Here is a 57,671-nt window from a genome sequence, read left to right on the forward strand (position 1 = left end):
GGAGGAAACGGAGGGCATGGCGGAACGTTGATGCTTGGCGGAAAAGATGCTGCCAGTGTAAAAGCGCTGATCGGCAACGCCCTCGCGGTTTATAACAAGGGCGGTGCCTTCGGTTACGGAGGTCTTGCAGGGTATGGCGGAGGTGCGGGGCTCGGTCCCACCAAGAACAATGGAAGATCAGGCACACCGGGTGTCGGCGGAACAAATGGCAAGGCGTCAACGAATGGAGCAGTTCTCTTTGAAAATCAGTAATTGAATGGTGAAGCGTTGGTTATATAGGGAAATTCCATCGCGGGAGCGGGTTGAAGCGCTCTCCAAGGCTATCAACACAAACGCATACCTCTCTACCGTGCTGATTCAGCGGGGCATCAGCGATTTCGATTCGGCAAAAAAATTCTTCCGCCCTTCACTTGAAAATCTTCACGATCCTTTCCTGATGAAGGATATGGATAAAGCTGTGAAGCGATTGAAGTTCGCCATCGACAATGAAGAAAAGATACTGATCTATGGCGATTACGATGTTGACGGAACAACAGCCGTATCGTTGGTATACAGCTACCTGAGAAAGTTCTATCCTAATTGTGAAGCTTATATCCCCGATCGCTACAGTGAAGGTTACGGCATCTCACTGGCCGGCATCGACTGGGCTGAGCAGAACGGATATTCACTCATCATTGCCCTTGATTGTGGCATCAAGTCTTTTGAGCTGGTGCGGCTCGCGCAACAGAAAGGAATAGACTTTATTATTTGCGATCACCACCTTCCGGAAGAGACCGTACCCACGGCGGTGGCGGTGCTCGATCCGAAACAGGAAGACTGCAACTATCCGTGCAGGGAGCTGAGCGGTTGTGGCCTCGGGTTCAAGCTCATGCAGGCTTACGCGAGGCTTTACCGCGATGAAAAAGACCTTTACCAGTTCCTCGATCTGGTGGCGGTGAGCATCGCCTCCGATATTGTACCCATTGTGGACGAGAACCGGGTGCTGGCGTATTTTGGTTTGAAGAAGCTGAACGAAGATCCGCTGCCTGGGCTGAAGGCGTTGAAAGACATTGCAGGCATCAAGAACGACCTCGATGTATCGGGCATCGTGTTCACGCTCGGCCCGAGGATCAATGCTGCCGGCCGCGTGGCACACGGTAGAGCAGCGGTGGAGCTCCTGATCGCCAAAACAGAAGAAGAAGCCAATGCGCTGGCAGCGAAAATAAACCTGAGCAACGACGAACGGAAAGAGTTCGATTCGTCCATCACAGAAGAGGCCATCGCCATGATCGAGACCAACAATATGGTGCGGCCGTCTAAGTCTACGGTACTTTTCAAAAACACCTGGCATAAAGGCGTTATTGGCATAGTTGCTGCTAGATGTGTGGAAAAATTTTACAGGCCCACCGTGATCCTTACCGAATCGAATAATAAAATCACAGGCTCCGCGCGCAGCGTTTACGGATTTGATCTGTACAACGCTATTCTCGAGTGCAGCGACCTGCTCGAAAAATTCGGCGGCCACAAATATGCGGCTGGGCTTACACTCGATGCCAGCAACCTCGAAGCCTTTCAGCAGCGTTTCGAAGAAGTGGTCTCATCTACCATCACAGACGAAATGCTGATTCCCGTCATAGACATCGACCTTTCTATTCAGTTTGACGCCATCAGCCCCAAGTTTCTGAACATCTTAAAGCAGATGGGTCCGTTTGGCCCCGAAAACCAGAAGCCGGTGTTCGAAGCCAGGAACGTTTACGTCTTCAATTCGCTTTCAAGCTTTAGAGACCGCCACATCAAGTTTCTGGCGCGGCAGGAGGGAAGCGACAATGTTTTTCAGGCCGTGGGCTTCGATATGGCCGAGCATTACCAGCAGGTGGCAAGGGGTGATGTTTTCAGGATGGCGTTCACCGTTGAAGAGAACGTATACAACGGCACAACATCTGTACAGTTAAGGATAAAAGATTTAAAATTCGATTCGTGATGATATTGCGGGCAGAGCATTTGATCAAGAAGTATAAGACACGCACGGTGGTGAACAACGTTTCTGTGCAGGTAGCCCAGGGTGAGATCGTAGGGTTGCTGGGCCCGAACGGAGCAGGTAAAACCACTTCTTTCTATATGATCGTGGGGCTGATCAAGCCCAATGAAGGCAAGATCTTCCTCGATACAGAAGAGATCACGCCACTGCCCATGTACCAGCGCGCCAAGAAAGGTATCGGATACCTGGCGCAGGAAGCTTCCGTTTTCAGGAAGCTCACCGTGGAGGAGAATATCATGGCCGTGCTCGAGATGAGAGACTACACCAAACAACAGCGCAAGGATAAAGTGGAGCAGCTCATTGAAGAGTTCAGCCTTCAGAAGGTTCGGAAAAGTCTCGGTATGTCGTTGTCGGGTGGCGAGCGCCGGCGTACGGAGATCGCGAGGGCGCTGGCGGTTGACCCGAACTTTGTGCTGCTCGATGAACCTTTCGCGGGTGTTGACCCTATTGCCGTGGAAGAGATCCAGACCATCGTGGCGAGGCTTAAAAACAAGAACATCGGCATCCTCATTACCGACCATAACGTAGACGAAACACTTTCGATCACGGACCGTGCTTACCTCATGGTTGACGGAAAGCTGTTCAAGTCAGGTACCGCCGAAGAGCTCGCCAACGATCCACAGGTGCGCAAGGTGTATCTCGGGCAGAACTTCGAGCTGCGCCGCGCGAAGATCAACATCCAGGATACTTATTTGTGATCGGGCACGATCTCGCGTAATATTTTCCAGACCAGCTCGGGCTCGTAACCTTTCAATATGGCGGCTTTGGAAAGCCGGTCGCGCTTGCTGTAAATGTTGTCATCATCAACGGCTGAGATTTTCTTTTCCAGGAATTCAGTAAGCGTTCTTTCGTAGTCTTCAGCATCGATCTCGCGAAGTCCCGACTGGATACAATTCGCCGAAAGGCCCTGTGCTTCGAGCGCGTTGATGATCTTCAGCCGGCCCCACTTTTTCATCCTGAACTTTCCTCCCGCAAAGGCCTTGGCATACCGTTCTTCGTTGAGAAATCCGTCGGTAATGAGGTCAACGATGAGCTCATCCACATCGCTGCGACTCAGGCCATACTCAAAAAGCTTGTTGCGCACCTCGCGGTGAGAGCGCTCCTGGTAAGCACAGTAGCGCTGGATCTTTCCTTTAGCCTCTTGTTGAGAATAAGTCTTCACTAGGTACGAGGTACGAAATACGAGGTACGGCGGTTGCCTACTGCTTCCGATAGCTTCCGGGATTGCCTAATGTCCTTTGCCTACTGCTTACTATTTCACGAGTCCCTTGTTCTTCAAAATGCTGGTCAGAAATTTCCGTTCGTTGTCGGTATTGAAGATCCTGAAAGGCAGGTGGATCAGCTGGGCCTTGTTCACGAACAGCACAAAGCTGTCTTTGCCGATCTCGGCGCGGGTGATCTGATCCCACTTCAGTGGCATTCCTTCGCGCGGATTTATTTTCATCACGATCTGCTGGCTGCTGATCTCGTAAGAGAATTTTTCGAACAACATCTTGCCTTGCTCCAGTTGCGTGACGCCGTAAAACTGGATCCACCAGAAAAGCAGGTAGAGGCCGAGGCCCACGCCGGCACCGATGAACCACCAGATGCTGGGTATCCAGATATAGAAAAGGCAAATGACGAAAGCTGCCGCAGCGGCGATCCATCCCTGTTTCCTGATCACGTTGTTGAACGCAAGGCGTATATATGTTTTTTTGTCGAGTTTGTAATTTTTGGTTTTAACGATCATAAATCTGTATTCACAAGTTAGGGGATCACAGCCAGGGCGATCCTTTATTAAAATTTCTAAAATGCCTTTAAGCTCAGGTCGAGGCTTTTTACAGAGTGCGTCAGTGCACCGATGGAGATGTAATCCACGCCACATTCGGCAACGCTCCGGATATTGGCTTCGGTGATGCCGCCGCTCGCCTCCGTTTTGTATTTGCCGCCGATCAGCCGCACAGCTTCTTTCATGGTGTCGTTATCCATGTTATCGAGCATGATCACATCTACGTTCCCGGTTTCCAGCACGGCTTTGACCTCTTCCAGGTTCCGTGTTTCGATCTCGATCTTCAGTTTTTTACCGGTGGCGCGAAGATAATCGTTTGTACGGTTGATTGCTTCTTTAATTCCTCCCGCCATGTCGATATGATTGTCTTTCAGCATGATCATGTCGTACAAACCGATGCGGTGATTATGGCCCCCGCCGATCACCACGGCCCATTTTTCAGGCAGCCTGAAGTTGGGGGTTGTTTTGCGTGTATCCAGCAGCTGGCTTCCCGTGCCTTTTACGAGGTTCACGAGGTGCCGGGTCTTGGTGGCGATCCCGCTCATGCGCTGCATCACGTTCAGCACAAGCCTTTCGGAAGCGAGAATGGATCTTGACAACCCGGAGACGGTGAGCGCAATATCGCCGGTTTTGATCTCCGAACCGTCTGTAAGCTGCACATCAACCCGCAGGCTCTTGTCTACCGTGTGAAAGATCTTCCAGGCCATCTCCACCCCGGCCAGTATTCCAGTATCTTTTACCAGGAGCCGGGCGCGGCTTGTGGCGTCTGGCCGGATGGCTGCCAGCGACGAATGGTCACCATCGCCGAGGTCTTCTTTCAGCGCCGAAGCAATGAACTGCTTCAGAAAATCATCGGTGATATATGCCGGTTTCACCGTGCAAAAATAAATCAGGATTGATCACAATAAAGCCCGCCTGACAGGTTTACGGGTAAATATTTTAGATAGGAATGCCAGCGCCGGCAGGGAAACAGGCGCTATTCTTTGGAAAAAGAGATCTCGTGAAGCAGCTGCTGGTTGTTGATAGACTTGATCTTCATGAATACCCTGTATACATCGTCACCGCTTTTGTATTGCCCGATGGCAAAAGGCTGGCCTCCCCTGGAGGAACCCTGGTGAATGATGCCAAATTCGGAAGGAGGATGCTGTTTGAAGAAATCCCTGAAAACAAACTCCGCCTGCGATTTGCTGTACGATTCCACCTTACCCTCTATGGTAACATCCACCGTTTGATTCAGGTACCTGGAAAGTTCTTTAGCGCTCCCTGCCTTGATGGTCTCCCTGATCATGCCGATAACATCATTTTGCGCCATGGCGGCAAACACTTGTAAGGTAAGTGCTGCAATGATGACCAGTAACGCCTGTGACCTTTTCTCCTTCATGACAGTGTTTGTTTGCGGCTAAAATTATGCCATTGTTGAAAGATAAAGAAATTTAAATCATGGCCGTGCTGTTACCGGAAAGGGCAATCTGAGATTCTCCAATAAAATCTTACAATCCATGCCTATATTTGCGCGCTTTGTAAAGGTATGAATTCATTTCTTACATCCTGAAAGGGCTTTTGCGGTGAATTTGAGGCCTTTGTTTGTTGATACTGATTATATCCTATGAATAAAAAAGTTTTGCTGATGATTTTGGATGGCTGGGGTATTGCCACCAAGAAAGAAGTGTCGGCGATTGATAAGGCGAACACACCGTTTATTAATTCTCTGTACGGGAAATACCCTCACAGCAAACTGGAAGCTTCCGGATTGGCCGTTGGCTTGCCTGCGGGCCAGATGGGCAACTCAGAAGTGGGTCACATGAACATCGGCGCCGGAAGGGTTGTTTACCAGGACCTCGTTCGGGTGAACAAAGCGATAGACGAACATGAGCTCGACCACAACCCCGTGCTGCTCGATGCTTTTGCTTACGCGAAAAAGAACAACAAAAATGTGCACTACATCGGCCTGCTCTCAGATGGCGGCGTGCACTCCCACATCGGCCACCTCAAAGGCCTCATCACCATCGCTCATAAGAACGATATCAAAAATTTGTTCGTGCACGCCTTCACCGACGGACGCGACACCGACCCGAAAGGCGGAAAAGATTATTTAAAAGACCTGATCGGTCATCTCAATAAGACCACGGGCAGACTGGCCAGCATCGTAGGGCGATATTATGCCATGGACCGCGACAAACGTTGGGAACGCGTGAAGCTCGCCTACGACCTGATGGTGAAAGGCATCGGAGAAAAAACAAACGATCCCCTGCAAGCTGTGCAGCGTTCGTACGACAACAATGTGACTGATGAATTTATCAAACCCATTGTTGTTACTGACAGCCAGCAGCGCGTAGCCACCATCCAGGAAGGAGACGTGGTGTTGTGCTTCAACTTCAGAACGGATCGCGGCAGGCAGATCACCCAGGCACTGACCCAGCAGGATTTCCCCGAGCAGGGAATGAAGAAGATGGATCTCTACTACATCACGCTTACCAACTATGACGACACGTTCAGGAACGTGAAGATCATTTTTGATAAAGATAATCTTGAGATGACCCTCGGCGAGGTGGTTGCCGCTGCGGGAAAGAAACAGATCCGCATCGCGGAAACGGAAAAGTATCCGCACGTTACTTTCTTTTTCTCGGGAGGCCGTGAAGAGGCGTTTCCCGGAGAGACCCGCCTCATGTGCCCTTCGCCAAAAGTGGCTACCTACGATCTGAAGCCCGAGATGAGCGCTTACGACATCAAAGACAAGATCATTCCGGAGCTGAATGCGAAGTCGGCGGATTTTATATGCCTCAATTTTGCCAACCCTGACATGGTGGGGCACACCGGTGTTTTTGAGGCCGCGGTGAAAGCTTGTGAGACCGTTGACCTCTGCGCGCAGAAAGTGACCGAGGCTGCCCTCAAGAACGATTATGCGGTGATCATCATTGCAGACCACGGCAACGCCGATATCATGATCAACGATGACGGCACACCCAACACAGCCCACACTACCAACCTGGTGCCCTGCATTCTGGTGGATGACAGCTATAAAGGCAAACTGAAGAATGGAAAGCTCGGCGATCTTGCTCCTACCATACTGGCATTGATGGGCATCGGCCGTCCGGAACAAATGACAGGAGATGTGTTGCTGGAAAAATAATCGTTGCAGCATTTTTCTGAGCCTGCTCATGCTGGCTGCGCTCCTCACCGGATGCGAGTCTGGCAGAGAGGGGTCAGCCTTTTATCCGGTAGACAGTCTGGTGTCGGCCCAGATCAGAACGCTGGCCGCCGTGAAGGCTGTGCTTCACAAGGAAGCAACGCTGGGCGGCCAAACGGATAAGTCTGTGTATACACCGAAAGACACCACCGCCTGGACCGATGAGCTGGACGTTTTCAGGCAGCTGCACGAGATCAACAAACCTGTGAACCGCGACATTTATATTGTTGACGATGGCCTGTACGATCCAAGCAGCAACCTGACGGTGAAAGCCTTCACTGCCACCGAGCCGCTGCCTGTGATGTCGATGCGCATCTACTATGACAATTCTATCAAGAAGCCCCGCAAGATCGAAGCGGTGTATGCGGAAGCGAACTCGCTTTATCAAAGCTCAAAAACATTATTGATGGAATTTCAGCAGATCAACAATAAAACAGTGCTCACATCCTACACTATAGAGGGAGGCCAGAAGATGATCATGCGCGATTCGGTAACGTTCTCTGTGCGGGGAAAAATTCAAATAGATTAATCAGGCGCGAAGCATCGCGAGAACTATGGCAAAAAGAGGTGGAAAAGCGCCGCTGGCGAAAGAAGAGAAGCGAAAGCTGACAAAAGAAAACCTGCAACGCCTGGCGGGCGCATTCCGGTTTATGCTTCCCTACAAGGGGCTGTTCATCCTGGGGTTGATCGCACTTGCCCTCTCGAGCCTTTTACTGCTGGCGTTTCCACGCCTGTCTGGCGAGCTGCTCGACGTTGCCACAGGCAAAGGAAAATATTTCGGCAACATCAATCATGTAGTAGTTGCGTTGTTGGGCATCCTGCTGGTGCAAAGCGTTTTTTCTTTTGTCCGCGTGTACACCTTCGCCATCGTGAGCGAGCGTGGCATGGCAGACCTGAGAAAGGCTGTGTATGAAAAAGTGGTGTGGCTGCCCATGAGCTTTTTCGATAGCCGCAGGGTTGGCGAGCTGATGAGTCGCATCACGGCCGATGTGGGCACGTTGCAAGAGACTTTCACCACATCGCTGGCGGAGCTGCTTCGCCAGGTGCTCACGTTGCTGTTCGGCATAGGCATCATCTTCTACCTGGCACCTTCGCTGGCTGGCTTCATGCTGCTCACCTTCCCGGTGCTGGTGATCGCTGCGCTCATCTTCGGCAAATACATCCGCAAGCTTTCGAAAAAAACACAGGACAAACTTGCTGACGCCAACGTGGTGGTGGAGGAGTCGCTGCAGTCGATCTTTATCGTGAAGGCTTTTACCAATGAGCTGTTCGAGATCAACCGGTATGGCAGGGCGCTGAAAGAAGTAGTGAGCGTCGCCATCCAGTCTGCGCGTTACCGCGGCATCTTTATCTCCTTTATTGTCTTCGCGCTTTTTGGCGGCATTGTGGCGGTGGGCTGGTATGGCGCCACCCTGGTGCAGTCGGGCGCGCTTTCTGTAGGCGAGCTGTTTGCGTTTGTGTTCTACACATCGTTCATCGGATTTTCAATCGCAGGTCTTGGCGAGATCTTCACCCAGGTCCAGCGGTCTATCGGCGCCTCCGAAAGGGTGCTGGAGATCCTGTATCACCAGGATGAAGCGGAGCCGGAGGCGGGCAAGCTGAATCTGAACGGTGCCATCAGCTTTGAAAATGTTTCATTCGCGTATCCATCCCGTAAGGATTACCAGGTGCTTGAAGACCTCAACTTCACCATCAGCGCAGGCGAGAAAGTGGCGCTGGTGGGTCAAAGCGGCTCCGGGAAATCAACCATCATCAACCTGCTGATGCGGTTCTACCAGATCCAGCAGGGTATGATCAGGGTCGATGGCCAGGACGTGAACGACTTCAACCTGACAGCCTACCGGCACAACCTCGGCGTGGTGCCACAGGAAGTGATCTTGTTCGGCGGCAGCATCCGGGAAAATATCCGTTATGGCCGGCCCGACGCCACCGATGAGCAAGTACGGGAAGCCGCGCGCAAAGCCAACGCGCTCGAATTTATAGAGGGCTTCCCTGAACAATTCGAGACCCTGGTGGGCGAGCGGGGTGTGAAACTGTCGGGCGGGCAACGTCAACGCATTGCTATTGCCCGTGCTATCCTGAAAGATCCGGTGATCCTGATCCTCGATGAAGCCACCAGCTCGCTCGATGCGCATTCTGAAGTGCTGGTGCAGGAGGCCCTCGAAAAGCTGATGGAAGGAAGGACCACCATTATAATTGCACACCGGCTCAGCACTATTAAGAAAGTAGACCGTATCTTTGTAATACAGCAGGGAAAGCTGGCCGAAATGGGTTCGCACGCCGAACTAACCAGGCTCAACAATGGTATTTATAGTAACTTGCTGAAACTGCAATTGCAATAAGTAATGAATGCCGTCTCCAACCGTCTTTTGAAAGATTTCAGGCTGCGCTCGACGCCCAGCCGGCAGGAGATACTGCATTTGTTCCTGAAAAAAGAATACGCCCTTTCGCACGGCGATATCGAAAAAGAGATCAGCAACGCGCTCGACCGTGTTACCGTCTATCGCACGCTGAAAACATTCCTTGACAAAGGCCTGATCCATAAGGTGCTGGACGATGAAGGCAGCCTGAAATATGCGCTGTGCAATGATGCATGTACCGCTACCGGCCATCACCACAACCACGTTCATTTCAAGTGTACCCACTGCGGGCAGACCAACTGCCTGAACGTTGAGATCCCCCCCGTTAAACTGCCGAAAGGTTATAAAGCCAAAGAATTGAACCTGCTGATCCAGGGTGTGTGCGAGAGCTGCTCTGCATGAGGCTGTTACATCTTTTTTAAATCCTTGGGATAAATCATTCGTGTAAGTTTTCGGGATTAAAATATATTTGTAGTTTTGAAGGTTGGCCGAAGCCTGTAGTTCTTTTTTTTGGGGATTATTAGCTTCTAAATAGAAATCTGAACCCTGTTTGCTAGTACATTTTAACATACTTGGAGCATCCCTTTTCGGCGATTTAAGCGAAAGAGAGATCATTCTTTTTGGGATCTTTGGATTTATCATCATCCTTTTCCTGGTGCTTGACCTTGGCTTGTTCCATAAGCAAGCCCATAAAATAAGCACCAAGTCCGCACTCTACCAGAGCATTTTCTGGGTGTGCATCTCAACCCTGTTTGGTCTTTTTATTTACTTATATGATGAGACGGGAGCGGAGGGGGCAATCGAGTATTTCTCGGCCTACCTGACGGAGTATGCGCTTTCGGTCGACAATATTTTTGTTATCCTTTTAATTCTCAAATACTTCAAGGTAAACGAGACCTATTACCACCGCATCCTCTTCTGGGGTATTCTCGGCGCCATCGTATTCAGGGCTATCTTTATTTTCGTGGGCGCGTTGCTCATCCACAAGTTCAGCTGGATCCTGTACATCTTCGGCGTGTTCCTGATCTACTCCGGTATCCGCATCTATTTTGAGGATGGCGATGAGAAGATCGAGCCCGAGAAGAATCCGATCCTGAAGTTTTGTAAAAAATACCTCCCGATGTCAGGGGTGGATCACGGCGGCAAATTTATGATCCGCGAAGACGGAAGACTGTTGTTCACACCGCTGTTCCTGGTGATTGTGCTGATCGAGACCACTGACCTGATCTTTGCCGTGGATTCCATTCCCGCAGCTTTTGCCATCACACAGAATCCGTTCCTGATCTATACGTCTAATATCTTTGCCGTGATGGGTCTCAGGGCGATGTTCTTCCTGCTGGCGGGTATCATCGACAAGTTCTACCTCCTGCAAAAAGGATTGTCTATCATCCTGTTCTTCATTGGTGCCAAAATGTTGCTGGAGATCTGGCACATCGACGTTAACGTATACCTGTCGTTTACTGTCATCATTGCCACACTGACGCTGTCTATCATCTTCTCGGTGCTGATACCCAGAAGAAGCGAGCAGCCGCCGGAAGAAGTTAGTTAGGATGAATGCCCTCGGCGAAGAGATTCTTCGGTAGGATCTTCAGCAGGATGGGCAGCGTCAAAAATTTTTGCGGCAGCGAAATAATCACAAACGTAGGAACGGTTTTCAGGATCTGGATCAGTTGCTTGCGCATCCGCTCCTTCTCTTCAAGCGTGAGCTCGTTTGAGCGCGCCTTTTTCAGCAGGCTCATCACTTCTTCACTTTCCTGAAGCTCTTTCATCAAACGTCCTTTGTTCTTTTCAGCGATCCTGGCCACACGTTTAATGAACTGTTCGCTCACCTGGTTATAGTCCTGCTTGTTTTGCAGATACTCAAGCTGTTCCCAATGTTCCAGCACAAATCCCTCGATGGCGATAAGGCTGTTTTCCAAGTCTTCTTCACTGAAGCCCAGGTGCGTGCAAAATCTTTTCAGGAAATCGATCTCTGCCTGTTCTACTTTTTTGTCGGCCCAGATGGTGAGCACGGCCATTTCAAGGAAGAACTTTTTCAGAATCCACGAGTTTTCAGAAGGCAGGTGGATCTCGTTGATGTCGATACCTTTTTCGAATATCTTCAGCGCCTCCTTCCGTTTTTCAGAAGAGAGGTCAGTGCTGTGAAGGAAAAAATCGAGCAGCTTCTTTTCTTCGTAAACCACTTCTTTGTTGGCGTGCGAGGCCGCCGCAATGACCTTCACCACCGAGAAGCGCAGCTCTTCACGTTCGTAACGGAAAAAATCCGCCACGATCCTGTCTGCGTTGGTGTGGATCCACTGGCCGAAGATGAAAACATCCAGGAACAACAGACTGTTGTGAAAGAAGTAGGTCCAGAAATTTCCTTCGAAGTCGCTGGTGCGATCGATCCTTTTATCCAGGATCTTTTCGGCTACTTCCAGGGGTGTTTTCTTCCGCCCGAAAAGAGTCTTGGCCGGCGTTGAAAGCTCCGGGAAAATGTTGTTGTAAAAATTGCCGATGTTCTCCAGTGTTTTGAAGATCACCCCGGAGACATCTTCTGCTGAATTGACTTTTTTATCGTAAAAAAGAAGGGAGCTGCTGATCAGGCTTTCGGCAAGCAGGATCTTCATTTTGTCTTTTTCACCCCACTGTTCCTGGCTGGGATGGTCCATGCCTACTGACTGTCCATACATTAGCCCGGTTGGCTGAATGATCCGGTAAAGAGACTGCTCGGGATGCGATCCCTTGCGCGCTGCTTCGCTTGTCAGGCTCACCAGCAGATCCTTGCGGAAATCGAGATATTCTTTCAACCAGCCTTTTTCACTTGGTTTCATGGGGAACTATTTAAGGGACAAGGGGTTCCGGAAATTAAAGATTTTCGGGCAATCTTAAAACAGCTTACTTCAAAGAGGCCTTCCAGCCCTTTAAATCCATGTTTTTTGCAGCTGACTCCACCTTTTCCTTCAGTTCAGATTTGTATCGGTCAAGCGCCTGGGCCAGTGTTGCATCGTTGCATCCCAGGATCTGGGCTGCCAGAATGCCCGCATTTTTTGCACCGTTCAGCGCCACGGTAGCCACCGGCACGCCCCCAGGCATTTGAAGTATAGACAGCACAGAATCCCATCCGTCGATAGAGTTGCTGGATTTGACTGGTACTCCGATCACCGGTAACGACGTAAGAGAGGCTACCATGCCGGGGAGGTGTGCTGCCCCGCCTGCGCCGGCTATAATCACTTTTAAACCTCTTTTTCTGGCCTCAGATGCATATTCTACCATGCGCAGTGGTGTGCGATGCGCCGACACCACGGTGAGCTCATAAGGCACGCCAAGCTCTTCCATAACTTCAGCAGCCTCTTTCATAACCCCCAGGTCAGACTGGCTGCCCATAATGATACCTACCAGCGGTTTACTCATATCAGGCAATAACTTTAAGTGTATGCTTCACAAGATCGGCTTTCTTCCTCAGGCTGCCGAGGTCATGGTCAACAATGGTGACGTGTCCCATCTTCCGGAAAGGTTTCGTCAGCTTTTTGCCATAAAGATGCACATGAACACCCGGAACCTGCATTACCTCGTCAAACCCCTGATACTGCGCCAGGCCACTGAAGCCGGGCTCGCCGAGCAGGTTTACCATGGCGCTGGGCATGATCTGCGTAGTGTCGCCCAACGGAAGATTGAGAATGGCGCGCAGATGCTGCTCATATTGTGATGTGATGTTGGCTTCGATGGTCTGATGCCCGCTGTTATGCGGACGCGGTGCCACTTCATTCACCAGCACTTCTCCGGTTTTGGTCATGAACATCTCCACCGCCAGCAAGCCCACCATGTTGAGCTGCGTGATGAGCCCTGATGCAATGGCTTCGGCCTTCTTTGCAACAGCTTCCGGGATCTGCGCCGGTGCAAAAAGATACTCCACCAGGTTCTGCACCGGGTGAAACACCATTTCAACAACAGGAAATGTTTTTATTTCGCCCTTTTCGTTTCGGGCCACGATCACCGAGATCTCTTTTTCGAAGTCGATGAGCTTTTCGAGAAGTCCCGGCGCATCGAATGCCTTCGACAGGTCGGCCTCCGTTCTCAGGATCTGCACACCTCTTCCGTCATAACCTTCGCGGCCAAGCTTATTCACCGCGGGGATGAAATGTTTGTTGGCCTTTACTTCTTCGGCATTGGCCGTGAGTATAAAATCCGCAGTAGGGATACCGTGATTGCGATAGAATTGTTTTTGTGCGCGCTTATCCTGGATGAGCTCGATGACCTCGGGTTGGGGAAATACTTTTTTCCCCCGGCGCACCAACTCCTTCAACGCCGCTGTATTCACGTTCTCGATCTCGATGGTGATGATGTCGCAGGCGCTGCCGAACTGCATCACCGTATCAAAGTCTGTAAGCTTGCCCGTATGGAACTCTGCCAGTGAGGCACAGGGCGCGTTCGCATCGGGGTCGAGAATAGCAAAAGGAATATTGAAGTCGATGCCTGACTGAATGAGCATACGGCCCAGCTGGCCTCCGCCCAAAATGCCAAGCTTGAAGTTCTGATGAAATGACTGGCTCAAAGTTTGAAGTTTGGTGGCAATTTAACCATGCGCAGACAAACGCCCTAAGATTTTTGTGCGATGCCTATTTCGCTTTCTGTGCGTCGGCACTTTCTATTTCCACACTCAGGATCTGGTCGCCTACGCCGATATGGTGCACCACTTCCATGCCGCTCTCCACTTCCGCAAAAATGGTGTAACGGCCATCGAGGTGAGGGGTAGGCGAGTGGGTGATGAACCATTGGGTGCCTTCGGTATCTTTTCCCGCTGACGCCATGCCCACACTTCCGGTGGTGTAGCGCCGTGGTGAGAACTCAGAGCGGATCGAATAGTCTTCGCTGCCCCAGCCATCGCCGCGGTTGCAACCTGCCTGGATCACAAAATTCGGCACCACACGGTGAAAGAATTTTTGATCGAAATAATGCTGCCGTGCCAGCGCTACAAAATTGGCAACAGAACCCGGCGCTTCTTCCACCAGCAGCCGCAGCGTGATGGTACCCTTAGAAGTGTGAATAACGGCACGCTGGTCTTTCGGAATGCTTCTTACAAGCGCCCAATCGATAGGATGATTGAAGGCATTGGTAACAGCAGGAGCTTTTCTTTTTTCGAAATAGGCAATGGCGGCTTCCAGCGGCTGGAGGGCTTCATTGTCTCTGGGTAACGAAAGCTTCTGTTTGGCCTCTGTTAAGAATGAAGGGTCCTTGATCACATCGCGGTAGCCCAGCGTTGAATCTCCGAGGGCAGCTGCCACCGAGCCGATCACGGCCGCATCGCCTGTCTGCATCGCTTTAACATACAGGCCGGCAAACCGTTGCTTCATAGAAGGCTGGAATTTTTTATTGCGATTGAGCTCCACAATAGCTGCCGCGGCAGACGATCTCACCACAGGAGTATCTGCTTTCAGAAGCTCCGCTTCAATGAAGTCGAGCGACGTCATGGATTGCTGCAACGCCGTGAGCAGGGCAGCCTTTTGGTAAGGATTGCCCGAACGTTGATAGGTGTTTTTGATCTCATCGATCACAGCTTTGTTCTCCTTCACTTTTACGATGGCCTCGTAGAGGTTGGCCTGCATGCGCCAGTTCTTGAGATCGCTCGCGCGGTTGGCCAGCTCGATCCAGAACTCTTCAGTAATGGTTGCCTTGATCACCTCCGAGGCAGCGATGCCTGCGTTCACATTCTTTTCGTTCAGCGCCTTTAACAGGTGATCTTTTATTTTTGCAAAAGGAAACGCGCGCATCGCCTGTATGGCATTTACACGCACACGGTAATCCTGCTCGTTGGCGAGGATCTTTTCTATCACCATCAGTGATGAGTCAGAAACGATCTTGCGGAGCGCAGCGGCAGCGGCCATGCGCACATCAGCGGAAGGATCTGTGGTGGCGGCATTTCCGATGACCTCCAGAAGGCCGTCAAAATTTTTAGCACCCCTGGCGAAGAAGTGCGCTGCGCCTAACCTGGTACGTTCACTTTCATTTTTATTCAGCAGCGCTGCCGCCGTTGCATTGTCAGAGACACCAGTTGCATTATTCAAACCTGCCCTGTACAGCGACCACGCGATGCCTGCCTTCACATCGGTTGCAGGAGGCGTCCATTGCTTCGTCACCTTTCCGTAGGCCTCCACGATCTCTTCGAGCACTTTGTTGTCTTTTTCCTTGGCCACAGCGTCCTTCAGCACATTGCCACTGCGCGATGACCGGGTCTGACCCAGCGCAAAAGCCGCAGCCCTTCTCACCGCTGTATCCTGATCAGTGAGCAGTACCGTGGCCACCTTATCTACCGATGCAGAGTCCTGGATGGAGGCGAAGGCGAGTACAGCTTCCTTCCGGTAGGCAGCATTCTCATGCGAGAAAAATGAGTGGAGGCTATCCGTTGAACGACGATCCTGGAGGTCTGCGATCCTGACGATTACCGGATCTGAGAACTTATTGAGCGATGTTTTGTCGGACGAATTGCAGGCAGCAAGAACACACGCGGCCAGGCCTGAAAGCAAAAAACGGGTCATATGATTCATCAAGGATTTTTTTTATATCAGGGAAGGTAATGTCCTGGCTTTGTTCACCACGTCGTCGAATTCAACACCTAAAAGTTTGATGGTGTACAACAGGAAACGGATCTCTTTTACATGAACGCGGCCATCCACTTCAGACAGTTTGTAAAGCAGCACAAAGATATTGAGCTTCTCTTCAAGGGTGCATTGGTTCACCAGGTCTATTCCGGTTTCAAAGATCTCGCGTTCTTTTTTGTTCAGCACAATTCCTTCGAACGCATTGAAAAGCTCATCGGGTATGCCTTCACGTTCTTTGATGTTGTGGAGCGCGATCTGCTCATGCTCGTCAATAACCCCATCGGCACTGATCAGCAGGTGTATCAGGTAAAGCAGTCCCAAATGGTAAGTTTGCTTCATGGGGTGAAGGAAAGCGCCAAAGATAATAAAAATGGTCCACGGTCGACAGTCCACTGTCCACGGCCGTGCAGTGTCAAATTACATTGCCTACAAGTACGACGTGCATCGCGATAACTATCGGATACGAAGTACGATTGAGCGACACAAGACTATTCCTGCCGTGGACTGTGGACCGTGGTCTGTCGACGCGCTGGGTAGCAGGAAGGCTTACGAAAGCATCTGATAAACTGCGAAAGCACACACATACGCCAGTGACGTCATGTACGCCAGCTGCAGCGCGGGCCATTTCCAGCCCTTGGTTTCACGGTAGACCACAGCGAGTGTGCTCATACACTGCATGGCAAAAGTATAGAAGATCAGCAGCGAGAACCCTACGGCAGGTGTGAACCGCGGTCCGCCGGTATCAGGATTTATCTCTTCTTTCAGCCTCGTTTTGATGGTGGCATTATCTTCATCGCTCACGCTTCCGATGCTGTAAATGGTGGCCATCGTGCCCACAAACACTTCACGTGCGGCAAACGAGGTGATGAGCGCAATGCCGATCTTCCAGTCGTAGCCCAGCGGTTTGATCGCAGGCTCGATGGCCTTGCCGATGATGCCGGCATAGGAGTGTTCGAGCTTGTAAGCTGCGATGCGGTCTTCGAGGCCTTGCTCCGTCAGTCTCAGGTTCTGTGATTCGTTCAATACGTTCTCGCGTGCGTTCGCCAGCTTGTCGCCGGGGCCGTAGCTGGCCAGCACCCACAGCACAATGGAAATGGCCATGATCACTTTGCCGGCTTCCAGCACAAAGGCCTTTGTTTTTTCAATGATCGTGTAGCCCACGTTAGACCATTTAGGTACCCGGTAGGTGGGCAGCTCCATGATGAGGTAACTGCGCTCTTTCACGCGGATAAGAAACTTCATCACCCACGCAGAGCCGATGGCCGCAACGAAACCGAGGAGGTACAGCCCCATCAGCGCGAGCCCCTGAAGGTTAAAGAATCCCAGTGCTCTTTGATTGGGTACGATCAGTGCAATGAGGATGGTGAATACAGGCAAACGCGCCGAACAGCTCATCAGCGGCGTGACAAAGATGGTGATGGTGCGTTCCTTCCAGTTATCGATTGTGCGTGTTGCCATGATCGCCGGAATGGCACAGGCCACACCAGACATCAACGGCACAACACTTTTGCCATTAAGACCAAACTTCCGCATGATCTTGTCCATGAGAAATACTACGCGTGCCATGTAGCCCGATTCTTCCAGCACGGAGATGAATGCGAACAGGATGGCGATCTGCGGAATGAAGATGAGAATGCCACCGATGCCCGGCACAATACCGTCGCTGAGCAGGCTCGTGAGCGGACCGTCTGGTAAAATACTGCTGAGGTAGCTGCTCAGGTTGGCGAACTGTGCATCGATAAAATCCATCGGCACCGTTGCCCACGCAAAAATAGCCTGGAAGATCAGGAAGAGAATGGCGAAGAAGATCAGGTAGCCCCATACCTTATGGGTCATGATGCGGTCAAGCTTACCGGAATAATTCTTCCACGAATGATCGGCGGTTTTTAAAATGACCTCGTTCAGCAAATCTTGTATGACGCTGTAGCGTTGAATGGTCTCCGCACCCTGGAACTTGCCAGGAAAGAAATTATATGACGACCGGATCTGGTCCACCACCAACTGTTTTTCCTTCGACAGAAATTTCAGCGACTTAGGTTGTTCGAGAAACTGGTAGGCTTCGTAGTCGTTGTCTACCCCTGTCTTTTCACGGAGCTCCTTCACAGGGGCTTTTGCATCGTCCCAGATATTGAACACCGATTTTTGAGGTGCGCTCAACGGCTGACTCAATACTTTTTTCAGCTCGTCCAATCCGATACCATTCCTGGCGTTGATGGGCACCACTGGCACACCGAGGCGTTGTGATAATTTTTTCAGATCGTAATTGATGCCTGCCTTTGCTACAAGGTCCATCATGTTCAACGCAAGGATGGTGGGCAACCCTATATCAGTGATCTGGGTGAGCAGCAGCAAGCCACGTTTAAGGTTTGTGGCGTCGGCGGTAACTACAATTTTGTCGGGTGTCGTTTCAGAATGATGATCGAGCAGTACTTCTGCTACGATCTGCTCGTCGAGGCTTCGCGGATAAATGCTGTAGATGCCGGGAAGATCTATGACTTCTGCTGAAGTTCCATCGGGCAGTGCGCAATGGCCTGACCGTTTATCAACCGTGACACCTGGAAAGTTTCCGATCTTCTGGTTTAAACCCGTGAGCTGATTAAACAATGAAGACTTCCCTGAATTGGGATTTCCCAGCAACGCAATTTTCTGCCTCTTGTGCGACATTAATTCAGGATTGAAATCGTGGCGGCTTCTTCAAGGCGAAGCGACAGCTCGTAGCCTGAAACGCTGATACACACAGGGTCACCCAGCGGAGCGGTGAAGTTAAAGCGGACAGGAACACCTGGGAGGCATCCCATTTCCATCAGTTTTGCAGCCAGATGGTCATCCGTAAATCCGGTAATGATCCCAACATCCCCAGGCTTCATTTGGGCCACATTCTTGAGGCTTTCCACTAATAAACTTAATTTAGATTAATTTTAAACAAGGCAAAGATAGACGCGGTTCCGGTGTGAAGCAATGATTTATCTCAGGAATGTGTTTGAGCCTGTAAACGGTGATTTGATGCGAAAAAAGCCAAAAAAAGAGAAAACGGATCAGCAAAAACCAAAGCCTGAGGTTCCACCTTCAGATCCGAAACCTGTGGAAGCCATTGAAGAAAATCCCTTCAACTTCGGTGGCCTCCCCGCCCGTGACCTGAAGAAGAACCTGGGATGCGGTTGAGAGGAATGTGATGAAACAGGGTAAGATTTCTGCTCCATAGTTTCTTCGGAGTATGCCATTAAGCCGCAAACGTTGTAAACGAACCTAATACAGGGGCCGGTGGTTTGATTTAAATTTTTTTGAGAAACACACATCCGGCCGGCCTGCAATAAACGTATGTCTAAACACGAATTTTGTTTGTTTAGACCGGAGCCCATCCAACGCAAACAATGATGCTGACGCTAAAACAACTGCAAAAGTGATTTTTGCCAGCGATAGTGGGCTTTTGTCTTGTTGGTAATTAATCGCTCAATGAAATCGAGTTCCCTTACCAGGAAATGGCTGGCTATTGTTGTGCTCTGTTTGGCGTGTGTCGCCATTGCAGGCATTTTTTGGAGGCAGGAACTGAAGTACCTGACACCAACACCAATTCCGTCAGCCTATGTGGCCGTATCGGTGGGCGAAGATGTTGCATTGCCACCATCGCTGAGCCGCGGCCCTTCTTATTTCCTTCATTTTTACAATCCTGATTGCCCGTGTTCGAGGTTCAATGCAAAACATATCCAATCGCTCATCCGCAATTACCATGATAGCATCAGGTTTGTGATCGTGGTTCCACAACATGCTTCCGTGGCCGAGGCAAAAAGCAAGTTTGGCGACGACATGAATTATGTAAGCGATACGGAAGATCGTATTGCCAGATCGTGCGGGGTTTATTCCACGCCTCAGGCTGCCATCATCACTGCTTCCGGCAAATTGTATTACAGAGGAAATTACAACCGCTCGCGCTATTGCACTGCGCGCGCCACCAATTTTGCCGAGCTGTCACTGATCGCGCTCCTGAACAAACAGCCTTCGCCTGTGTTTGATGTACTGGCAACACAATCGTATGGCTGTGAGCTGCCGGCGAATGAGATCGAATTCTTTTAAACAAACAGAGAATAAAGCTTTAATCAACGTTATAGTATGGCTGTCAAGTTATCCGATCAGGAGATCGAGCAAGCATTTTACGATATTAACCGGTCGTCCAACCGGCTCATCGCTGTGGCCATTTGTCTGTACTTTGTTTTCGGACTCTTCCTGGCGCTCTTCTATAATACATTCCAGATAGCCCTTGTTGCCGGCGGCTCGTGTATGCTGGCATACTTCGCGGTGCGGGCAATGCTTCCCGATTCGAACCTTCATCAATATGTGATGAGCGCCATTTTCGGGATTTTTTCAGCGCAGTTCATTTATCAGATGCATGGCCTGTTCGAAATGCATTTTTTCTTTTTTGTTGGCTCGACCCTGCTGATCACCTTCCGTAACTGGAAACTGATCATTCCTTTGTTGTTGATCACGGTCATACACCACGCCACATTTGCATGGCTGCAATACAACGGCATGAAAGAGATCTACTTCACCCAGCTTGCGTATATGGACCTTCAGGCTTTTCTCTTCCACGCTTTTCTGGCCGCAGTGATCATGGGGATCTGCGGGTACTGGGCATATGACCTGGAGCGAAGCACCTTAAGGGATGCCATAAACAATAATGTGCTGGCCCGGCAGCTTGCCAATGTAAAAACCAATATTGCTTTTGCCGAACAGATGAGCAAGGGCAACCTGACGGTAGACTACCAGGTGATGGATGATACCGATGAGCTGGGCAAATCGTTGCTGGTAATGCAACAGAACCTGCGATCGGCAAATGAACGGGAGACGGAAGAGAAGTTCATTACCACAGGTATCAATGCGATCTCTGACATCATCAGGCAAAACACTACCGATGCACAGAGCCTGCATGACGAACTGATAAAAGGCCTTGTTAAGTATGGCAGGTTCAATCAGGGCGCCTTGTTCCTGTATGAAGAGACAGCGGACGAATCATATCTTCAGATGGCGGCATGTTATGTTTACGGTCGCAAAAAACATCTGAAGATGCAGGTGAGCCCCGGTGACGGTCTGGTGGGACAATGTTTCCTCGAAAGAGATCCGATATACATTACTACAGTGCCCGCGGGGTATATACGGATCACGTCCGGTCTCGGCGAGGCAACACCTTCCTGCATCTTCCTGGTGCCTGTTAAAACACGCGACGAGGTTGTGGGTGTGATCGAGCTGGCCTCGTTCTCGAAGCTCAAGGAGCATGAAAAGGAGTTTGTTCAAAAGGCGGCAGAGAACATTGCGTCAGCCATTATATCGTCAAGGACAACAACCCGCATTCAAAAGCTTCTGGCGGAATCGCAGCAGCGCACGGAAGAGCTCAGATCGCAGGAGGAGGAAATGCGTCAGAATATGGAAGAGCTTACAGCAACGCAGGAAGAAATGCGACGAAAGTCTGTAGAAGCAGAGAACCACTTCAACGCCATTGAAGAAAGTGGCATTGCTTCGATCGAGTTTGACCTCGATGGAACTATTGTGACAGCCAACAGGCATTTCACTGAGTTGATGGGCTATCGGCTTGACGAGATCAAGGGAAAGCATCATCGAATATTCGTCGATAAAGTGCTTGCTGCTTCGCAGGAGTACGCAGACTTCTGGTCGAACTTGCGGCAGGGCATTGCCCGTCCCGGCGAATATAAACGTGTGACAAAAACCGGCGCCCCTGTATTTATCAAAGGAAGCTACTCTATCATTCGCGATACAAACGGGAAACCTTTACGCGTTCTGAAGCTGGCAAGTGATATCACCGCGCTTAAGAAAAAGGAACAGGACCTGGAAGTAGCCCGCACGTTGCTCGAAAAATCAAAGCAGTCTCATGCTGTGATGGACGGGGCTGCAGTCACCAGTTAGTCGACCACTACTTCCGCAGGAGTGAAGTCTTCCTTCTTTTTCTTTTTCGTTTTTCTTTTTCGCGTTCCTGCATAGTAGCCGGCAAACGTCAGTATTGGATACAACGAAACCTTGATCAGTTCTATCAGGAACTGCTCCTTGCCAACGTAAAGACAAAACCCGATAAAGGTCAAAAACAGTGTGATAAGCGCATCGGCGATATACGCTATCCTTGTATAGGTTTTTCTCCTTTCCTTTGGCCTTTCCTTGTCAAGCTCAGTCTCGATCTCCATGTACTTTGAAGACAAATCCCTATTGTGGTCAAGCTCTTTACCTTTGAGTTTGATGCTCTCAGCTTCATTTACAGCCTTCTGATGTTGTGTCTGTAAGAACTGATGAATAAGGGAATCTGACAACAAACCTGACGATGAAGAAAGTATCTTTTTATCGGTCGTTGTGACTTCTCATTCATCATTCAAAAACTACACGAACCTTTGCTTTGAAACCCGCGCCGAATTTTTGCGGAACAATAAATTTTGATTGTTTGATCCTTGACGGATGTTTGGAGGCAAGCTCAATAAATTGCTGGGGCGTTAAGTCTTTGACAACGAAGCTATCACTTTTTCCATGAAACAAACAAGCCTCTTTCACACACCAAATGCATTTTGATCAATAGCGGAAACTAAAGTTCCGACCTTGTTAACATCTTGCTTTCTGTGGTAGTGAACTGGACGCAAAAAAAATCCTACAGCGCCATAATGGCCTTGAAAATAATGCGGATACTGATGAGGATCACCATAACACCCACCAGGATCATCATGGTTTTTACAGGAAGCCTCCGTGAGAGGAAGGCTGCGATAGGTGCTGCGATCACACCACCCGCGATCAATCCGGCAATAACATACCAGTGGCTTAGACCGATCACGGCGAAAAAAGTAATAGAGCTTGCCAGCGCTACAAAGAACTCGGCCAGGTTCACGGTGCCGATCGTATACCTGGGATGCCGCCCGCGTGCGATCAACGTAGACGATACGATCGGACCCCAGCCTCCGCCGCCGATAGAGTCCATAAAACCGCCAAAGGTCGCCAGGCGTGGAATGTTGCCCGAGCTCACTTTCTTTTTCTTCTTCAATGCCTTGCGGATGATGATCACTCCCAGATAAAGCGTATACAACGCGATGACCGGTTTAATGATGTTGTTGTATTCTTCCAGCGATGATAAAACGAAAGCACCCGCGGCCGCACCGATGATGCCGGGAAGCAGCAGTGTTTTGAAAAGTTTCTTGTTCACGTTCTGAAATTTCAGGTGCATGAGCCCGGAAACACCGCTCGTGAAAATTTCAGAAGTATGAATACTGGCGCTCGCTGCGGCAGGAGGCACGCCGAAGCTCAGCAGAAAGGTGGATGCGCTCACACCATAGGCCATGCCCAACGCACCGTCGATCATTTGTGCGATGAATCCCGCCAGCATAAACAGGTAAAAATCTTCGTGCAGCAGGCTGAACCAGTAAGTCAGCGTATCGGCATAAAACACCGCTGTACTGATCATGAAGATAAGCGCGACAACCGAGAGCAACAGTGTAACAGGCAACCGCTTTACAGCCGGCTGCTTGAGCCCGATAGGAGTTGCTATTGATTGAATTTGCTCTCTTTCCACAGAATACTCTTAAAGTCTACAGAAAATATAGACAAATATGAGTATTGAGGATGTCAAATCCAAACGCATTAAATGCTTTCGGCTACAAACACCCTTTTTACACGTTCGCTGGTATTGGTAAGGATCTCGTAAGGAATGGTATGAATGGAATCTGCAACCGTTTGAATGGGCAGTCCGCTTCCGAAAACGATCACTTCGTCGCCTTCTTTTACGTCAATGCCGGTAACGTCTACCATGGTCATGTCCATGCACACATTGCCGATGACAGGTGCGAGCTGTCCCTGGATCATCACCTTGCCGGCGCCCCTGCTGAAGGCCCTGCTGAATCCGTCGGCATACCCGATGGCAATGGTGGCCAGCGTCAAAGGTTTCTCCGCTTTTCCACGTCTTCCATAACCGATGGTCTCACCCGTTTCAATCGACTTGACCTGCGATACCATGGTCTTTAATGTGGCCACTGGTTTCAGCCCCTCGGTCTTCTCCGTTGTAGGATCCACACCATAGAGCCCGATGCCGAGCCTTACCATATCCATCTGAAATTGAGGCAACCTGAGAATGCCCGGCGAGTTCAGGATGTGATAAACAGGTTTATAACCAAGTACCTGCGAGATCTTGTCAGCCGAGCGCAGAAACCGCTGCACCTGTTCTTTCGAAAAATCGTCGTGGGTGGCTTCATCGGCGCCTGCCATGTGGCTGAAGATGGAAGCCACTTTTAGTCCTGGCTGCTCTTTGAGAATGCTAGTAAGCTTGTCGATATCGTTCTCTTCAAAACCCAGCCTGTGCATGCCTGTGTCCAGCTTGATGTGCACAGCGCAGCTTCGGCCCCGCAGAAAGCTCAGAAAACTTTGAAGGATCTTGAAGCTGTACAGCTCCGGCTCGAGCTTGTATTGCAGCAGCGTTCCAAAGCTTTCTTCGGACGGATTCATTACCATGATGGGCAGCGAGATATTATTTCTGCGGAGGTCGATACCTTCATCGGCGTAAGCCACACCCAGGTAATCTACCTTGTGATACTGAAGCAGGTTGGCGATCTCCGTGCTCCCGCTTCCGTACGCAAAAGCTTTCACCATCACCATGATCTTCGTCGAAGGCTTGAGCCGCGCCCTGAAAAAGTTCAGGTTGTGAACAATGGCGCCGAGGTCGATCTCCATCACCGTGCCGTGTACTTTTCGCTGGATGCGCTCCACGATTTTCTCGAACTGAAAAGCGCGTGCACCCTTTACCAGAATAACCTCCTGTTGAATGGAGTCCCAGTCGAACCGGTCTACGAACTCAGCGGTGGAGCTGTAGAATTGTGAGCCTTCGGGAAAATATTGTTGATGCGCAGACAGCACTTTGCCGATACCAATGAACGCGTGAATGTTGTTCTTGGAGATCAGGGCACCGATCTGTTTTGCCAGGGCCTCATTTGAAAGGCCTGATTCAAGGATGTCGGAAAGGATGACTCTCTTTTTATTTTTCTGATGCTGATTGGTGAGGAATTCAAGGCTGATCTGCAAGCCAGCCAGATCGTTGTTGTACGTATCATCGATCACCTGACTTTGGTTGATACCCTCTTTCAGCTCGAGTCGCATCGGTACCGACTGCAGCGACTGAATGCGCTCCTGGATCTCGTCGGCGCTGTACCCGAGATGAAAGAGCGTCGTTACGCAGTGAAAACAGTTCTCCACAGAAGCCTTGTCAGAGAACGGCAACGCCAGGGGAAAAGAAGTGCCTTTGAACGAGACCGTGAACTTGCCGTTTTGCTGCCGCACCTGTATACCCGCCGTTGAGGAGCTTCCCCAGCTTAGCGAAGGCAAGCCCGACCGTTGTATCGCCTCGTCTATCAGCGCGTGGTCTTTGCAGTAGATCACCGTTTTGCAGGTGGTGAAAAGCGCGAGCTTCTCCTTTACCTTTTCCTGTAGGGAAGAGAACCCTTCATCATGCGCGGAGCCGATGTTGGTGAAAATGCCGATGGTAGGTTGAATGATGCGCGCGAGGCGTTCCATTTCGCCCGTGGTGGAGATACCGGCTTCGAAGATCCCAAGCTCGTGATGTTTCTGGAGCTGCCATATGGAGAGCGGCACGCCCAGCTGTGAATTATAACTTCCTGGATTTTTCGCGATCTTATAATCTGGCGAGAGCAGCTGGAACAACCACTCTTTTACAATAGTCTTGCCGTTGCTGCCGGTGATGCCGATCACCGGCATGTGCAGGGCCGACCGGTGATAGGCCACGATAGCTTGTAATGCTTTGATTGACGAGTCCGTTAGCAGGATGTTGGCGTCGTGATAACTGTCGGCGTGCGCCGGCTCGCGTTCAACCACGAAGTACCGGGCTCCCTTTTCGTACAGCTCATGGATATACTGATGGCCATCGTGGTGCTCACCTTTGATGGCAAAAAAAACGGAATCGCTGGTACCGATAGCTTTGCGGCTATCTGTATGCAGCGATGAGATCTGCACATCTTTCGTAAAGCGCAGCATCCTGCCTCCGGTAATGGCTTCGAGCTGAGAGAACAGGATCATATCAGAGTTTTATAATTTTAAAACAACCGCGCTCCATTGGGTACAGCCTTATCGACTGTGCACAGCACTACATTTTTCTCCGTGTCAGGGAAGCCCGTGACAAGCACCTCTGAAACAAAATTCGCGATCTGTTTCGGCGCAAAGTTCACCACACAAACTACCTGGCGCCCTACCAGTTCTTCAGGTTTATAATGAGCCGTGATCTGGGCACTCGATCTTTTGATGCCGAGCTCGCCCAGGTCTATCCAAACTTTCAGGGCAGGCTTCCGGGCCTCTGCAAAAGGCTCTGCCTTAACAATTGTGCCCGCCCGAATATCGATTTTCTCAAAATCTTCCCAGGTGATCATAGCGCTTAAAAGCTTGAAAATTACGTCAGAATCGCAAAAAATTAAAAATCTTCAAAATTCTGTCAAAGTCTTTGTAAACAGAAAAAAGTTTTTACCGTGGGCGATTCCGGCTTTATTTTGTACTTTTCTGGAAGCAAAATCAAAAGATTACCATTTGACCAGCTCCGGGAGCTCATGAAAAACCGGTTTCACCATATCCTGATCCTTACCTGCATGGCCCTAGCAGCTTTTGCAACGGCTTCGTACGGACAAGACTCTGGCATTCCGGATTATGAAATGACAGACCATGAGCGCGATAAAATGCTCTATTCACCCGGTGGTGAAGGAGAATTGCGCCCCCGGTACCCTGTAACCGTGAATAACGCCGCAAAAGATTCTGCCTCCGTGATCAGGACCGTGCCCCCGCCGCCTGCCCGTATAAAATCCGAACCATCGTTGACCAAACCCACCGAAAAACAGCCGCCCCAGAAGCAGGACGATGATTCCGTGCTCTCCTTCAACTTTCTGTATTACATCATACAGAAATACAAATTGCAGGATATTATCGACTAGGCATTCCTTTTTATTTTACTTTGTTATATTTGCAACGTTGTTGCATTAAGTAAAATGACCGTAAGGCAGTTTTTCTGGCTAATATTTTTCTTGTTTCAGTTTGCGTTGCCAGCAGCCGCGCAGCAGTGTGCCCATACCCTTACAGGTGTGGTACAAATGGAAGGTGGCGTGACATTGCCGGGTGCAACCCTGTCCATCGCCCAGGCCGGAAAACAGATCATCTCCGCAGAAGACGGATCGTTCACTTTTGAAGGTCTCTGCCCGGGCGCCTATACGCTCACAGCACATTATGTAGGTTTCGAGAAACGTACCGTGCAGGTTAAGGTTCCACACACGGGTAGGCTTACCGTTGTACTGGCACAGGTCAGCACCCAGCTTGAAGATGTGGTCATAGAGGGCGAGCCGCAGCGCACATCCGTTTCACAAACCGTGGGGCTGCTGCAAAAAGAAGATCTGGAGGCGCTGCACGGAAAACCCCTGGGCGAAGCGTTGAAAGAAATACCGGGCGTGAACGCCATTCAGACCGGCCCCTCCATCTTTAAACCGGTGATCCACGGCCTGCACAGCCAGCGCATCCTCATTCTTAATAATGGTATCCGCCAGGAAGGCCAGCAATGGGGCATAGAGCATGCGCCTGAAGTGGACCCCTACATCGCCTCGAACATTGAAGTGGTCAAAGGCGCCGAGACCGTACGCTACGGCTCCGACGCCATTGGTGGTGTGATCATTATCACCCCGCCACCGCTGCACGAAGTGAAAAAACTGGGCGGTGAGCTTAACATGGGCCTGATGTCGAACAACCGCATGGGTGCATTCTCGGCCATGCTGGAAGGAAATCTCGGTAAAACGAGCCAGTGGACGTGGCGTGCCCAAAGCTCTGTGAAACGTGGTGGCGACTATCACACGCCGGGTTACAACCTTTCGAATACGGGACTGGCCGAGCTGAATTTTTCCGGAGCACTGGGCTTCAACGGCACGGGCAAAGGACTTGAGATCTACCTGAGCAGCTTCAACACGGAGATCGGCATCCTGCGGGCGGCCCATACCGAGAACCTCAACGACCTTCAGCAATCCGTTGTGAGTGAAAGGCCGTGGTATGTGAAGGATTTCACCTACAACCTTGCTAATCCAAAACAAAAGATCAATCACCAGTTATTGAAAGTGAGCTCCTACTTTCAGCTGAAAGACCTCGGCAGATTGAACATACTTTACGGAGCGCAGTACAATCAGCGTAAAGAGTACGACATCCGCAGGGGCGGACGAAGCGACAGGCCGGCATTATCATTGGGATTGCTCAGCAATGTGCTTGACGTTTCGCTCGATCATGAAAAGGGAAGTCACAGCGGCAGCATCGGCTTCAACGGTACTCTGAAGTTCAACCAGAACGATACCGAGACAACCAATATCCGTCCCCTGATCCCCGACTACCAACAGCTTTCCACCGGCGTTTTTATACTTGAAAAATGGCGGCGCAAAAAACTGACCCTGGAGGCGGGTGCACGTTTCGATCACCAGTACCTGAAGGTGATGACCTTTGAAAACAACCAGACCCTGATCAAACCTGCCTTCAATTTTAATTATTTCAGCGGCACCCTTGGCCTTGCCTATCTCTTCAGCCCAACGCTGCGGCTGGTGAGCAACGTTGGCGTCTCGTCACGACCCCCGCACGTAAGTGAGCTTTACAGCGAAGGCTTGCACCATGGCACCGGCTCCATCGAAGAAGGACTGATGCGCCAGGGCAATGAAGTGCTCACCGACCAGGGACTGATCCGGAAAGAAATGTCGAAGAAGTGGATCAACACCCTTCAGTACACAGGCAAAAAGCTGAGCTTCGATTTTTCACTTTACTACAATGCCATCAGCAACTATGTTTTTCTCAGGCCGTACGATACGCGGCTTACCATCAGGGGATATTTTCCGGTGTTCCGCTTCGACCAGACCGATGCCGTGCTGACGGGCGGCGATGCAGGACTGAAATGGCAGATCAACTCCAGGTTCTCTTACAATAGCAAACTGTCGTACATCTATGCCCGCGACGTTGAACGCGATGATGAGCTGATCTTCATACCGCCGGGGCAGATCGAAAACGCACTTACTTACCGCATTCCTTCGATGGGTAAGCTGAGCGACCTGTTTTTCAGCGTGAGCGTTCCGTTGGTACTGCAGCAAACGCGGGCGCCACGGGTGGTATACCCGCAGGATATTCCTGCCAATACTTCACACGAGCTATTCGATTTCGCGCCCGCACCCGGGGGATATGCGTTGTTAAATGCGCGCATCGGCTTCAGGCTTCCGGTTTATGACAGGGAGCTGACAGTGACCCTTTCAGGAGAGAACCTGCTGAATAAAAGTTATCGCAACTATATGAACAGGCTGAGATATTATGCCGATGAGACCGGCTCTAATTTTATGATCAGGCTTTCCTATCATTTTTATAAGCATTAAGATCTTGAACTATAAAACCAACATCCAATGAAAAACCAATTAAAACCATCTGACAGCTTACGTTCCTTCATCCTGTTTTTTTCTTCCACTTTTCTAGTTGCAACATTGTTGCTTGTGATGGCGTGTGGCGATGATCCCAAACCTGTGAACGAGGAGGAGGTGATCACGACCATGACCCTTACGTTGACACCCGTAGGCGGGGGCAATAGTGTAACGCTTAAGTTCTATGACGAAGATGGCGACGGCAGCATTCAGCCCGTAAAAACAGTAAGCGGTCCGTTAGCGGCATACACTACTTACGAAGGGTTGATCACGCTGTTGAATGAAACAGCAACGCCGGCGGGAGATATCACGGCGGAAGTGAAGAATGAGGCGAGCGACCACCTGTTCTGCTTCACCACAAGCAATGTAAATCTTACTGTGAATGCCAAAGACAAAGACAGCAACAACCTGCCACTGGGCATTGAAACTTCATGGGTTACAGGTGCCGTAAGCACAGGTACTGTAAAGGTGGTTTTACGACATCAGCCTGGCGAGAAGACTGGCAACTGCCCGGGTGGAGGAGATACCGATATTGAAGTGGACTTTAATGTGACCGTACAATAACCCGGGTAAGGGATTCATTTATTTTAAAAAAGGTACATGAAGCGTGAGGTTTGGAAAACTATATATAAATTCAGTGCTTACCATGCACACTGGAACAGGTATATAAGTTTCCTAACCTTACTTCATGAAAAAAATACTTTTCGGTGCGGGGGCACTTTTTCTGTGCCTTGCATTTATCCTGGCCTCATGTCTTGAGGAAATAGACAGGATAGATAAGATCGAAGATCCTTCCTTTGCTCCTTCGATCGATTTCCCACTGGTGAACTCGGACTTCAGCATGGAAGAGTTTCTCACGGAGGGAGAATCCAAAGCCAGGATTGTCGATCAACAGGGCCTCCTGGTGCTCATCTACGACGATACGGTGACCACGCCTTCAGCCGCAGGATTCTTCTCACTGCCCGATCAGCAAAGCCCTGTGCTGTCGATCACCGGTCCTGAAGTCTCTTTCCCTTCACCCGGCGCGAGTGTAACGGTGACCAAGAACCTCACGTTTGCGTTCACTCCTGCAAACTCCGAAGCGCTAGACTCAGTAGTGATCAAGGCAGGCCAGATGCTTTTCCAGATGAGCTCTACGTTCCCGGCAAACATCAGCCTTGACGTTAACATCACTTCGCTCAAATTTCAGGGCACAGCGTTCCAGCGCAATTTCACATTTACCGGTGCGGGCAGTCAGAACCCTTCGTTCAATCTTCAGGGATCGAGCTTCGACCTAACGCGGAACGGCACCACTACAAACACGGTATCGCTTTCCATCAAGGCCACCATTACTGACACTGGCCAGCCGATCAATAATACACACCGCCTCGATTTCAGCTTCGGTCTTGACAACCTTGGCTTCAGGGCGATCTACGGCGATCTCGGATCCAGCTCCACCCAGCTCACGGCAGACTCATTGAACGTTGATATTTTTAACAACACCCTGACCAGCGGTACCTTTGAATTGCTTGATCCCCTGATCAGGCTCACCATGCAGAACAGCTTCGGTGTGCCGTTGGGTTTCGATATTCGGAACATCGCCGTGTGGAGGGGCAACACGAGCACGGCACTTAGCGGCGCGGCGGTCAATGCGCCCAATAATCCTTATCGCGTGAGTGCGCCTTCGTACAGCCAGATAGGCCAGGCTGTTACCAGCGAGATCAACATCAACGCCAGCAATTCAAATCTTTCGCAGCTGATCTCTTCCTTCCCGCAATACCTGGGGTATCAGTTTGACCTTGCACTCAATCCGGCACCGGTAACATCGAAACACTTTGTGCTTGACGACAGCAAGGTGGTGGTTGCCGTACACCTCGAGCTTCCCATGCATGGAAAGGTGTCAGCGTTGTCTATTTCAAAACGATTTGATTTTAGCGGACTGGGAATTGACGATGTGGAGCAAAGCAAGATCAAGGTGAAGACCAGCAATGAATCTCCGCTCGACGCCAACGTACAGATCTTCTTTTTGGATAACAATGGCCAGGTGCTCGACTCGTTGTTTGCAGAGCGCTCGTTCCTGAAAGGTGCTACCGTAGGGCCTGATGGCTTTACCACCGGCGCAGAACAGGTGATCAAGGAAGTGACCGTTACACAGGCGAAGATAGACCGCATAGAGCAGGCAGAATTCCTGGTGATGACCGCCGTGATGTTCACATCGAACAATGGCACAGTGCCTGTGAAGTTCTCTACTGCCGATAAGCTGAAGGTGAGTGTCGGCGTCAATACCCGCATCCAATACTAAACCGCATCGAAAAGCATGAGGATCCTTTTTACTTTTTCCGTTCTGCTGTTGGTATTGCCAGCCCTTGCGCAGACAGAGTTCTCACTCTACAGGCTCAACGCAAACCTCCCGCAGGCCAATATGCTCAACCCTGCTTTTGCACCCAACAGCAAGTTGACGATAGGACTGCCCCTGGTGTCATCGATCTACGCTGCCGCGGATAACGACGGCATTGCTTTCCGCGATGTGTTTATGGACAGCGAAAATGATTCGCTCAAGATCGATACCCTCTCGATCTTCAGCAAGCTCAACCCTTCCAACCGCATCCAGGTCAATGAAGCGATCCAGCTTTTTTATCTCGGGTTGCGTGGACGAAAAGGTTATTTGTCATTTGCTATTCACCAGGTGCTTGAAATGCGTTTCAATTATCCCGGCGATCTTGCGGGCTGGGCCATCCGCGGTCCGGCGCACCCGGCGTACGTTGGAAAGTCGCTCGACCTTAGCAATTTCTATAGCCGCAGCGTTGCTTACAATAAAATATCGTTGAACTATGCACGCGATATCACGCCCGAGCTGAGGGTTGGTGCCCGCTTCAATTACCTGCTCGGCGTCGCCGCGGGAGAATCGACCAGCATCGATGGCAGGCTTACCGTGAACATGGATTCGGTGAACATCCGCACAGGTAATATTCATTTCCAGACCGCCGGCATCGACTTCTTCGACCAGGACAACCTGGATGTGAACGATTATAAAACCTATTTTCTCGGCACCAAGAACAAGGGCATGTCGTGGGACATCGGTGCAACCTACGAGGTTACCAATAACCTCACCGTTTCTGCGGCCATCAATGACCTTGGCTACATCAACTGGAAAGAGTACACACGCTCGTATCGCGTAGCGCCTGTCAACTATACGTTCAAGGGATTTGACATGCTGGATTACATCAACAAGAAACCGGGCGACGAGTTCCTTCAGGCGGAAGCCGATTCGCTCGAGAACCTGTTTACGGCTACCGAGACCACGGGCAACAAGTTCAAGACATCGCTGACCGGCAAGTTCTACGCCGGTGTGAATTTCAGGTTGCTGCGTGTGAACAATTTCAGCGCGCTGGTATACATGGATGTTTTCCATAAAAAGGTGAACCCTGCGCTCAGCCTCGGCTACAACCTGCAGCTCGGCCGCCTGCTCAACACAACGGTGGGCATAACATACCAGAATGGAAGCATCACCAATATCGGTGCCGGCATAGCCCTGAAGCTGACGCACATGCAGTTCTATGCCACCTCAGACCGGGCCAACAGCTTTATCTATCCCGCGCGGGCCAGCAGGGCAGATGCCCACATCGGTATGAACCTGGTATTTGGACGACCCAAGAAGAACCGCGAGAGCAGCGACAACGATAAGGACAAAGACAAGGAAGAAGAGCCCGAAAAAACACCGGAAGCGCCGAAACCGGATACCGTTGCCCAGCAGCCCCCGGCCATAGAGCATCAGGTGCCGGTAGACACTACTGCACGTGCAACAGCCGAACCTGCGCAGCCACAACCTGTAGTAACGCAGGAAGAAACCAAAGAACAGGTAACACCACCACCGGTTGAAACCCCTGTTACCGAAACACCTTCACCTGTAGTTGAAACGAAGGAGCAACCCGTTCAGCCGGCACCGGAGCCCGCACATGAGACTGTAAAACGAGGCGGTCATCGCGATGAGCTTCCCGTAGGACATTACGTGGTGGTGGGCGCGTTCCGTCAGAAGGAAAATGCGGAACGTTACAGCAGGATGCTGCGCAATAGTGGTTACAATAACAGCTTCGGCTTTGTCACCGTCAAGAATGTGTACTACGTTCACGTGTTCCAATCGGGAGGACTTGACGAAGCACGTAACATGCGCGATGAATTCCGCAAGCGCTCAGAGTTTCAGTTTGCTGAAAGCTGGGTGTTGAGCGTTGAATAGAAGGTACAAGGTACGAATTACGAGGTACGAGGAAATGCAGATCGAGCTACGTATTTCGTACCTCGTATCTACTTACACTTTCTTCACCAGGAATTGCTCCAGGTCGGTGAGCTTCAGCACGCCTTCGTAGAAAGCTTTGCCGAAGATCACGGCGAAGATGCCCATGTCGTTGAGGCGTTTGATGTCGTCGAGGCCACGTACGCCGCCGCTGGCCAGCACGCATATTTCGGGGAAGGTATCGATGATCTCTTTGTAGAAATCGAAGGCGGGTCCTTCAAGCACACCATCGCGTGATACATCGGTAGACTTGACGTATTTGAGGCCGCGTGAATAAAAATAATCGAGGTGTTCGAAGAGGGTCAGCTGCGATCTGCGCTGCCATCCGCGGAAGAGAAGCTCTTTGGTCTCACGGTTGATCACATCGGCGCCGAGAGTCATTTTTTCGCGACCGTAGGAAATGATCCATGATGCGAAAAGCTCGGGATCCGTTACTGCCACGCTGGCTGCCGTGATGTAATCAGCACCGTATTCGTAGGCTTTGCTGATATCGCCATCGGTGGAGATGCCACCGGTAAAATCTATTTTGAGATCGGTATGACCTGCAATGGCTTCGAGCACGTGCCAGTTCACAGGACTTCCTTTTTCAGCGCCGTCGAGATCAACCAAATGCACCACTTCAATGCCATGATCTTCGAAACGTTTCGCGAGGTCAAGCGGATTTTCATCGTAAGCCTTCTCGCTCGTAGGATCGCCCTTACGCATTTTTACAACGTTACCTTTCCGGATGGCTATAGATGGAATTACCTGGATCATTCGGCGCGTTATTGTTTAATTCAGCGAAGTTACAATGCAAAGGGCAAACATCCATTTCAAATAAAAGAAAAGACGCGAATTATTTGGTCGAAATGCATTTCACGATTCAAGATTAATTATGTTTATTTTCGGATTCAAGCACTGCAATCGTGTGAAATGCTACTTCGAAAAATCCTGATGTACGAAGCCACCGTTATCGATCCGTCCATGAAAAATATGAAACCCCTTGCCATTGCTGCAGTTCTCGTTCTGCTTGCTCCTGTATGCCTCTTTGGGCAGGCCAAGGTGCGAAGGCTGCCGAACACCATCAACCATCCGTCGTTCAATGCTTATGCGCCCTACCTGAGCGCAGATGCCAATGCCATCGTCTTCCTGTCAGACAATGCAGAAGACAATATGCTGGCGCCATTTTATACCACACGTGACAACGCCGATTGGAAAGAGCCGCAGCTGTTGCCCAAGAGCATCTACACCCGCTTGAATTTTCTGCGGGGTTTTGCCCTGAATGCCGATGGAAAAAAACTTTACTACTCCACAATGAAGACACCCAGCGTTGGTGGCTTCGATATCTGGACAAGTGACCTGAAAGGAAACACCTGGTCCGAGCCTGTCAACGTAGGTATGCCCATCAACTCCAAAGCGCAGGAAGGCTGCCCATCGATCGCGGCAGACGGCAGTGTCATTTATTTTATGCGCTGCGAAACCATGGACCAGAACAAGGCAGGCAACTGCAAGATCTTCAGGGCGGGAAAAAAGCAAAACGGTCAGTGGGATGAACCGGTCGAGTTGCCAGCGCACATCAACACCGGAAATTCGCAGACCCCACGCATCATGGCCGACGGAGAGACCCTTCTTTTTTCGTCAGATAAAATGCCGGGTTGCAAAGGAGGTATGGACCTCTACAGCACGAAGTTTACCAACGGAGCCTGGAGCAAACCAGTGCCCTGGGATTTTGTGAACACTGAAAAAGACGATCAGTATGTAAGCGTTGCAGCGCTGGGCCGATACATTGTGAAAGACGCCATGGGCCAGCGAAGAAATGAGCTGATGGAATATCTGATCCCCGATCAGCTTCGGCCCCGCGGCATGATGAAGCTCGATGGCAAAGTAACAGACGCCGCGGGCAATCCTGTGTCTGCCTACATCTCAATTGTTGACATTACCAAGAAGAAAAATTTTTACAACGGCAGGCCCTATGCAGACGGCTCCTTCATTGTGTATGTGATGGAGGGCAGCAAGTATGAGCTGGCCATCGATCCGGAGCAGGATGCCGTCAGCTATTTTACAAAACAGCTCGACCTCACCACAGACAAGATCCCACAGGTGGAGAAAGTTTCGGCCGTGATCAAACCGCTGGCTGTGAACGATGAATTTCCGCTGGACATGATCAGCTTCAAGCCTTACTCGAGTGTGGTAGATGCTTCGGCTTCTGCACCCGGGCTCAAACGTTTCATGCGCCTGGTGAAGGGAAATCCGAATGTGAAATTCGAGATCCAGGTGCTCCTCAGCGGGTACGTTGAAGACTCAGTACGCTCCAGCCCCGACCTTACGGAAGTGTTGTACGACTCCATCCATGCCAAGTATGACGATATCGATACGTTGGGTCAGCTCTACGAACGCGATACGGTGATCGTAAAAACTACTTATCACAACGACCGCACCTGGCAGCAGGCGCAGGCCATTGCAAAATACCTGGTAAGCCAGGGCGCTGCTGAAAGTAATTTTGGTTTTTTCGGCAATGCCATTCCGGCCACGCTCCCGGAGCAACGCAAGCTCACGGTGAAGGCTATGGTACGCGCTAAAAAATGATAGAAGAGATCAATAAGAGAAGGGCACTGCCACCAGGGTCTTGTCCCAGATGAGCACCATCTCGGCATCTTCGCCTGCTTTTTCGAAAGAGATGGTGAATTGTTCAAACTCCTGGTCCTGCCATACGGCCAGTACGTTCACAGTGAGCACATCGCGGGCGGGGTCGCGGTTGGCTTCACCTTTCGAGTTGATACCCCATTGCCCGTATTCCGAATTGAAGATGATGGTCCACGATTCCTGGCCGGGAATGGTCCACAGCGAATACTTGCCGGCTTTTAATGTTTTTCCTTCGATCTGGAGATCTTTATTGGTCTCGAACGTGGTGGCTTCGTTGGCACCCGTTCTCCATACCTTGTCATAGGGCACCAGGGCGCCGAAAATATCACGGCCTTTTTTGAACGGGCGGTTATAAAATACCCTGATGGTAAGATCACCTTTCTGAAATAAGGATTCGCCTTCAGGACTGAATGACTTGGCCTGCTTCCTGTTCATATAGCCGATCACTGTCATAAGCGCCACAATCAGCACGATACCGGCTATAGTAAAGATCAAAAACTTCTTCATGGTTTAAGGTGACAAATAAAATGCTGCAAATCAACGCGTTTAACTTAAAAACAATTTTCAATTCTTTCCATAAAAATTACCTGAATACCACTTATTTTTACGGGCTTTTAAACAATTTAGTTATGGATTTCGCTTCTTGGTGGCCTTTCTACGTCGTAATCACACTGTTTATTCTTGCCATTATCTCCCCCTGGATCTTCCCCAACAAAATGGTGAGCAAGAACAAGCACGATAATAAATTCTAATACCTCACTTTTTTACGCATAATGAACATTTGCGTTTTCTGCGGCTCGGCCACGGGTATTAACCCTCTGTATGCTGAATCCGCCAGGAGACTGGGTTCATTGATGGCGCAATCGTCCGTAGGTCTCGTATACGGAGGTGGCAATATCGGTTTGATGGGTGTTGTTGCCGATGCCGTGCTCAAGGAAGGCGGACGTGTTACTGGTGTCATTCCTGATTTTCTGGTCAGGCGCGAGGTTGGCCACCGCGGTGTTACCTCGCTGGAGATCGTAGACAGCATGCATCAGCGCAAGCAACGTATGGCCGACCTGGCCAACGGGTTCATTGCCTTACCCGGCGGATGGGGCACCTTGGATGAGCTTGCGGAAATTCTCACCTGGCGTCAGCTGGGCCTCATCGATCAGCCCGTCGTGATCCTAAATATCAATCACTTTTTTGACCCCTTGCTGGCGCAAATGCGTTTAATGTCAGAAGAGGGTTTTCTCAAACCTGCATACCTGGAGATGCTTCAGATCGCATTTTCTCCTGAAGAGGCATTTTCTTGCATATACCCCAAAAAGGGTTAATGTATACTCTCTGAAATTTGTCTTATATTGAAAAAAGTGCTCCCGGACGCCTATGTTGCACAGGTACCTGATTGTTGCGTTCTTCGTTTTTTGCTCGTTTCAGGGCTATAGCCAGGCATTGGGCTTTTCGCTGGCCGATGGAAAAACCAAGGTTCAGATACCCATCGAGATCTACAACAACCTCATTGTGGTGCCCGTGGTGCTCAATGGCGCGTTGCCCCTGAAGTTCATACTCGATACCGGCGTGCGCACGGCCATTCTTACGCAAAAGTCATTCACAGACATCCTGAATTTATCGTACTCGCGGAAGTACACCATCTCCGGCCCGGGTGGTGAAAAGCTGGTAGACGCCTACGTTACCAACAACGTTTCGCTCGAGCTGCCGGGCGTGCTGGGGCGGGGGCATGCGCTGCTGGTGCTGGAAGAAGATTACCTGGAACTGCGAAACTATCTGGGTACCGATGTGCACGGCATTCTCGGTTACGAGCTGTTCAGCAGGTTCATTGTGCAGGTGAACTATGAAAAAAAGTTGCTGACGCTGATGTTGCCGCAACGGTTCAAGATGAAACGGAAATTTCACGCGGTGCCTATACGCATTGAAGATACGAAACCCTATATCACCACACCCATTGTGCTGGCGGATGGCACCCAGCTTACCGCGAAATTGTTGATGGATTCGGGTGCAAGCCACGGCCTGATGCTTGACCCCGGCTCCGACTCCAGGATCGAAGTACCCGAAAAGGTGGTGAGCAGCGTGATCGGCCGTGGGCTGGGAGGTGAGATCACCGGTAAGGTGGGGCGCATCAAGGCGTTGCACATGGGACCTTACCAACTGGAGAACCTCATCGCCAATTTTCCTGACCCTAACAGTTATTTCGATAGTTTGAAAACGGGCGCCACGCCGCGCAACGGATCCATCGGCGGTGAATCGTTAAGCCGTTTTACCGTGATCTTCAATTTTCCGAAAGAAGAGATCTACCTCAAGAAGAACCATGCGTTCAAAAAAGGATTTCATTATAACCTCAGCGGACTCACTGTAAAAGCAAAAGGTTCGAGCCTGAATGTGTTCGAGATCACGGAAGTAAGAAGGGAGTCTGTTGCAGACCGCGCCGGCATCAAGGAAGGCGATATCCTTGTCACCATCAACGGCATGCCGGCCAGCCAGATCGACCTGAACGTGATCAATGCCTTGTTCAACTACAAACCACGGAAGAAGATCAACCTCACCTTAGACCGGAAGGGCCAGCGAATGAAAGTGGATTTCAGGCTGGAGGACCAGATTTAAATGCAGGTTCACGCAAAGCCCAAATACAGGTTCACGCAAAGCCCACAAAGAAGACGCAAAGCCCGCAAAGTTTTTTTTTAACCGCAGAGAACGCTGAGGAGCCGCAGAGGGCCGCAGAGATATTTTTAAACTGTTCTTGAAAGAGCATAGCGAACCTTTCCTCTGAAACCCGTTATCCTGAAGCGACGCAGGTGTGATCGCATGTGGGAGCGAAGGATCCCAAGGTCGCTTACTGCGTACTTAATTCGAGCGCATGGCACGTCGTAGGCACGCTGTCAAATGGGGATCCTTCATTCGCGCATGCCAATGCTCAAACCGCCATTCAGGATGACGACGAAAACGAAACGCTCCTTTGCGATCTTTGTGTTATGCGTTTATGCCAAGAAAGCAAGTCTTCTCAGTTGTCCTTTTCTTCTGGCGTATGCCTTGTAGAGATAGAGTTGTGTTCTCCTGAACTTGAGCGAATTGCGGATCGCGTTGTACAACGATTCGGGTGAAAAATTCTGTTTCAGGATATAGTCCAGCACACCGGAAGAGGCTGATGACTCCTGGTAGTTGGAGTTTTTGATAACGGTGATGGGAATGTCCTTTGTTTTTCGGGTGCGGGCCAGTGTTTCCACGGCCTGGTTAAGTTCTGCGCGACCAATATTATCGTCGATGAGAATGAAGTTAGGACTGAAATTCATCAGTCGTTCAACGATGCTGCGAAGATCGAAGGCGATCTCCGTGATGATCTTTCTTCCCCGTACTTGTTTGATCTGCTCGAGCGTTTTGCTCATATCGATGGGGTTATTTCCGATCAGCAAAACATTGAGGGGCTCAGTAGCCCTGATAGGTTCAACACTTGTTTCCATACAGCCAGCACTATAGATTTAAAGTATATAACGTATAATCATGGCCCGAAAGATTCTATGTGGCCAGATTTTTTTACTTTTTATTTTGATAGCGATCACCAAATGCTTTGAGAAACGCAATTATTGTCGGGGGTGGCCTTGCGGGCCTTGTTTCGGGAATCCAGCTTTCAATGGCTGGAATTCCGTGTCTGCTCATTGAAAAAAAATCGTACCCGCATCATCGCGTATGCGGTGAATATATTTCAAACGAAGCAGTGCCTTTTTTAAAGAGACTGGGGCTGTATCCTGATGAATTTTCTCCCCCTCAGATCAATCGGTTTCAATTATCATCGGTAACCGGACGCCACGCCACGATTCCGCTCGATATGGGAGGTTTCGGCATCAGCAGATTTACATTCGATCATTATCTCTATCAAAAAGCAAAAGCGTGTGGCGTTAACTGTATGCTCAACACGGAAGTCACCGATGTTCGTTTTCAGGGCGAAAAATTCACGATCAGTACTCAGGTAAAAAATTTTGAAGCCGATGTGGTGATCGGTGCCTTCGGAAAAAGATCCAAACTCGACCTAACAATGGGCCGGAGATTCATTACAAAACGATCTCCCTATGCCGCCATCAAGTACCACATCCGCACAGATCACCCTGCAAACCTGATCGCACTGCACAATTTCAGGGACGGATATTGCGGTATCAGCAATGTGGAGGACGGAAAGACCAACCTGTGCTACCTCACGCACCGCAATAACCTGCGAAAAACTGGCAGCATTGCCTCGCTGGAAAAGGAAATCCTTCAAAAAAATAATTTACTCAAGTATGTTTTCTCCAATTCCGAATTCCTTTTTGAAAAACCGGAAGTGATCAACGAGATCTCCTTTGCAACCAAAGATCCGGTGGAAGGTCATGTACTCATGGCAGGAGACGCCGCCGGCATGATCACCCCGTTATGTGGTAATGGCATGGCGATGGCCCTGCACAGCTCGAAAGTGGTCAGTGCGCTGGTGATTCAATATTGCAGGGCAGAGATCACCCGGACGCAACTTGAAAAGATGTACTCCGACCAATGGAACGTAAAATTCGCGAACCGGCTGAGAACCGGCCGCCGGATCCAGAAACTTTTCGGCAACGCCCTGCTTTCAAACGCTGCGGTGAACCTCGCGCTCTATTCAAGACCGGTTGCCGATCTCATTGTGCGCCAGACGCATGGAGAAGAGTTTTGAGGTACGATTTACGAGGTACGAAGTACGATTGCCTGATCATGGTTTTCCTGCTGTGGTCTGTGGACGGTGGACTGTTTCAAAATAATCTTTAACTTCCGTCACCTTAAAACTAAACCGAATTATGAATCGTATTGAATTTTTGAGATCGCTCGGTCTCATCACGGTGAGCACAGCTGCGGGTGGTACCTTTCTTTCTTCCTGCGCAGGCAAACAATCATCAGAAACGCAAGCCGATACTACGGCAACGGCTGAGACGGCGAAACCCAAAGAGTTGTTTTTCAAGATCTCGCTGGCAGAGTGGTCGCTGCACAAGACCCTGTTCGAAGGCAAGCTCACCAACCTCGACTTTCCCGCCAAGGCTAAAAACGACTTCGGTATCTCTGCGGTAGAATATGTGAACCAGTTCTTCAAAGACAAAGCCAAAGACCAGCCGTACCTGGCAGACCTGAAAAAACGCTGTGACGACAACGGTGTTACCAGTGTGCTCATCATGATCGATGGTGAAGGCGGCCTGGGCGACACGAACAAAACAAAAAGAAACACCGCCGTGGAGAATCACAAGAAGTGGGTGGATGCCGCCAAATTTCTCGGATGCCATTCTATCCGTGTGAATGCTTATGGCGAGGGCTCACGTGAAGAGGTTGCCAAAGCTGCCACTGACGGCCTTCGAGCGCTCTCTGAATTTGCCAAAGGATCGAACATCAATGTGATCGTTGAGAACCATGGCGGATACTCATCCGATGGCCAGTGGCTGAGCCAGGTGATCTCCAACACGCAGATGCAGAACTGTGGCACCCTTCCCGACTTCGGCAATTTCTGCCTCGTAAGAGAAAAAGATACCTGCAAAGAGGAGTACGACCGCTATAAGGGTATTACAGAAATGATGCCCTTCGCCAAAGGTGTCAGCGCGAAGGCCCACGAGTTTGACGCACAGGGCAACTGCATCGAGACTGACTACACCAAGATGCTGCCCATCGTGAAAAGTGCCGGATACACGGGTTACATCGGCATCGAGTATGAAGGCAGCAGGCTCTCTGAAGATGAAGGCATCCGCGCCACTAAAGCGTTGCTGGAACGCGTTGGAATGATGGTCTAGTTTCTAACTAGCTTCTAGTCTTTAGCTGCGAGCTTCGAGGCGTTACGGGTCCGTCTCGCAGCTCGCAGCTAACAACTCAAGACTCTCTCAAAATCCTCCCTGCAACGCCTGGATCACCTGAGAAGAGTCGAGGAAGAGATAAATGAAAAAAGCGTTGAGACAGGTAGCCGAAATAAAATTGAGTCGCATGGTGTGCGTATGGTTTGCCTGGTTCTCGTCACGGCGAACGAGGTTGAACCAGTAGAAGAAATAGACCAGCACGGGCGACAGTGCCGCCAGAAAGATGATGGCATACCGGAGCTGGAAAAAAGACTTGAGATACAGTACAAATCCGATGGTGGCCAGGGTAAAGAATATCGCGGCAAAGTAGAATGTTCCCTTGATGCCAAGCATGAGGCTGAAAGTTCTGTCGCCGCGTTTCGCATCTTCTTCATGTTGGTATACCTGGGTCATCGGATAGTTTGCCCAGAGCATGATGCTGGTGAGTGTTGCCGGAACGGTCACGGTCGGTGTTAAGGCGGCTTCGAGTGGCAGGTCATTAACACCCGTGTAACACATGACAAAAGTGAAAAACCCCTGAAAGAGACCGGTAATGATCCAGCCGGTAATGGCATATTTTTTTAACCTGACGGAAGGGTGGCTATAAGCTTTGGATACTAACCCATAAATGAGCAGCATCATGGCAAATGTCGGGTTGATCTTCAGAAACCCCAGCGCAATGGCAAGTGCATCGAACAGGAGCGACAGGAAGTAAAGACCACGGTGCACGGGCGGTGGATTTTTAAGACCTCCGATACTCTTCTCATCCTTGTCGAAGTAGCTGTTGTATCCGTTACTGGCCGGGTACAGCAGAAAGTGCAGAATAAAAAACACCCAGCCAATACGGGGTCCGTTCAGGTTAGGCGATGCGCAGAGGCTGAACAGGAAAACGGGAAGCAGAAAATAGGAGAAAGGAATCCGAAGGTGCAGCCACGACGAAAGTCTGAACATAAAAAAGGATTTAAAACAAATTAACTGTTTTTCGTCTTATTAGGAAAAACATGAGCTATATCACCGCCATCGGCACAGCCAATCCTGTGCATCGCTTCAGCCAGTCAGTCATAGCAGATTTTATGCTTCGCACCATGCGGTTATCGGCTGGTGATGCGCGCAAGCTGAAGACCCTCTTCAGGGCGAGTGGCATAGACTACCGTTACTCCGTGCTGGAAGATTATGGCAAAACGGGTGACTTCTCTTTCTTTTCAAAGATCGCCGATGCAGAGATCTTTCCTTCTACACAAGACCGCCTTCGTGTTTTCAAACAAGAGGCACCTTCGCTGAGCGTGGCTGCCGTAGAAGATCTCAGAGGCGCCTATGCTGTTGACCTGCGAAACGTCACACACCTCATCGTAGCCTGCTGCACCGGTATGTATGCGCCGGGCCTCGACATAGACCTGGTCAGGATGCTGGGCTTGTCTACTTCTGTGCAACGGACCGCCATCAACTTCATGGGGTGTTACGCCGCCTTCAACGCGCTGAAAGCAGCAGATGCTTTCTGTCAAAGCAATGCCGATGCAAAAGTGCTCATTGTGTGCACCGAGCTTTGCAGTCTTCACTTTCAGGCCACAGGCACCGAAGACAACCTGCTGGCCAATGCTTTATTTGCAGACGGCGCCGCGGCGTTGGTCGTTGAGTCGCAGCGCAGCAATGGTCTTAACCTGGCGCTCGAGACTTTTCATAATGATCTTTCTGCCGCCGGTGAACAGGACATGGCCTGGACTGTTGGAGACCTCGGCTTCGAAATGAGGTTGTCAGCTTATGTGCCCGAGATCATCCGCAGTGGCATAGCTTCACTTACCGGCGCGCTGCTGAGCAAGATCTCCAAAAAGATCTCAGACATTAAACACTTCGCCATTCATCCAGGCGGAAAAAAAATACTCGAAGTGATCGAACAGGAGCTGGGCATCACCAGGGCACAGAATCATGCGGCGTACAAGGTGTTGAATCATTATGGAAATATGTCGTCGCCAACAGTTCTGTTCGTGCTGAAGGAAGTGATCGATGGGCTCACCAAAAAGAATGTGGGTGAGAAGATCCTGAGCTTTGCCTTTGGTCCCGGCCTGACGCTTGAAAGCATGGTGCTCAACATTGAAAACGCCTGACGCAAATGCCCGACTTCAGCAAACGATCTTCGGAAGAAGAGATCATGGATGACCTGGCCTGCTCCGGCGAGGTTGTTCACCAGACCTTACGGGAATTGGAAACCATCAATGCGCTGCTGGGCGGGAACTATGTGACCCTTGATGGCATCAGGAAACTGGTGGAGGGACGTGCACCGGGACGTTTCAGGATCGACGATCTTGGGTGCGGGAGCGGAGACATGCTGAGGCTGATCCGGAAATGGTCTTTAAAAAAAGGACTTGACCCTGAGCTCACGGGGCTCGACGCCAATCCGTTCATCATCGAGTTTGCCAGGAAGCACACGCCACCGGAGTGTAACATCCGTTATGAGGCCGTGGATATTTTAGCCGCATCGTTTCGCAACCGTACTTTTGATGTGGTAACAGGAACATTGTTCTTTCACCACTTCAGCAACGATCAGCTGGTTTCGTTCTTCCGCCAGCTGAAAACGCAGACGCGCATCGGCTTTGTGATCAATGACATTCACAGGCACTGGTTTGCTTATTATTCGATCCGCTGGCTTACAAAATTTTTTTCAAAGTCATTTATGGTCAAGTATGATGCACCTCTTTCCGTGCTGCGTGCTTTCAGAAAACAGGAGCTTGTGAACATCCTGCAAGCCGCTGGTATCACGCATTATTCCATACAATGGATGTGGGCTTTCCGGTGGCAGGTAATTGTGCGGATAAAAGAATAAACTGGCACAATTTTTCGTATTTATGCCCCTGAATGCATCAATCCCATTCAATTAAAACGATTACCATGAAACCTCGCGTTAATTTGTTGCTTTTATGTTTGGTGATGGCGGCCTGCTCTTCCAGTCAGCTGGGAAAAAGGGTAAAGGAGCCGTTCCAGGGAAATGCCTATGAATCGAACAATCGCTTTTTCAGGTCAACTGGTAAAGGAGAAAGCTCACAGGATAACATTGCGCGGGGCAAGGCCGACATAGAGGCGAAAGCAATGCTGGGCTCACAGGTGAACACCACGATGAAACAGGTGGCGGATCAATATCTTGGCCAGACAGAAAATGCCGAAGCGGCCGATGTGGCAGATAAATTCCAAAGCCTTGTGCGTGAAGTGATGAACACCGATCTTGCAGACCTTCGCAAGGTAGGCGAGAAAAAATATTTCGATGCTAAAAACAATAAATACACGGTGTTTATCGCTTATGAAATAAAGAAGAACGCCATGTTCCGCTACATGAAGAAACAGGCGAAAACAGATCAGAAAATAAACGAGCGGCAGCGTGAACTCATCGAAAAGATAGTTGATGAAGAGCTGAAGAAAGCTGACGAAGCGGATGCCGGCAACTGATAAGATTTTTTATTTACAGGTTTAATTCAAAAAGATCCTCCTGGTATTCCGGGAGGATTCTTTTTTTATGGTCAAAAAAAGCAAGCGGGGAAGCAACCTGCGCGGGCTCACAGGCGTCTTATCAAGAAAATCGCCTGTAGCCATGAAAAACTTCTACATCGTCTTCTTTTCACTCGTGATCTCTGTTGCCGCCGCCCAGGACGGAGAATTTCACCTCGACAAAGTATACAAGATCAGCAAGAACGGCACCATAGACCTGAGCTCGTCTGACGCCAACGTGTTTATTACCGGGTCGCTGAGGCCTGATGCCCACGTAAAGATCGATCGGAAAGTAACGGTCAAGGGCCTGTACTCCGGCCAGTCAGAGTTCACGGTTGAAGTAACACCCACGGATGAAGGCCTGCGCATCAGGGAACATCAGAACAGTTTCAACACAGGCTTTGTCAGCTATTACAGAGAAGATTACCGGATAGAGATCGAAGCCCCCGAAGGCGTAAGTCTCACCATCCGCGGTGATGACGGCGATTATTTCATCAAGAACATCAACGGCGCGATCTCCATGAGCATGGATGATGCCGATGCCGAATTCACAGATTGCAAAGGCAACCAGTTCTCGTTCCGCATCGATGACGGAGACATCCGGATGGACAAAGCGAAGGGAAGCCTCGAAGTTGATGGCGATGACGCAGATATCGAAATACGCAACGCGGCATTCACTTCCATTCGCGCCGATATCGACGATGGTGACCTCATCATTGAAACGTCACTGGCCAACAATGGTGAATATAACTTCCGTGCGCAGGATGGACTCGTTTCACTCGACATCACGAGCGGCGGTGGTGAATTCGACATCCGCCACGACGATGGCCACGTGAGTACCCAGGGAAGCTTTAAAACCTCCTACGAGAGTGAAGATCATAAGAAGCTCACGCTCGCGAATGGTACTGCTAAAGTGAACGTGCGTGGCGATGATGCCCGGGTGAGACTCAGCGCCCGGAACTAGTTGACAATTGACAAACTGGCAATTGACAATTTAGGAGCCAACAACTTTGCGGGAGTATTTTTTCGGATTTTCGATCATGTGATTTAAAAGCTTTCCCACCTCGACGGCTTTTGATTCAAGATCAGTGTAACGGTCTTGATCGATGTATTTGAAAGCGAGGGCGAAATCCAACCACACACGGGTCTCAGTATTCTCCATGTCAGCATCTGATGACTTGCTGACGAAGTAAGCTTCATATTGCCGTTTACGATAAGCTTCGCCAATGCACGCGGATACTGTTCTCGAAGAACGCCTTATCTGATCCGTCAGTCCATACCTCTCTTCTTTCGGAAAAGTCTTCGAAATCTCAAAAATCTCAATCGCCAGCTGAAAAGCTTTTTTATAGACAGTCAAATCCCTGAAGTTTTTCCCACCCATTGTCAATTGCAATTTTGTCTATTGTCAATTTTTTATATGTCACACAACTTAATCGCTGCACTCAACGATGCCAGGGGATCCGCCTTGCTGGGAATGAACTCCTGGGCTACGTGACCTTTGAATCCGGTTTCGGCAATGGCTTTCATGATGGCGGGGTAGTAGAGTTCCTGTGATTCGTCGATCTCATGACGGCCCGGAACACCCCCGGTGTGATAGTGGGCTATATAATTTTTGTATTTTCTGATGGTGGCGATCACGTCACCTTCCATGATCTGCATGTGATAAATATCGTAGAGCAGCTTGAAGTTCTCCGAGCCGAGCTTTTCACACAAGCTGGCGCCCCATGCGGTGTGGTCGCACTGATAATCCTTGTGGTCCACCTTGCTGTTGAGCAGCTCCATAACGATGGTGATGTTATACTTTTGGGCAAGCTTCAATACCGGCTCCAGGCCCCTGGCACAATTCTCGATCCCCTGCTCATCGCTTAGCCCGTTCCTGTTGCCAGAAAAACAGATCAGGTTCTTCAGGCCAGCGTCTGCCGCTTTGGGGATGGCCACCGAATATTCCTTCAGGAACTGCGCATGCAGCGACGGATCGTTGAATCCTTTGGTGAGGCCAACGGGGCTTCCGTAACCCATGGCACAGGTAAGGCCCTGCTTGATCACTACGGGCCACTGATCAGCATTTAAAAGATCGATAGAGGAGATGCCCATGCCCTTGGCGGCGCGGGTTAATTCTTCTAACGGAATGGAGCTGTAGCACCATTGGCAAACGGAGTGATTGATGTTTCCTTTCATGTTAAATAGTAGGCAGTAGGCAAACCCCGATAAATTATCGGGGCAATAGGCAATTGGTCAGTGTAAACGTAAGATACAAGTTCCAATTCGAATTGAAACCGGGTTCGGCAAAACCCTGGCGTCGCTTTGCCTACTGTCTCATTGCCTACTGCCTACTCTCACCCTGCCTAGCAAATTAGCATTTCTCTAAAGCATGGCACAACTTTGTTGCGCAGAATTATGCCAACGGAAGCCAAGAGCCGGTTAAAAATACTTCGATATTCGATAAATGCTAATAAATTGCAGCGCGGTAAAATATGATCAGGGTATACACCATATCGAAGGGAAGAATCGAGCAGTTCAAAAATCCGCCTCTTGAAGATATTCTGGAGTACAACAATATCATCTGGATAGACCTGCAATCGCCTACCCAGCAGGAGAGGCAGTTCGTAGAGACACATTACAAGATCGAGTTCTTCACTTCGCAGGAGCTGCAGGAGATCGAAAGCTCCTCGCGTTTCCTCGAGACGGATGAGACCATCGAGATCAACCTGGGTTTTGTATTCAGTGAGGTAGAGCTGCAGGTGCAGAACGTCACCTTCATCCTCAAGGGCAACATTCTCTTTACCTATCGACAGGGCGACATCAAGATCTTCGGCGAGGCGGTGCGCAGGCTGAAGTCCATGAACACCGAGACCAAAGAGCACGGCCTCGATATTTTTCTTACCATCCTGGAGGCCCGTATCGATGGCGATGCCGACCTGATCGAGGGCATCAACCGCAAGCTCAACCAATTGAGCAAGGAGCTGTTATCGCAACGATCGCTGCAACAAGACCTGCTCCTGGGCATTGCCAGGCTTCAGGAGAACGTGATGCTGCTGCACGAGACCATCACGGAAAAACAACGGGTTGTGAGCTCGCTGATCCGGATCCCCGAGTTCAACAAAATAGAAAGCGAAAGACTTACCATCATTATCAAAGATATTGCATCGCTGCTCCAGCACTCGCAGTTCAGCTCCGAGCGACTGGAATACATGCAGAACACTTTTCTCGGTCTGGTGAATATCGAGCAAAACCAGGTGATCAAGATCTTTACCGTGGTAACGGTGGTCTTCATGCCACCCACGCTCATCGCCAGCATCTACGGCATGAACTTTAAACACATGCCTGAAATAGAATGGATCGCCGGCTATCCCATTGCCATCGCCCTGATGATATTCTCCTCACTGGCGTTTCTCTGGTTCTTCAAACGCAAGAAATGGCTGTGATCAGTTCCTGTAGATCACACCGTCTTTCATAACAAACTCAATTTTCCGGAGGTCGGATATGTTCTTCAGCGGATCGCCTTTTACGACAAGCAGGTCGGCCTTCAAACCCGCAACGATCTTGCCCACAAGACTGTCCATGTGAAATACCCGGGCGTTGATGCTGGTAGCCGACCTCAGCACGTCGGCAGGACTCATTCCGTAATTCACCATCAGCTCCAGCTCGCGCACGTTGTCGCCATGCGCAAACACACCAACATCGCCGCCAGCACAAATGGTGACGCCGGCTTTCAGCGCTTCCTTAAACGTTTCGCGCTTCAGCCTGATCACAGCGGGCTCGGGCTCCTCACCTTTTTTCCATCCTTTATATTGGTTTAAGGCATCACTGGCCGCGAGTGTGGGACAAAGTGCTACACCTTTCTCTTTCATCAACCTAAAAACTTCCGGCGTTCCTCCATCGCCATGCTCGATGGTTTCAACACCTGCCAGCGTTGCACGGCGCATACCTTCTGCCGTGGAGGCATGGGCAACCACGGGCCTTCCGCCACTCCGGGCCGTTTCAACAATGAGTGAAAGCTCGTGCTGCGAAAAAGTAGGCAGCACCACACGGTTGATGCCCCAGCGGTAGTCGGCGTATACCTTCACGATATCGGCGCCCTTTCCCATCTGATCGCGCGCCACCCTGATCACATCATCACCGTCTGCAGCTTCCGCGCCCAGGTTCACCGTGAAATCTGTATCGAAGCCTTTTGGTCCATAACTTCCTGTGGCCACCATCGCACGCCCCGCCACCAGCATGCGCGGGCCGGGAATGATACCCTCTGAGATCGCTGTCTTTAAACCCACATCGGCATACCCTGCGCCTTCAGAGCCCAGGTCGCGTATGGAGGTAAAACCTGCGAGCAGTGTTTTGCGCGCATGTACCGTGGCCCGTGCTACCCGAAGCGCATCCGACTCTTTTGCCACCTGGTCGTCCCACGGTGTTTCGTTATACGGATGGAGCAGGAGGTGTGCGTGGCCTTCGATGAGACCTGGGAGCAGCGTGCAGCCTTCGAGACGCAAAAAGGTTGCGCCAGGTTTTGCTTTGATCTGATCGGCGGGACCGGTGGCTGTGATCTGGTCTGATTCAACGAGCACAGCCCAGTTGGTATGAACCTGCTCTCCGTCAAAAACGCGGTCTGGCACCAGTAGGAATTGTGTTTGTGCCTGGGAGCCGAAAGCCCCACAAATAAAGAAGACCAATGCCAGCCAGTGCGAAGAGAGGGTGTTCATTTTAAAACTATCTTTATAGGATGATGAATACTGTTTGTATGAACAAAGTAATTCTCTTTTTTCTTTTGCTCATAACATCGCTTGAAGTTCTCGCGCAGCCGGCGACGGAAATCCATCTTTTTGAGCTGAAAATCAAACGGGGAAAAGTTTCCATAGGCAACGGTCGCAATATCAGTAACCATAAAGGTTACGATAATCAACCATTCTTTCATCCCGACAGGCCCGTGCTGTATTACGTTTCCGCTGACAAGGAAGGCAGAACTGACATCATGACGTACGATTACAGCGCAGGCCAAACAAAAAGATTTGTGCAAACACATGACCGCGAATATTCGCCAACGGTAACGCCAGACAAACAATTTATTTCCTGCATTCTGCAGCGTGACAGCGGTGCCCAGGACCTGGTCAGGTATCCGGTGGGTGGTGATGAGCCCGAGATCATCATCGATGACCTCACAGTGGGTTATCATGCCTGGGGCAATAACGGCAAAGTGGCTGTGTTTACATTACCGGCGCCTTTCAAGCTGCAGGTATTCGACCTGAACACAAAAAATAAAACGGTTGTGGCTGAACGGATCGGACGATCGTTGCACCGGATCCCCGGGAAGAACGCCATCAGTTTTCTTCAGAAGATCAGTGATGAAGAATGGGTGGTGAACAGCCTGAACATGGAGACATTGCAAGCTGAGCCCATTGTCAAAAGCCTGCCGGGTGCCGAGCATGACATGGCCTGGACACCGGATGGAAAAATGCTGATGAGCGATGGGAAAAAAATTTTTTGCTACGATCCCGCGAAGGGCGGATCATGGATGGAAATCGAAATTACTGCTGAAACACCACTGACGGCCATCACAAGACTTGCGGTGAGCGCTGACGGTAAGAAGCTGGCCGTGGTGATGAGCGAGCAGTGACGGAGAAAATTTGCGATTTAGATCCTGAGCAACTGTAAAGTTTGTTCTCCTCATCTTACCTTCGCATCTTAGAAAAACTGACGTGCAGAAAAAACTCCAACATATTGCGGTTTGCGGCAACATCGGCTCGGGCAAAACCACACTCACGGGCAAACTGGCAAAACATTACGGCTGGCATGCGTTGTTCGAATCTGTGGATGAGAACCCATACCTGCGAGATTTTTACGAGGACATGACCCGCTGGGCATTCCATGTTCAGATCTATTTTCTGAACAGCCGCTTCAAGCAGGTGAACGAGATCCGCGACAACAGCAGGGCTACCATTCAGGACCGTACCATTTATGAAGATGCCTACATCTTTGCATCGAACCTGTACAAAAGCGGGCATATGCATGAACGCGATTATCGGAGCTATCATGATATTTTTGATTCCATGATCAAGTTTGTGCCGCCGCCAGACCTGCTCATCTACCTGAAGGCCGATATTCCGAAGCTTGTGAGCCAGATCCAAAAGCGGGGCCGCGATTACGAGTACGCCATTCGCCTGGACTACCTCAAACATTTGAATGAGCATTATGAACGGTGGATCAGCGGCTATACGCTGGGCAAGCTCCTGGTGATCGATGTGAACAACCTAGATTTTGTAGAGAACATCGAAGATTTTTCATTCATCGTGAACAAAATAGACCTGGAGCTGAACAACCTGTTCACACAATGAACTTTTGATCCCGCAACACGGGTTATCCCGTTTTTCGACAGAAACTTCAATCAACCATTGATATAAATACTCCTTTCTGTTGCTTCATGATTTTGTGATCTTTGAACCCCCAATAACCCACACATATGAGAAAATTAATGTTAACGCTTCTGCCTGTACTCTTTGCAGGCATGATGGCGCATGGGCAGATCGTTGAGGCCGATACTGCCAAGGTAAAAACCGATTCCACCAAAAGAGAAAAGAATAAGAAGCGGGAGTTCCTGCCACTGGAAGCTGCCAGAAAAGTCAGGATCAAAAGCACCGAGGGCTCATGGATCTCGCTGGATGTGAGTCCCGATGGCAAAACCATTGTCTTCGATCTGCTGGGCGATATTTACCTTCTTCCTTTTACAGGAGGAAAAGCCAGGCCGTTTTTGAAAGACATGTCGTTTGAATCACACCCGAAGTTCAGTCCTGACGGCAAACATATCCTGGTGGTTTCTGACCGCAGCGGCGGCGAGAACGTCTGGCGTTTTGCGCTCGACAGAAAAGACTCTCTCCAGATCACCAAAGGTAATACAGACAATTTTCAGTCAGCCGAATGGACGCCCGATGGCCAGTACGTTGTGGCTTCGAAAGGACGCCGCAATCTCAAATTGTGGTTGTTTCACAAAGACGGTGGCGGCGGCGCACAGCTGATCTCTAAACCTGATAACCTGAAGACGGTAGAACCTGCGTTCGGCAACGATGGTCGTTATGTATGGTTTTCGCAGCGCACCGGTTCATGGAACTACAACGCGCAGCTGCCGCAATACCAGGTGGCGCTCTATGACCGTGAGACAGGCGATATCGACACCCGCACCAATCGTTACGGATCAGCGTTTGCTCCCACGCTTTCGCCTGATGGCAAATGGCTAGTTTACGGTTCACGTTACAATGATCAAACAGGTCTTGTGCTTCGCGATCTGAAAACAGGTCAGGAGAAATGGCTCGCGTACCCGGTGCAGCGCGACGAGCAGGAGTCGATCGCTCCGATGGGTGTGTTGCCCGCTATGTCGTTTACCCCTGACAGCAAAGAAGTTGTTGCTTCTTACGGCGGGAAGATCTATCGCATTCCTGTAGCCGGTGGCGCGGCCATCGAGATCCCTTTTGAAGTGGATACCGAGATCGAGCTCGGCCCCAAGCTCGAATTCAAATACCCCATCAAAGACGACAAGGAGATGATCGTTACGCAGATCCGCGACGGCAAGGTTTCGCCTGACGGAAAACAACTTGCCTTCACAGCGCTGAACAGGCTTTATGTGATGGATCTGCCCGAAGGAAAACCCCGGCGTGTGAGCGATTACAACTTCACCGAAGCAATGCCCGCATGGAGCCCCGACGGAAGCCAGCTGGCATGGGTGAGCTGGGAGAATAACGGCGGCCATTTATACAAGATCAATTTCAAAACCAAAGGTGCCAAACCCGTGAAACTTACTACGAGTGCGGCATTGTATACGCAGCCCGCGTGGTCGTACAAAGGAAACCGCATCGCTTTTATGATCGGCTCTTCACAATTCTTCCAGGATGAAGAAGGTCCTGCGTCATTCTCGAGCCAGGAGAACATTGCCTGGATCTCCGGCGATGGTGGTGCTGTGACGATCGTTGACAAAGCCAAGGGAAAAGCGAGCCCTCATTTTGTGAAGAACGACGACCGCATTTATTTGTATCACAACCAGAAAGGTTTAGTATCCATTCGCTGGGATGGCACCGACGAGAAAGCGCATCTGAAAGTGACGGGCATCATGACCTACGGTACCACGTTTGACAACCACTGCATGATGGTTGAATCTGCCAGCGAGCCGCAGCGTGAACCTTCTAATGCGCAGGTGATCATGATGAGTCCGGAAGGTGACCTGGCGCTGGCGCAGATCAACAATGAGATCTATGCTGTAACTGTTCCGAAAGTTGGTGGCGAAACCCCGAAGATCTCGGTCTCTGATCCCGCCAATTCGCAATTCCCTTCGCGCAAGCTTACGAAGCTCGGCGGGCAATTCGCTTCCTGGAACAACAACGGTAAAACCGTATACTGGTCTATCGGCAACGCTTTCTTTACGTACAACATCGATGATGCAAAAGCGAAGGAAGACGAGATCAGGAAGAAAAAAGAAGCTGAAGAACGTGCGAAAGCCGACAAGGAAAAAAAGGAAGGCGATAAAGCCGGCGATAAAAAAGACGAAGACAAAAAAGAAAAGAAAGAGGAGGGTTACAAGCCTTCTGAGATCCGTGTAAAAGTTTCGGTCCCCAGGGATATCCCCGACGGAAAAGTGCTGCTGCAAGGCGCCCGCATTGTTACCATGAAAGGTGATGAGGTGATCGAATCAGGCGACATCCTCATCGAGAACAACAGGATCAAACAGGTGGGCGCTTCAGGATCCATCCAGGTTGATGGCAGCGTGCGCAAGATCGATGTGAAAGGCAAGACCATCGTTCCGGGATTTGTAGACACGCACGCGCACATGTGGCCGGCGTGGGGGCTTCACAAGAACCAGGTGTGGATGTATGCTGCCAACCTCGCTTATGGTGTTACCACCACCCGCGACCCGCAGACCGCTACCACCGATGTGCTTACATATGCAGACCTTGTAGAGGCTGGACAGATCGCAGGCCCGCGTGTATATTCCACTGGCCCCGGCGTTGGTTACTGGGCTTACAACATCAAGGATCTCGATCAGGCCCGCGATGTGCTGAAGCAGTATTCGGAGTATTACAACACGAAGTACATCAAGATGTATCTGGTGGGCAACCGCCAGCACCGCCAGTGGATCATTATGGCTGCCAAAGAGCAGGGACTGAAACCTACCACAGAAGGCGGTCTTGACTTCAGGCTGAACATGACACAGATCATTGATGGATATCCGGGCCATGAGCATGCGTTTCCGATCTATCCGTTGTATAAGGACTTCAGCACTTTTGTGGCAGAATCGGGCACCGCTTATACGCCTACCCTGCTCGTTGCGTACGGCGGCCCCTGGGCAGAAAACTTCTACTATGCCACCGAGAATGTTAACGGCGATCCGAAGCTGAACAGGTTCACACCCAAAGGTGAGCTCGATGCCAAATCGCGCAGACGCGGCGGATGGTTCATGAAAGAAGAGCACGTGTTCGAAGACCACGCCAAGTTTGTGAACGACCTCATCAAAACAGGTGGCAATGCCGGCATTGGCTCTCACGGACAGCTGCAAGGCCTCGGTTATCACTGGGAGCTCTGGTCAGTGCAGTCGGGCGGAATGTCGCCTCACGATGCGCTGAAAGTGGCTACGATCCATGGCGCGAAAGCGCTGGGGCTGGATGGCGACCTCGGCAGCATCGAGCCGGGCAAGCTGGCAGACCTGGTCATCATGGACAAGAATCCGCTGGAGAATATCCGGAATTCAAATACCATCGACAAAGTGATGAAGAACGGCCGCCTTTATGATGGCAACTCCCTGGACGAAGTTTACCCCGTGGTGAGAAAAGGTGTCAACGGATGGGAACAGAGCCGCCCTGAGGCAGTGCCCGGTATCCGGTAAGTTGTAAAAAACCTAATGATAATAATGAAGCCCCGGTTCTGCCGGGGTTTTGTTTTTTACGGGGGTATCTTTTTGCAACGGATGTTTCGCTATATTAGTAAAACGTTATCCGCACCCTGGACCCGAACAGGGAATGAATTTCATTTCCATTAAAACCCCTCAGTATGAAAAGCATTTACCTAGTATGCCTGGCATGCCTTGGATCGTGGTCACTTGCAGCGCAGACCGCAGACCCTGATTCAACGGTGACGCTGGATGAGCTGGTGATCTCTGCCAACAAGATCCCGCAACAGCGAAGCAAAATTGCACAACAGGTCCAACTTATTACCAGGGATCAGATCACAACACTGAATGCACAGACGGCCGCGGACCTCATCGCCAACTCCGGTGTGGCAGCCATGCAAAAAAGTCAGCAGGGTGGAGGCAGTCCGCAGTTACGCGGATTTGAAGCGAGCCGTGTGGTGCTGGTGATAGACGGTGTGAGAATGAACAACCTCATTTACCGCGCGGGCCACCTGCAGAACATCATTACCCTCGATAACAATTCGCTCGAACGCGCAGAGGTGTTGCTGGGGCCATCGTCTACGGTGTACGGCTCAGACGCGCTGGGCGGTGTTATTCATTTTCGCACCAGGGGCCCGGAGCTCGCAGACCCTGACCACCCTGGGCTTAAGGTGAAAGGCGCTGCATTTTACCGTTACGGAACGGTGAACGATGAGCAAACCGGTCACCTCGATGTGAGCATCGGCGGCAAACGGTTCGGCTCCTTCACTTCTTTTACCTCGAGCGATTTTGGCGATCTGAAGATGGGTGAAAAAAAGAACTCGGCCTTGGGTGAAGAGTTCGGTGTGCGGAGGTTTTATGTGCAACGCTCCGCCGATAATTCGGAAGATGTGCTGGTGCAGAACACCAATCCGTATGTTCAGAAGTTCAGTGGTTACTCGCAATACGATATCGTTCAAAAGTTTTTGTTCAAACCCAGCGAGCGGTTCAGTCACGTGCTGAACTTCCAGTTCTCCAACTCATCCAACGTTCCGCGCTACGACCGGCTTACGGACCCCGAAGGCACAGGGCTCCGGAATGCTGAATGGTATTATGGTCCGCAGAAACGACTGATGGCCGCCTATCAGCTGGGTGTAAAAGACCTCGGGGCATTGGCAGAGTCGCTCCAGGCAACGTTGAGCTACCAGGATGTGGAAGAGAGCCGGCACGACCGGAGGTTTAACCGGCCCAACCGCAGAAACCAGATCGAAAAAGTTGATGTGATCAGTCTCACGGTCGACCTGCAGAAAACCATCGGCGGCAGCAACCTGCGTTACGGCTTCGATGGCCAGCTCAATAAGGTGAATTCCACGGCCTACAACCAGAACGTGATCACCGGTGAAAGGTCTCCAGTAGCAACACGTTATCCCGATGGAAAGAATACGATGAACTATTTCGCGTTGTATCTCACGCACACGCTCGACATCAACGAACAGCTCACGTTGAATGATGGTGTGAGACTTGGTATAGCGGCCCTGCATGCGCGATTTGAAGACAAAACGTTTTTCCCTTTTCCCTTTGATGAAGTAGAGCAGAAGAACACCTATGCCAGTGGCAACCTCGGCTTGATCTACCGGCCGCGGAATGACTGGAAGCTCTCGATCATGACCAGCACGGGCTACAGGGTACCAAACATCGACGATCTGGCCAAGGTGTTTGAAACCAGCGCGGGTCAGTCGCTCATTGTTCCAAACCCGGATGTGAAGCCTGAAAAAACATTGAACTTCGATCTTTCCGTTACCAGGTTCTTCGCCGACAAAGTGCGTTGGGAGAATACGGTCTTCTATACTTCCTTTTTCGATGCCATTGTGATGGATGCGTTTACATTTAACGGTCAGGCTACTGTTGATTACAACGGGCAGCAGACGCCGGTGATGGCTAACCAGAACAAACGGCGTGCGTTCGTCACTGGCGTGTCATCGGTTCTTCATGCCGATCTTTCACCACGCTTCACTGCAGATGCTTCGTATAATTATACAAAGGGTCGCATCACTTCCGTTGACGGCGATATTCCGCTGGATCACATTCCGCCGGCATTCGGCAGGGTGAGTGTTCAATATCGCCACCAGCAATGGATGGCCAATGCATTTGTGAATTTCAGCGCATGGAAACGCATGGGCGACTACCTGCTGAACTCCGAAGACAATGAGGCTTACGCTACGACCCGGGGAATGCCCTCATGGTATACCGTGAATCTCAGGGCTGCCTATGAGTTTAACCGTTTTGTAGCCCTACAGGCAGGTGTGGATAA

The 57,671-nt window shown here is 50.5% G+C and carries 53 protein-coding genes and 1 pseudogene (1 of these 54 running past the window's edge); 31 read left to right on the forward strand and 23 right to left on the reverse strand.

Annotated features, from left to right (window positions below):
- The 3 genes and pseudogenes from KK083_RS16865 to lptB form a co-directional block, all read left to right on the forward strand.
- Positions 1–252 (forward strand): annotated as a pseudogene (locus KK083_RS16865) (hypothetical protein); the annotation flags it as partial.
- 4 nt (positions 253–256) lie between these two features.
- Positions 257–1,960 (forward strand): single-stranded-DNA-specific exonuclease RecJ, encoded by a 1,704-nt coding sequence (gene recJ, locus KK083_RS16870; protein ID WP_254164933.1) that lies wholly within the window; start codon positions 257–259, stop codon positions 1,958–1,960.
- Complete coding sequence (lptB, locus tag KK083_RS16875) at positions 1,960–2,715, forward strand: LPS export ABC transporter ATP-binding protein (protein WP_254164941.1); 756 nt, start codon at positions 1,960–1,962, stop codon at positions 2,713–2,715. The genes recJ and lptB overlap by 1 nt, the downstream gene beginning before the upstream one ends.
- Here the strand turns inward: lptB and KK083_RS16880 are convergent.
- The 4 genes from KK083_RS16880 to KK083_RS16895 form a co-directional block, all read right to left on the reverse strand.
- Positions 2,706–3,179, reverse strand: a complete 474-nt coding sequence (locus KK083_RS16880; protein ID WP_254164943.1) for a regulatory protein RecX — start codon at positions 3,177–3,179, stop codon at positions 2,706–2,708. The genes lptB and KK083_RS16880 overlap by 10 nt on opposite strands.
- Positions 3,180–3,269: 90 nt before the next feature.
- A complete protein-coding gene (locus KK083_RS16885; protein WP_254164945.1) occupies positions 3,270–3,746 on the reverse strand; it encodes a YcxB family protein in 477 nt (158 codons plus the stop codon).
- Between the two features lie 56 nt (positions 3,747–3,802).
- A complete protein-coding gene (gene nadC, locus KK083_RS16890; RefSeq protein WP_254164955.1) occupies positions 3,803–4,660 on the reverse strand; it encodes a carboxylating nicotinate-nucleotide diphosphorylase in 858 nt (285 codons plus the stop codon).
- A gap of 101 nt (positions 4,661–4,761) precedes the next feature.
- The gene (locus tag KK083_RS16895) at positions 4,762–5,166 is read right to left on the reverse strand and encodes a DUF4783 domain-containing protein (RefSeq protein WP_254164957.1); all 405 of its coding nucleotides are present in this window, start codon (positions 5,164–5,166) and stop codon (positions 4,762–4,764) included.
- 225 nt (positions 5,167–5,391) lie between these two features.
- Here KK083_RS16895 and gpmI point away from each other — a divergent pair, with 225 nt between their 5' ends.
- The 5 genes from gpmI to KK083_RS16920 all read left to right on the forward strand — a co-directional run bounded on the left by gpmI (position 5,392) and on the right by KK083_RS16920 (position 10,881).
- Positions 5,392–6,915 carry a 2,3-bisphosphoglycerate-independent phosphoglycerate mutase gene (gpmI, locus tag KK083_RS16900; RefSeq protein WP_254164959.1) on the forward strand — a complete coding sequence of 508 codons (1,524 nt, stop codon included), beginning with the start codon at positions 5,392–5,394 and terminating at the stop codon, positions 6,913–6,915.
- Complete coding sequence (locus KK083_RS16905) at positions 6,896–7,501, forward strand: hypothetical protein (protein WP_254164961.1); 606 nt, start codon at positions 6,896–6,898, stop codon at positions 7,499–7,501. Before gpmI ends, KK083_RS16905 begins: the two co-directional genes overlap by 20 nt.
- A gap of 25 nt (positions 7,502–7,526) precedes the next feature.
- Positions 7,527–9,314, forward strand: a complete 1,788-nt coding sequence (locus KK083_RS16910) for an ABC transporter ATP-binding protein (protein ID WP_254164969.1) — start codon at positions 7,527–7,529, stop codon at positions 9,312–9,314.
- A gap of 3 nt (positions 9,315–9,317) precedes the next feature.
- Complete coding sequence (locus KK083_RS16915) at positions 9,318–9,734, forward strand: Fur family transcriptional regulator (protein ID WP_254164976.1); 417 nt, start codon at positions 9,318–9,320, stop codon at positions 9,732–9,734.
- Positions 9,735–9,882: 148 nt separating this feature from the next.
- Positions 9,883–10,881, forward strand: coding sequence for a TerC family protein (locus KK083_RS16920; RefSeq protein WP_254164978.1), 999 nt, complete (start codon positions 9,883–9,885; stop codon positions 10,879–10,881).
- Here the strand turns inward: KK083_RS16920 and KK083_RS16925 are convergent.
- The 7 genes from KK083_RS16925 to KK083_RS16955 all read right to left on the reverse strand — a co-directional run bounded on the left by KK083_RS16925 (position 10,874) and on the right by KK083_RS16955 (position 18,804).
- Entirely contained in the window at positions 10,874–12,145 is a 1,272-nt protein-coding gene (locus tag KK083_RS16925; RefSeq protein WP_254164980.1) for a tellurite resistance TerB family protein, read from the reverse strand. The two genes, KK083_RS16920 and KK083_RS16925, sit on opposite strands and share 8 nt — an antisense overlap.
- 64 nt (positions 12,146–12,209) lie before the next feature.
- On the reverse strand, positions 12,210–12,725 hold the full coding sequence (purE, locus tag KK083_RS16930; protein ID WP_254164990.1) for a 5-(carboxyamino)imidazole ribonucleotide mutase: 516 nt from the start codon (positions 12,723–12,725) through the stop codon (positions 12,210–12,212).
- 1 nt (position 12,726) lies between these two features.
- Positions 12,727–13,866 carry a 5-(carboxyamino)imidazole ribonucleotide synthase gene (locus tag KK083_RS16935; RefSeq protein WP_262899553.1) on the reverse strand — a complete coding sequence of 380 codons (1,140 nt, stop codon included), beginning with the start codon at positions 13,864–13,866 and terminating at the stop codon, positions 12,727–12,729.
- A 64-nt stretch (positions 13,867–13,930) separates the two neighbouring features.
- Positions 13,931–15,847 carry a peptidylprolyl isomerase gene (locus KK083_RS16940; RefSeq protein ID WP_254165000.1) on the reverse strand — a complete coding sequence of 639 codons (1,917 nt, stop codon included), beginning with the start codon at positions 15,845–15,847 and terminating at the stop codon, positions 13,931–13,933.
- Positions 15,848–15,868: 21 nt separating this feature from the next.
- Positions 15,869–16,249, reverse strand: a complete 381-nt coding sequence (locus KK083_RS16945; RefSeq protein WP_254165002.1) for a tellurite resistance TerB family protein — start codon at positions 16,247–16,249, stop codon at positions 15,869–15,871.
- Positions 16,250–16,456: 207 nt separating this feature from the next.
- Complete coding sequence (feoB, locus tag KK083_RS16950; RefSeq protein ID WP_254165004.1) at positions 16,457–18,574, reverse strand: ferrous iron transport protein B; 2,118 nt, start codon at positions 18,572–18,574, stop codon at positions 16,457–16,459.
- Positions 18,574–18,804 (reverse strand): FeoA family protein, encoded by a 231-nt coding sequence (locus KK083_RS16955; protein ID WP_254165006.1) that lies wholly within the window; start codon positions 18,802–18,804, stop codon positions 18,574–18,576. The genes feoB and KK083_RS16955 overlap by 1 nt, the downstream gene beginning before the upstream one ends.
- 109 nt (positions 18,805–18,913) lie before the next feature.
- On the opposite strand from KK083_RS16955, the gene KK083_RS16960 reads away from it, so the two are divergent.
- From KK083_RS16960 to KK083_RS16970, 3 genes are all read left to right on the forward strand, one after another.
- A complete protein-coding gene (locus KK083_RS16960; protein WP_254165008.1) occupies positions 18,914–19,072 on the forward strand; it encodes a hypothetical protein in 159 nt (52 codons plus the stop codon).
- A 291-nt stretch (positions 19,073–19,363) separates the two neighbouring features.
- Entirely contained in the window at positions 19,364–19,981 is a 618-nt protein-coding gene (locus KK083_RS16965; RefSeq protein WP_254165010.1) for a peroxiredoxin family protein, read from the forward strand.
- 36 nt (positions 19,982–20,017) lie between these two features.
- A complete protein-coding gene (locus KK083_RS16970; protein ID WP_254165012.1) occupies positions 20,018–21,823 on the forward strand; it encodes a PAS domain S-box protein in 1,806 nt (601 codons plus the stop codon).
- Here KK083_RS16970 and KK083_RS16975 read toward each other — a convergent pair.
- The 5 genes from KK083_RS16975 to KK083_RS16995 all read right to left on the reverse strand — a co-directional run bounded on the left by KK083_RS16975 (position 21,820) and on the right by KK083_RS16995 (position 26,313).
- The gene (locus KK083_RS16975) at positions 21,820–22,095 is read right to left on the reverse strand and encodes a hypothetical protein (RefSeq protein WP_254165014.1); all 276 of its coding nucleotides are present in this window, start codon (positions 22,093–22,095) and stop codon (positions 21,820–21,822) included. The genes KK083_RS16970 and KK083_RS16975 overlap by 4 nt on opposite strands.
- Positions 22,096–22,273: 178 nt before the next feature.
- The gene (locus tag KK083_RS16980; protein WP_254165016.1) at positions 22,274–22,453 is read right to left on the reverse strand and encodes a hypothetical protein; all 180 of its coding nucleotides are present in this window, start codon (positions 22,451–22,453) and stop codon (positions 22,274–22,276) included.
- 94 nt (positions 22,454–22,547) lie between these two features.
- Positions 22,548–23,459, reverse strand: a complete 912-nt coding sequence (locus tag KK083_RS16985) for a sulfite exporter TauE/SafE family protein (RefSeq protein ID WP_254165018.1) — start codon at positions 23,457–23,459, stop codon at positions 22,548–22,550.
- A 68-nt stretch (positions 23,460–23,527) separates the two neighbouring features.
- On the reverse strand, positions 23,528–25,966 hold the full coding sequence (locus tag KK083_RS16990; protein WP_254165027.1) for a bifunctional UDP-N-acetylmuramoyl-tripeptide:D-alanyl-D-alanine ligase/alanine racemase: 2,439 nt from the start codon (positions 25,964–25,966) through the stop codon (positions 23,528–23,530).
- 17 nt (positions 25,967–25,983) lie between these two features.
- Positions 25,984–26,313 (reverse strand): tRNA-binding protein, encoded by a 330-nt coding sequence (locus KK083_RS16995; RefSeq protein ID WP_254165029.1) that lies wholly within the window; start codon positions 26,311–26,313, stop codon positions 25,984–25,986.
- Between the two features lie 213 nt (positions 26,314–26,526).
- On the opposite strand from KK083_RS16995, the gene KK083_RS17000 reads away from it, so the two are divergent.
- The 5 genes from KK083_RS17000 (at position 26,527) to KK083_RS17020 (ending at position 33,565) form a co-directional block, all read left to right on the forward strand.
- Positions 26,527–26,865: a hypothetical protein gene (locus tag KK083_RS17000; protein ID WP_254165031.1), complete on the forward strand. Its 339-nt coding sequence runs from the start codon at positions 26,527–26,529 to the stop codon at positions 26,863–26,865.
- A gap of 54 nt (positions 26,866–26,919) precedes the next feature.
- Positions 26,920–29,310, forward strand: coding sequence for a TonB-dependent receptor (locus KK083_RS17005; protein WP_254165040.1), 2,391 nt, complete (start codon positions 26,920–26,922; stop codon positions 29,308–29,310).
- Positions 29,311–29,337: 27 nt separating this feature from the next.
- Positions 29,338–29,916, forward strand: a complete 579-nt coding sequence (locus tag KK083_RS17010; protein WP_254165042.1) for a hypothetical protein — start codon at positions 29,338–29,340, stop codon at positions 29,914–29,916.
- A 124-nt stretch (positions 29,917–30,040) separates the two neighbouring features.
- A complete protein-coding gene (locus KK083_RS17015) occupies positions 30,041–31,633 on the forward strand; it encodes a hypothetical protein (protein WP_254165043.1) in 1,593 nt (530 codons plus the stop codon).
- Positions 31,634–31,648: 15 nt separating this feature from the next.
- Positions 31,649–33,565, forward strand: a complete 1,917-nt coding sequence (locus KK083_RS17020) for a DUF5723 family protein (RefSeq protein ID WP_254165045.1) — start codon at positions 31,649–31,651, stop codon at positions 33,563–33,565.
- A gap of 72 nt (positions 33,566–33,637) precedes the next feature.
- On the opposite strand, the gene KK083_RS17025 is transcribed toward KK083_RS17020, so the two are convergent.
- The gene (locus KK083_RS17025; protein WP_254165047.1) at positions 33,638–34,378 is read right to left on the reverse strand and encodes a 1-(5-phosphoribosyl)-5-[(5-phosphoribosylamino)methylideneamino]imidazole-4-carboxamide isomerase; all 741 of its coding nucleotides are present in this window, start codon (positions 34,376–34,378) and stop codon (positions 33,638–33,640) included.
- 156 nt (positions 34,379–34,534) lie between these two features.
- Here KK083_RS17025 and KK083_RS17030 point away from each other — a divergent pair, with 156 nt between their 5' ends.
- Positions 34,535–36,187, forward strand: a complete 1,653-nt coding sequence (locus tag KK083_RS17030) for a TolB family protein (protein WP_254165049.1) — start codon at positions 34,535–34,537, stop codon at positions 36,185–36,187.
- 9 nt (positions 36,188–36,196) lie between these two features.
- Here KK083_RS17030 and KK083_RS17035 read toward each other — a convergent pair whose 3' ends face one another.
- Positions 36,197–36,751, reverse strand: coding sequence for a DUF2911 domain-containing protein (locus KK083_RS17035; RefSeq protein ID WP_254165051.1), 555 nt, complete (start codon positions 36,749–36,751; stop codon positions 36,197–36,199).
- Between the two features lie 122 nt (positions 36,752–36,873).
- On the opposite strand from KK083_RS17035, the gene KK083_RS32550 reads away from it, so the two are divergent.
- The 3 genes from KK083_RS32550 to KK083_RS17045 are packed head-to-tail and all read left to right on the forward strand — an operon-like array spanning position 36,874 to position 38,845.
- On the forward strand, positions 36,874–36,996 hold the full coding sequence (locus KK083_RS32550) for a hypothetical protein (RefSeq protein ID WP_262899554.1): 123 nt from the start codon (positions 36,874–36,876) through the stop codon (positions 36,994–36,996).
- 21 nt (positions 36,997–37,017) lie between these two features.
- Positions 37,018–37,560, forward strand: a complete 543-nt coding sequence (locus KK083_RS17040; protein WP_254165053.1) for an LOG family protein — start codon at positions 37,018–37,020, stop codon at positions 37,558–37,560.
- A 52-nt stretch (positions 37,561–37,612) separates the two neighbouring features.
- The gene (locus KK083_RS17045) at positions 37,613–38,845 is read left to right on the forward strand and encodes an aspartyl protease family protein (RefSeq protein ID WP_254165055.1); all 1,233 of its coding nucleotides are present in this window, start codon (positions 37,613–37,615) and stop codon (positions 38,843–38,845) included.
- 374 nt (positions 38,846–39,219) lie between these two features.
- On the opposite strand, the gene KK083_RS17050 is transcribed toward KK083_RS17045, so the two are convergent.
- Positions 39,220–39,699 carry a response regulator gene (locus tag KK083_RS17050; RefSeq protein WP_254165057.1) on the reverse strand — a complete coding sequence of 160 codons (480 nt, stop codon included), beginning with the start codon at positions 39,697–39,699 and terminating at the stop codon, positions 39,220–39,222.
- Between the two features lie 107 nt (positions 39,700–39,806).
- Between KK083_RS17050 and KK083_RS17055 the strand changes: the two genes are divergently transcribed.
- Together KK083_RS17055 and KK083_RS17060 are read left to right on the forward strand one after the other, a co-directional pair.
- Positions 39,807–40,916, forward strand: coding sequence for an NAD(P)/FAD-dependent oxidoreductase (locus KK083_RS17055; protein WP_262899555.1), 1,110 nt, complete (start codon positions 39,807–39,809; stop codon positions 40,914–40,916).
- Between the two features lie 121 nt (positions 40,917–41,037).
- Positions 41,038–42,012 carry a sugar phosphate isomerase/epimerase family protein gene (locus tag KK083_RS17060; protein ID WP_254165067.1) on the forward strand — a complete coding sequence of 325 codons (975 nt, stop codon included), beginning with the start codon at positions 41,038–41,040 and terminating at the stop codon, positions 42,010–42,012.
- Between the two features lie 87 nt (positions 42,013–42,099).
- Here KK083_RS17060 and KK083_RS17065 read toward each other — a convergent pair whose 3' ends face one another.
- Positions 42,100–43,002, reverse strand: a complete 903-nt coding sequence (locus tag KK083_RS17065; protein ID WP_254165069.1) for a UbiA family prenyltransferase — start codon at positions 43,000–43,002, stop codon at positions 42,100–42,102.
- Positions 43,003–43,052: 50 nt separating this feature from the next.
- Here KK083_RS17065 and KK083_RS17070 point away from each other — a divergent pair, with 50 nt between their 5' ends.
- From KK083_RS17070 to KK083_RS17085, 4 genes are all read left to right on the forward strand, one after another.
- Positions 43,053–44,153: a type III polyketide synthase gene (locus KK083_RS17070; protein ID WP_254165071.1), complete on the forward strand. Its 1,101-nt coding sequence runs from the start codon at positions 43,053–43,055 to the stop codon at positions 44,151–44,153.
- 5 nt (positions 44,154–44,158) lie between these two features.
- Positions 44,159–44,869 (forward strand): methyltransferase domain-containing protein, encoded by a 711-nt coding sequence (locus KK083_RS17075; protein ID WP_254165073.1) that lies wholly within the window; start codon positions 44,159–44,161, stop codon positions 44,867–44,869.
- Positions 44,870–44,934: 65 nt separating this feature from the next.
- Positions 44,935–45,486, forward strand: coding sequence for a hypothetical protein (locus KK083_RS17080; protein ID WP_254165075.1), 552 nt, complete (start codon positions 44,935–44,937; stop codon positions 45,484–45,486).
- Positions 45,487–45,628: 142 nt separating this feature from the next.
- Positions 45,629–46,489 (forward strand): DUF4097 family beta strand repeat-containing protein, encoded by an 861-nt coding sequence (locus KK083_RS17085; protein ID WP_254165077.1) that lies wholly within the window; start codon positions 45,629–45,631, stop codon positions 46,487–46,489.
- Positions 46,490–46,519: 30 nt separating this feature from the next.
- Here KK083_RS17085 and KK083_RS17090 read toward each other — a convergent pair whose 3' ends face one another.
- Together KK083_RS17090 and KK083_RS17095 are read right to left on the reverse strand one after the other, a co-directional pair.
- Complete coding sequence (locus KK083_RS17090; protein ID WP_254165079.1) at positions 46,520–46,906, reverse strand: four helix bundle protein; 387 nt, start codon at positions 46,904–46,906, stop codon at positions 46,520–46,522.
- Positions 46,907–46,938: 32 nt separating this feature from the next.
- Positions 46,939–47,703, reverse strand: coding sequence for a hydroxypyruvate isomerase family protein (locus tag KK083_RS17095; RefSeq protein WP_254165081.1), 765 nt, complete (start codon positions 47,701–47,703; stop codon positions 46,939–46,941).
- Positions 47,704–47,999: 296 nt separating this feature from the next.
- On the opposite strand from KK083_RS17095, the gene corA reads away from it, so the two are divergent.
- Positions 48,000–48,950 (forward strand): magnesium/cobalt transporter CorA, encoded by a 951-nt coding sequence (gene corA, locus KK083_RS17100; protein ID WP_254165089.1) that lies wholly within the window; start codon positions 48,000–48,002, stop codon positions 48,948–48,950.
- On the opposite strand, the gene KK083_RS17105 is transcribed toward corA, so the two are convergent.
- Positions 48,951–50,219, reverse strand: coding sequence for a metal-dependent hydrolase family protein (locus KK083_RS17105; protein WP_254165091.1), 1,269 nt, complete (start codon positions 50,217–50,219; stop codon positions 48,951–48,953).
- 38 nt (positions 50,220–50,257) lie between these two features.
- On the opposite strand from KK083_RS17105, the gene KK083_RS17110 reads away from it, so the two are divergent.
- The 4 genes from KK083_RS17110 to KK083_RS17125 form a co-directional block, all read left to right on the forward strand.
- Positions 50,258–51,130 carry a TolB family protein gene (locus KK083_RS17110; RefSeq protein ID WP_254165093.1) on the forward strand — a complete coding sequence of 291 codons (873 nt, stop codon included), beginning with the start codon at positions 50,258–50,260 and terminating at the stop codon, positions 51,128–51,130.
- A gap of 82 nt (positions 51,131–51,212) precedes the next feature.
- Positions 51,213–51,848 (forward strand): deoxynucleoside kinase, encoded by a 636-nt coding sequence (locus KK083_RS17115; protein WP_254165095.1) that lies wholly within the window; start codon positions 51,213–51,215, stop codon positions 51,846–51,848.
- 125 nt (positions 51,849–51,973) lie between these two features.
- The gene (locus tag KK083_RS17120) at positions 51,974–55,378 is read left to right on the forward strand and encodes an amidohydrolase family protein (protein ID WP_254165103.1); all 3,405 of its coding nucleotides are present in this window, start codon (positions 51,974–51,976) and stop codon (positions 55,376–55,378) included.
- 164 nt (positions 55,379–55,542) lie between these two features.
- Positions 55,543–57,671, forward strand: partial view of a TonB-dependent receptor plug domain-containing protein gene (locus tag KK083_RS17125; protein WP_254165105.1) — the 5' portion only. It continues 88 nt past the right edge of the window; the window shows 2,129 of its 2,217 coding nt (coding positions 1–2,129); the start codon lies at positions 55,543–55,545; its stop codon lies off the right edge, out of view.

The sequence above is a fragment of the Chryseosolibacter histidinae genome, assembly GCF_018598225.1.
Classification (GTDB): Bacteria; Bacteroidota; Bacteroidia; order Cytophagales; family Cyclobacteriaceae; genus Chryseosolibacter; species Chryseosolibacter histidini.

Bases quoted from the DNA above. Each gene is read 5' to 3' on its own strand.
- KK083_RS17020 (WP_254165045.1), top strand. From the start codon at position 31,649: ATGAGGATCCTTTTTACTTTTTCCGTTCTGCTGTTGGTATTGCCAGCC.
- KK083_RS17110 (WP_254165093.1), top strand. From the start codon at position 50,258: ATGAACAAAGTAATTCTCTTTTTTCTTTTGCTCATAACATCGCTTGAA.
- KK083_RS17095 (WP_254165081.1), bottom strand. From the start codon at position 47,703: ATGAAAGGAAACATCAATCACTCCGTTTGCCAATGGTGCTACAGCTCC.
- KK083_RS17080 (WP_254165075.1), top strand. From the start codon at position 44,935: ATGAAACCTCGCGTTAATTTGTTGCTTTTATGTTTGGTGATGGCGGCC.
- KK083_RS16925 (WP_254164980.1), bottom strand. From the start codon at position 12,145: ATGAAACCAAGTGAAAAAGGCTGGTTGAAAGAATATCTCGATTTCCGC.
- KK083_RS17040 (WP_254165053.1), top strand. From the start codon at position 37,018: ATGAACATTTGCGTTTTCTGCGGCTCGGCCACGGGTATTAACCCTCTG.
- KK083_RS17015 (WP_254165043.1), top strand. From the start codon at position 30,041: ATGAAAAAAATACTTTTCGGTGCGGGGGCACTTTTTCTGTGCCTTGCA.
- corA (WP_254165089.1), top strand. From the start codon at position 48,000: ATGATCAGGGTATACACCATATCGAAGGGAAGAATCGAGCAGTTCAAA.
- KK083_RS17075 (WP_254165073.1), top strand. From the start codon at position 44,159: ATGCCCGACTTCAGCAAACGATCTTCGGAAGAAGAGATCATGGATGAC.
- KK083_RS16885 (WP_254164945.1), bottom strand. From the start codon at position 3,746: ATGATCGTTAAAACCAAAAATTACAAACTCGACAAAAAAACATATATA.
- KK083_RS16970 (WP_254165012.1), top strand. From the start codon at position 20,018: ATGGCTGTCAAGTTATCCGATCAGGAGATCGAGCAAGCATTTTACGAT.
- KK083_RS16975 (WP_254165014.1), bottom strand. From the start codon at position 22,095: ATGGAGATCGAGACTGAGCTTGACAAGGAAAGGCCAAAGGAAAGGAGA.
- KK083_RS17065 (WP_254165069.1), bottom strand. From the start codon at position 43,002: ATGTTCAGACTTTCGTCGTGGCTGCACCTTCGGATTCCTTTCTCCTAT.
- KK083_RS32550 (WP_262899554.1), top strand. From the start codon at position 36,874: ATGGATTTCGCTTCTTGGTGGCCTTTCTACGTCGTAATCACACTGTTT.
- KK083_RS17000 (WP_254165031.1), top strand. From the start codon at position 26,527: ATGGCCCTAGCAGCTTTTGCAACGGCTTCGTACGGACAAGACTCTGGC.
- KK083_RS17005 (WP_254165040.1), top strand. From the start codon at position 26,920: ATGACCGTAAGGCAGTTTTTCTGGCTAATATTTTTCTTGTTTCAGTTT.
- recJ (WP_254164933.1), top strand. From the start codon at position 257: ATGGTGAAGCGTTGGTTATATAGGGAAATTCCATCGCGGGAGCGGGTT.
- KK083_RS16995 (WP_254165029.1), bottom strand. From the start codon at position 26,313: ATGATCACCTGGGAAGATTTTGAGAAAATCGATATTCGGGCGGGCACA.
- KK083_RS17030 (WP_254165049.1), top strand. From the start codon at position 34,535: ATGCTACTTCGAAAAATCCTGATGTACGAAGCCACCGTTATCGATCCG.
- KK083_RS16895 (WP_254164957.1), bottom strand. From the start codon at position 5,166: ATGAAGGAGAAAAGGTCACAGGCGTTACTGGTCATCATTGCAGCACTT.
- KK083_RS16990 (WP_254165027.1), bottom strand. From the start codon at position 25,966: ATGATCCTGTTCTCTCAGCTCGAAGCCATTACCGGAGGCAGGATGCTG.
- KK083_RS17025 (WP_254165047.1), bottom strand. From the start codon at position 34,378: ATGATCCAGGTAATTCCATCTATAGCCATCCGGAAAGGTAACGTTGTA.
- KK083_RS16910 (WP_254164969.1), top strand. From the start codon at position 7,527: ATGGCAAAAAGAGGTGGAAAAGCGCCGCTGGCGAAAGAAGAGAAGCGA.
- KK083_RS17050 (WP_254165057.1), bottom strand. From the start codon at position 39,699: ATGGAAACAAGTGTTGAACCTATCAGGGCTACTGAGCCCCTCAATGTT.
- KK083_RS16940 (WP_254165000.1), bottom strand. From the start codon at position 15,847: ATGACCCGTTTTTTGCTTTCAGGCCTGGCCGCGTGTGTTCTTGCTGCC.
- KK083_RS17010 (WP_254165042.1), top strand. From the start codon at position 29,338: ATGAAAAACCAATTAAAACCATCTGACAGCTTACGTTCCTTCATCCTG.
- KK083_RS17070 (WP_254165071.1), top strand. From the start codon at position 43,053: ATGAGCTATATCACCGCCATCGGCACAGCCAATCCTGTGCATCGCTTC.
- KK083_RS16965 (WP_254165010.1), top strand. From the start codon at position 19,364: ATGAAATCGAGTTCCCTTACCAGGAAATGGCTGGCTATTGTTGTGCTC.
- KK083_RS17090 (WP_254165079.1), bottom strand. From the start codon at position 46,906: ATGGGTGGGAAAAACTTCAGGGATTTGACTGTCTATAAAAAAGCTTTT.
- KK083_RS16915 (WP_254164976.1), top strand. From the start codon at position 9,318: ATGAATGCCGTCTCCAACCGTCTTTTGAAAGATTTCAGGCTGCGCTCG.
- KK083_RS16960 (WP_254165008.1), top strand. From the start codon at position 18,914: ATGCGAAAAAAGCCAAAAAAAGAGAAAACGGATCAGCAAAAACCAAAG.
- KK083_RS17085 (WP_254165077.1), top strand. From the start codon at position 45,629: ATGAAAAACTTCTACATCGTCTTCTTTTCACTCGTGATCTCTGTTGCC.
- lptB (WP_254164941.1), top strand. From the start codon at position 1,960: ATGATATTGCGGGCAGAGCATTTGATCAAGAAGTATAAGACACGCACG.
- KK083_RS16905 (WP_254164961.1), top strand. From the start codon at position 6,896: ATGTGTTGCTGGAAAAATAATCGTTGCAGCATTTTTCTGAGCCTGCTC.
- KK083_RS17120 (WP_254165103.1), top strand. From the start codon at position 51,974: ATGAGAAAATTAATGTTAACGCTTCTGCCTGTACTCTTTGCAGGCATG.
- purE (WP_254164990.1), bottom strand. From the start codon at position 12,725: ATGAGTAAACCGCTGGTAGGTATCATTATGGGCAGCCAGTCTGACCTG.
- KK083_RS17060 (WP_254165067.1), top strand. From the start codon at position 41,038: ATGAATCGTATTGAATTTTTGAGATCGCTCGGTCTCATCACGGTGAGC.
- gpmI (WP_254164959.1), top strand. From the start codon at position 5,392: ATGAATAAAAAAGTTTTGCTGATGATTTTGGATGGCTGGGGTATTGCC.
- feoB (WP_254165004.1), bottom strand. From the start codon at position 18,574: ATGTCGCACAAGAGGCAGAAAATTGCGTTGCTGGGAAATCCCAATTCA.
- KK083_RS17035 (WP_254165051.1), bottom strand. From the start codon at position 36,751: ATGAAGAAGTTTTTGATCTTTACTATAGCCGGTATCGTGCTGATTGTG.
- KK083_RS17045 (WP_254165055.1), top strand. From the start codon at position 37,613: ATGTTGCACAGGTACCTGATTGTTGCGTTCTTCGTTTTTTGCTCGTTT.
- KK083_RS16945 (WP_254165002.1), bottom strand. From the start codon at position 16,249: ATGAAGCAAACTTACCATTTGGGACTGCTTTACCTGATACACCTGCTG.
- KK083_RS17105 (WP_254165091.1), bottom strand. From the start codon at position 50,219: ATGAACACCCTCTCTTCGCACTGGCTGGCATTGGTCTTCTTTATTTGT.